This is a genomic window from Parabacteroides gordonii MS-1 = DSM 23371 (genome assembly GCF_000969825.1).
GTDB lineage: Bacteria > Bacteroidota > Bacteroidia > Bacteroidales > Tannerellaceae > Parabacteroides > Parabacteroides gordonii.
In genome coordinates this window covers 1,182,419-1,240,089 of the sequence record NZ_KQ033919.1, presented here as the reverse complement: position 1 = coordinate 1,240,089, position 57,671 = coordinate 1,182,419, and the positions used below count along the sequence as shown (strand labels likewise).

Annotated in this window: 54 protein-coding genes, 3 tRNA genes, 1 rRNA gene and 1 pseudogene (1 of these 59 cut by a window edge); 40 read left to right on the top strand and 19 right to left on the bottom strand. The window is 44.2% G+C overall.

Features of this window, described 5'->3' with window-relative positions:
• The 12 genes from rpsE to rplQ all read left to right on the top strand — a co-directional run.
• Window positions 1–237 carry the 3' end of a 30S ribosomal protein S5 gene (gene rpsE / locus HMPREF1536_RS05065; RefSeq protein WP_028730665.1) on the top strand. It extends 282 nt beyond the left edge of the window, so 237 of the gene's 519 nt are visible here — the last part of the coding sequence; the start codon falls outside the window, past its left edge; it ends in the stop codon at window positions 235–237.
• A 16-nt stretch (window positions 238–253) separates the two neighbouring features.
• Window positions 254–430 carry a 50S ribosomal protein L30 gene (gene rpmD, locus HMPREF1536_RS05060; protein WP_028730666.1) on the top strand — a complete coding sequence of 59 codons (177 nt, stop codon included), beginning with the start codon at window positions 254–256 and terminating at the stop codon, window positions 428–430.
• 29 nt (window positions 431–459) lie between these two features.
• The gene (gene rplO, locus HMPREF1536_RS05055; protein WP_028730667.1) at window positions 460–906 is read left to right on the top strand and encodes a 50S ribosomal protein L15; all 447 of its coding nucleotides are present in this window, start codon (window positions 460–462) and stop codon (window positions 904–906) included.
• A 3-nt stretch (window positions 907–909) separates the two neighbouring features.
• Window positions 910–2,250, top strand: coding sequence for a preprotein translocase subunit SecY (gene secY / locus HMPREF1536_RS05050; RefSeq protein WP_028730668.1), 1,341 nt, complete (start codon window positions 910–912; stop codon window positions 2,248–2,250).
• A 4-nt stretch (window positions 2,251–2,254) separates the two neighbouring features.
• Complete coding sequence (gene map / locus HMPREF1536_RS05045; protein WP_028730669.1) at window positions 2,255–3,040, top strand: type I methionyl aminopeptidase; 786 nt, start codon at window positions 2,255–2,257, stop codon at window positions 3,038–3,040.
• Between the two features lie 10 nt (window positions 3,041–3,050).
• Complete coding sequence (gene infA / locus HMPREF1536_RS05040; protein ID WP_028730670.1) at window positions 3,051–3,269, top strand: translation initiation factor IF-1; 219 nt, start codon at window positions 3,051–3,053, stop codon at window positions 3,267–3,269.
• Between the two features lie 12 nt (window positions 3,270–3,281).
• On the top strand, window positions 3,282–3,398 hold the full coding sequence (gene ykgO / locus HMPREF1536_RS27000) for a type B 50S ribosomal protein L36 (protein WP_005645768.1): 117 nt from the start codon (window positions 3,282–3,284) through the stop codon (window positions 3,396–3,398).
• Between the two features lie 36 nt (window positions 3,399–3,434).
• Complete coding sequence (rpsM, locus tag HMPREF1536_RS05035; RefSeq protein ID WP_009859527.1) at window positions 3,435–3,815, top strand: 30S ribosomal protein S13; 381 nt, start codon at window positions 3,435–3,437, stop codon at window positions 3,813–3,815.
• An 11-nt stretch (window positions 3,816–3,826) separates the two neighbouring features.
• Entirely contained in the window at window positions 3,827–4,216 is a 390-nt protein-coding gene (rpsK, locus tag HMPREF1536_RS05030; protein ID WP_005634781.1) for a 30S ribosomal protein S11, read from the top strand.
• Between the two features lie 123 nt (window positions 4,217–4,339).
• Window positions 4,340–4,945, top strand: a complete 606-nt coding sequence (gene rpsD, locus HMPREF1536_RS05025; RefSeq protein WP_028730671.1) for a 30S ribosomal protein S4 — start codon at window positions 4,340–4,342, stop codon at window positions 4,943–4,945.
• Between the two features lie 12 nt (window positions 4,946–4,957).
• Window positions 4,958–5,950, top strand: coding sequence for a DNA-directed RNA polymerase subunit alpha (locus HMPREF1536_RS05020; RefSeq protein WP_028730672.1), 993 nt, complete (start codon window positions 4,958–4,960; stop codon window positions 5,948–5,950).
• A gap of 8 nt (window positions 5,951–5,958) precedes the next feature.
• Window positions 5,959–6,453 carry a 50S ribosomal protein L17 gene (gene rplQ, locus HMPREF1536_RS05015; RefSeq protein ID WP_028730673.1) on the top strand — a complete coding sequence of 165 codons (495 nt, stop codon included), beginning with the start codon at window positions 5,959–5,961 and terminating at the stop codon, window positions 6,451–6,453.
• A gap of 78 nt (window positions 6,454–6,531) precedes the next feature.
• Here the strand turns inward: rplQ and HMPREF1536_RS05010 are convergent, their stop codons facing one another.
• From HMPREF1536_RS05010 to HMPREF1536_RS04980, 7 genes are all read right to left on the bottom strand, one after another.
• Entirely contained in the window at window positions 6,532–8,112 is a 1,581-nt protein-coding gene (locus tag HMPREF1536_RS05010) for a tetratricopeptide repeat protein (RefSeq protein ID WP_028730674.1), read from the bottom strand.
• 21 nt (window positions 8,113–8,133) lie between these two features.
• The gene (locus tag HMPREF1536_RS05005; protein ID WP_028730675.1) at window positions 8,134–9,066 is read right to left on the bottom strand and encodes a PstS family phosphate ABC transporter substrate-binding protein; all 933 of its coding nucleotides are present in this window, start codon (window positions 9,064–9,066) and stop codon (window positions 8,134–8,136) included.
• Between the two features lie 46 nt (window positions 9,067–9,112).
• Entirely contained in the window at window positions 9,113–9,937 is an 825-nt protein-coding gene (locus tag HMPREF1536_RS05000; protein ID WP_028730676.1) for an energy transducer TonB, read from the bottom strand.
• A 5-nt stretch (window positions 9,938–9,942) separates the two neighbouring features.
• Window positions 9,943–10,605: an ExbD/TolR family protein gene (locus HMPREF1536_RS04995; RefSeq protein WP_028730677.1), complete on the bottom strand. Its 663-nt coding sequence runs from the start codon at window positions 10,603–10,605 to the stop codon at window positions 9,943–9,945.
• A 12-nt stretch (window positions 10,606–10,617) separates the two neighbouring features.
• Window positions 10,618–11,226: an ExbD/TolR family protein gene (locus HMPREF1536_RS04990; protein WP_028730678.1), complete on the bottom strand. Its 609-nt coding sequence runs from the start codon at window positions 11,224–11,226 to the stop codon at window positions 10,618–10,620.
• A 5-nt stretch (window positions 11,227–11,231) separates the two neighbouring features.
• Window positions 11,232–12,041 (bottom strand): MotA/TolQ/ExbB proton channel family protein, encoded by an 810-nt coding sequence (locus HMPREF1536_RS04985; RefSeq protein ID WP_044193834.1) that lies wholly within the window; start codon window positions 12,039–12,041, stop codon window positions 11,232–11,234.
• Between the two features lie 126 nt (window positions 12,042–12,167).
• Window positions 12,168–12,566 (bottom strand): hypothetical protein, encoded by a 399-nt coding sequence (locus HMPREF1536_RS04980; RefSeq protein ID WP_028730680.1) that lies wholly within the window; start codon window positions 12,564–12,566, stop codon window positions 12,168–12,170.
• 235 nt (window positions 12,567–12,801) lie between these two features.
• Between HMPREF1536_RS04980 and eno the strand changes: the two genes are divergently transcribed.
• Window positions 12,802–14,088 (top strand): phosphopyruvate hydratase, encoded by a 1,287-nt coding sequence (gene eno / locus HMPREF1536_RS04975; RefSeq protein WP_028730681.1) that lies wholly within the window; start codon window positions 12,802–12,804, stop codon window positions 14,086–14,088.
• Window positions 14,089–14,561: 473 nt separating this feature from the next.
• Window positions 14,562–15,512, top strand: coding sequence for an Rpn family recombination-promoting nuclease/putative transposase (locus tag HMPREF1536_RS04970; protein ID WP_044193837.1), 951 nt, complete (start codon window positions 14,562–14,564; stop codon window positions 15,510–15,512).
• Window positions 15,513–15,642: 130 nt separating this feature from the next.
• Here the strand turns inward: HMPREF1536_RS04970 and HMPREF1536_RS04965 are convergent, their stop codons facing one another.
• A complete protein-coding gene (locus tag HMPREF1536_RS04965) occupies window positions 15,643–16,494 on the bottom strand; it encodes an Rpn family recombination-promoting nuclease/putative transposase (protein ID WP_046151781.1) in 852 nt (283 codons plus the stop codon).
• Window positions 16,495–17,141: 647 nt separating this feature from the next.
• On the opposite strand from HMPREF1536_RS04965, the gene HMPREF1536_RS04960 reads away from it, so the two are divergent.
• Window positions 17,142–20,429 (top strand): hypothetical protein, encoded by a 3,288-nt coding sequence (locus tag HMPREF1536_RS04960; protein WP_028730684.1) that lies wholly within the window; start codon window positions 17,142–17,144, stop codon window positions 20,427–20,429.
• A gap of 82 nt (window positions 20,430–20,511) precedes the next feature.
• Here HMPREF1536_RS04960 and HMPREF1536_RS04955 read toward each other — a convergent pair whose 3' ends face one another.
• Window positions 20,512–21,540, bottom strand: a complete 1,029-nt coding sequence (locus HMPREF1536_RS04955; protein ID WP_028730685.1) for a pyridoxal phosphate-dependent aminotransferase — start codon at window positions 21,538–21,540, stop codon at window positions 20,512–20,514.
• Window positions 21,541–21,592: 52 nt separating this feature from the next.
• Complete coding sequence (locus HMPREF1536_RS04950; protein WP_028730686.1) at window positions 21,593–24,592, bottom strand: serine hydrolase domain-containing protein; 3,000 nt, start codon at window positions 24,590–24,592, stop codon at window positions 21,593–21,595.
• 137 nt (window positions 24,593–24,729) lie between these two features.
• Here HMPREF1536_RS04950 and HMPREF1536_RS04945 point away from each other — a divergent pair, with 137 nt between their 5' ends.
• From HMPREF1536_RS04945 to HMPREF1536_RS04920, 6 genes are all read left to right on the top strand, one after another.
• Window positions 24,730–25,782, top strand: a complete 1,053-nt coding sequence (locus HMPREF1536_RS04945) for a PDDEXK nuclease domain-containing protein (protein WP_028730687.1) — start codon at window positions 24,730–24,732, stop codon at window positions 25,780–25,782.
• Between the two features lie 147 nt (window positions 25,783–25,929).
• The gene (rplS, locus tag HMPREF1536_RS04940) at window positions 25,930–26,277 is read left to right on the top strand and encodes a 50S ribosomal protein L19 (protein ID WP_028730688.1); all 348 of its coding nucleotides are present in this window, start codon (window positions 25,930–25,932) and stop codon (window positions 26,275–26,277) included.
• Window positions 26,278–26,440: 163 nt separating this feature from the next.
• Window positions 26,441–27,622: a sensor histidine kinase gene (locus HMPREF1536_RS04935; protein WP_028730689.1), complete on the top strand. Its 1,182-nt coding sequence runs from the start codon at window positions 26,441–26,443 to the stop codon at window positions 27,620–27,622.
• A gap of 29 nt (window positions 27,623–27,651) precedes the next feature.
• Window positions 27,652–28,407 (top strand): LytR/AlgR family response regulator transcription factor, encoded by a 756-nt coding sequence (locus HMPREF1536_RS04930; protein ID WP_028730690.1) that lies wholly within the window; start codon window positions 27,652–27,654, stop codon window positions 28,405–28,407.
• 153 nt (window positions 28,408–28,560) lie between these two features.
• Entirely contained in the window at window positions 28,561–28,998 is a 438-nt protein-coding gene (locus HMPREF1536_RS04925; protein WP_028730691.1) for a LytR/AlgR family response regulator transcription factor, read from the top strand.
• A gap of 103 nt (window positions 28,999–29,101) precedes the next feature.
• Window positions 29,102–30,148, top strand: coding sequence for a DUF2776 family protein (locus HMPREF1536_RS04920; protein WP_028730692.1), 1,047 nt, complete (start codon window positions 29,102–29,104; stop codon window positions 30,146–30,148).
• 69 nt (window positions 30,149–30,217) lie between these two features.
• On the opposite strand, the gene HMPREF1536_RS04915 is transcribed toward HMPREF1536_RS04920, so the two are convergent.
• Window positions 30,218–31,423: a BamG family beta-barrel-assembly machinery protein gene (locus HMPREF1536_RS04915; RefSeq protein ID WP_028730693.1), complete on the bottom strand. Its 1,206-nt coding sequence runs from the start codon at window positions 31,421–31,423 to the stop codon at window positions 30,218–30,220.
• Complete coding sequence (locus tag HMPREF1536_RS04910) at window positions 31,410–32,726, bottom strand: DUF4270 family protein (RefSeq protein ID WP_028730694.1); 1,317 nt, start codon at window positions 32,724–32,726, stop codon at window positions 31,410–31,412. The genes HMPREF1536_RS04915 and HMPREF1536_RS04910 overlap by 14 nt, the downstream gene beginning before the upstream one ends.
• Before the next feature lie 267 nt (window positions 32,727–32,993).
• Between HMPREF1536_RS04910 and HMPREF1536_RS04905 the strand changes: the two genes are divergently transcribed.
• Window positions 32,994–33,998: a Kelch repeat-containing protein gene (locus HMPREF1536_RS04905; RefSeq protein WP_028730695.1), complete on the top strand. Its 1,005-nt coding sequence runs from the start codon at window positions 32,994–32,996 to the stop codon at window positions 33,996–33,998.
• Window positions 33,973–34,332, top strand: coding sequence for a DUF4907 domain-containing protein (locus HMPREF1536_RS04900; RefSeq protein ID WP_225607981.1), 360 nt, complete (start codon window positions 33,973–33,975; stop codon window positions 34,330–34,332). Before HMPREF1536_RS04905 ends, HMPREF1536_RS04900 begins: the two co-directional genes overlap by 26 nt.
• Window positions 34,333–34,422: 90 nt before the next feature.
• Here the strand turns inward: HMPREF1536_RS04900 and HMPREF1536_RS04895 are convergent, their stop codons facing one another.
• Entirely contained in the window at window positions 34,423–37,692 is a 3,270-nt protein-coding gene (locus tag HMPREF1536_RS04895; RefSeq protein ID WP_150115603.1) for an InlB B-repeat-containing protein, read from the bottom strand.
• A 135-nt stretch (window positions 37,693–37,827) separates the two neighbouring features.
• The gene (locus HMPREF1536_RS04890) at window positions 37,828–38,616 is read right to left on the bottom strand and encodes a DUF4469 domain-containing protein (protein WP_028730698.1); all 789 of its coding nucleotides are present in this window, start codon (window positions 38,614–38,616) and stop codon (window positions 37,828–37,830) included.
• A gap of 402 nt (window positions 38,617–39,018) precedes the next feature.
• Between HMPREF1536_RS04890 and HMPREF1536_RS04885 the strand changes: the two are divergent.
• The 7 genes and pseudogenes from HMPREF1536_RS04885 to HMPREF1536_RS04855 all read left to right on the top strand — a co-directional run.
• Window positions 39,019–39,297, top strand: a pseudogene (locus HMPREF1536_RS04885) (helix-turn-helix domain-containing protein); the annotation flags it as partial.
• 99 nt (window positions 39,298–39,396) lie between these two features.
• Window positions 39,397–40,224 (top strand): AraC family transcriptional regulator, encoded by an 828-nt coding sequence (locus HMPREF1536_RS04880; RefSeq protein WP_028730700.1) that lies wholly within the window; start codon window positions 39,397–39,399, stop codon window positions 40,222–40,224.
• 229 nt (window positions 40,225–40,453) lie between these two features.
• Window positions 40,454–41,779, top strand: a complete 1,326-nt coding sequence (locus HMPREF1536_RS04875; protein ID WP_028730701.1) for an MATE family efflux transporter — start codon at window positions 40,454–40,456, stop codon at window positions 41,777–41,779.
• A 53-nt stretch (window positions 41,780–41,832) separates the two neighbouring features.
• Window positions 41,833–43,230, top strand: coding sequence for a class II fumarate hydratase (fumC, locus tag HMPREF1536_RS04870; RefSeq protein ID WP_028730702.1), 1,398 nt, complete (start codon window positions 41,833–41,835; stop codon window positions 43,228–43,230).
• A gap of 348 nt (window positions 43,231–43,578) precedes the next feature.
• On the top strand, window positions 43,579–44,436 hold the full coding sequence (locus HMPREF1536_RS04865) for a helix-turn-helix transcriptional regulator (RefSeq protein ID WP_225607982.1): 858 nt from the start codon (window positions 43,579–43,581) through the stop codon (window positions 44,434–44,436).
• Window positions 44,437–44,508: 72 nt separating this feature from the next.
• Window positions 44,509–45,252, top strand: a complete 744-nt coding sequence (locus tag HMPREF1536_RS04860) for an alpha/beta hydrolase (RefSeq protein WP_028730704.1) — start codon at window positions 44,509–44,511, stop codon at window positions 45,250–45,252.
• A gap of 64 nt (window positions 45,253–45,316) precedes the next feature.
• Window positions 45,317–45,574: a hypothetical protein gene (locus tag HMPREF1536_RS04855; protein WP_028730705.1), complete on the top strand. Its 258-nt coding sequence runs from the start codon at window positions 45,317–45,319 to the stop codon at window positions 45,572–45,574.
• 70 nt (window positions 45,575–45,644) lie between these two features.
• Here the strand turns inward: HMPREF1536_RS04855 and HMPREF1536_RS04850 are convergent, their stop codons facing one another.
• Window positions 45,645–45,953, bottom strand: a complete 309-nt coding sequence (locus HMPREF1536_RS04850) for a hypothetical protein (RefSeq protein WP_028730706.1) — start codon at window positions 45,951–45,953, stop codon at window positions 45,645–45,647.
• Window positions 45,954–46,200: 247 nt separating this feature from the next.
• On the opposite strand from HMPREF1536_RS04850, the gene HMPREF1536_RS04845 reads away from it, so the two are divergent.
• Entirely contained in the window at window positions 46,201–46,488 is a 288-nt protein-coding gene (locus HMPREF1536_RS04845; RefSeq protein ID WP_028730707.1) for a DUF202 domain-containing protein, read from the top strand.
• Between the two features lie 72 nt (window positions 46,489–46,560).
• On the opposite strand, the gene HMPREF1536_RS04840 is transcribed toward HMPREF1536_RS04845, so the two are convergent.
• Window positions 46,561–46,633 (bottom strand) — tRNA-Phe (locus HMPREF1536_RS04840).
• 186 nt (window positions 46,634–46,819) lie between these two features.
• On the opposite strand from HMPREF1536_RS04840, the gene HMPREF1536_RS04835 reads away from it, so the two are divergent.
• Window positions 46,820–46,892 (top strand) — tRNA-Pro (locus HMPREF1536_RS04835).
• A 162-nt stretch (window positions 46,893–47,054) separates the two neighbouring features.
• On the opposite strand, the gene HMPREF1536_RS04830 is transcribed toward HMPREF1536_RS04835, so the two are convergent.
• A tRNA-Ser gene (locus HMPREF1536_RS04830) sits at window positions 47,055–47,141 on the bottom strand.
• 145 nt (window positions 47,142–47,286) lie between these two features.
• Between HMPREF1536_RS04830 and mltG the strand changes: the two genes are divergently transcribed.
• The 5 genes from mltG to HMPREF1536_RS04805 all read left to right on the top strand — a co-directional run bounded on the left by mltG (window position 47,287) and on the right by HMPREF1536_RS04805 (window position 51,895).
• Entirely contained in the window at window positions 47,287–48,330 is a 1,044-nt protein-coding gene (gene mltG, locus HMPREF1536_RS04825) for an endolytic transglycosylase MltG (protein WP_028730708.1), read from the top strand.
• 82 nt (window positions 48,331–48,412) lie between these two features.
• A complete protein-coding gene (locus tag HMPREF1536_RS04820; protein ID WP_028730709.1) occupies window positions 48,413–50,011 on the top strand; it encodes a thiamine pyrophosphate-dependent enzyme in 1,599 nt (532 codons plus the stop codon).
• Entirely contained in the window at window positions 50,008–50,589 is a 582-nt protein-coding gene (locus HMPREF1536_RS04815) for an indolepyruvate oxidoreductase subunit beta (RefSeq protein WP_028730710.1), read from the top strand. The genes HMPREF1536_RS04820 and HMPREF1536_RS04815 overlap by 4 nt, the downstream gene beginning before the upstream one ends.
• A 5-nt stretch (window positions 50,590–50,594) precedes the next feature.
• Complete coding sequence (locus HMPREF1536_RS04810) at window positions 50,595–51,101, top strand: peroxiredoxin family protein (protein ID WP_028730711.1); 507 nt, start codon at window positions 50,595–50,597, stop codon at window positions 51,099–51,101.
• A 5-nt stretch (window positions 51,102–51,106) separates the two neighbouring features.
• Window positions 51,107–51,895: a 4Fe-4S binding protein gene (locus HMPREF1536_RS04805; protein ID WP_028730712.1), complete on the top strand. Its 789-nt coding sequence runs from the start codon at window positions 51,107–51,109 to the stop codon at window positions 51,893–51,895.
• A 5-nt stretch (window positions 51,896–51,900) separates the two neighbouring features.
• Here the strand turns inward: HMPREF1536_RS04805 and HMPREF1536_RS04800 are convergent, their stop codons facing one another.
• A complete protein-coding gene (locus tag HMPREF1536_RS04800) occupies window positions 51,901–52,584 on the bottom strand; it encodes a response regulator transcription factor (protein ID WP_028730713.1) in 684 nt (227 codons plus the stop codon).
• The gene (locus HMPREF1536_RS04795; RefSeq protein WP_233426396.1) at window positions 52,581–54,047 is read right to left on the bottom strand and encodes a sensor histidine kinase; all 1,467 of its coding nucleotides are present in this window, start codon (window positions 54,045–54,047) and stop codon (window positions 52,581–52,583) included. Before HMPREF1536_RS04795 ends, HMPREF1536_RS04800 begins: the two co-directional genes overlap by 4 nt.
• Before the next feature lie 120 nt (window positions 54,048–54,167).
• On the opposite strand from HMPREF1536_RS04795, the gene HMPREF1536_RS04790 reads away from it, so the two are divergent.
• The 3 genes from HMPREF1536_RS04790 to HMPREF1536_RS04785 all read left to right on the top strand — a co-directional run bounded on the left by HMPREF1536_RS04790 (window position 54,168) and on the right by HMPREF1536_RS04785 (window position 57,664).
• Window positions 54,168–55,484, top strand: coding sequence for a retropepsin-like aspartic protease (locus tag HMPREF1536_RS04790; protein ID WP_028730715.1), 1,317 nt, complete (start codon window positions 54,168–54,170; stop codon window positions 55,482–55,484).
• Between the two features lie 309 nt (window positions 55,485–55,793).
• On the top strand, window positions 55,794–55,943 hold the full coding sequence (locus HMPREF1536_RS27830) for a hypothetical protein (RefSeq protein WP_157317155.1): 150 nt from the start codon (window positions 55,794–55,796) through the stop codon (window positions 55,941–55,943).
• A 194-nt stretch (window positions 55,944–56,137) separates the two neighbouring features.
• A 16S ribosomal RNA gene (locus HMPREF1536_RS04785) occupies window positions 56,138–57,664 on the top strand.
• Window positions 57,665–57,671 lie beyond the last annotated feature (7 nt).

Here is a 57,671-nt window from a genome sequence, read left to right as displayed (position 1 = left end):
GGTGGTGCACAAGTTTTGATCAAGCCTGCATCTCACGGTACCGGTGTTAAAGCTGGTGGTGCTATGCGTGCAGTATTGGAAAGTGTTGGTATTACTGACGTTTTGGCAAAGTCTAAAGGATCTTCAAACCCTCACAACTTAGTAAAAGCTACTATTGCTGCTTTGGGTGAATTAAGAAATCCGTTCACTGTTGCTCAGAACAGAGGTATTTCTGTTGAAAAAGTGTTTAGAGGTTAATTAGGGAGGAAAAATTATGGCGACTATTAAAATTAAACAAGTTAAGAGTAGAATTAAATGCCCGAAAGACCAGAAAAGAACACTTGATGCACTGGGTCTGACAAAGTTGAACCGCGTAGTAGAACATGAAGCTACTCCGGCTATCCTGGGTATGGTTGAGAAAGTGAAACATTTGGTTTCGGTAGAGAATTAATAATTGGTTGAAAAAATAAATTATACGATATGAATTTATCAAATTTAAAACCTGCTGAAGGTTCTACTAAGACCAGAAAAAGAATCGGCCGTGGTCCGGGTTCAGGATTAGGTGGAACTTCAACAAGAGGTCATAAAGGAGCAAAGTCAAGATCTGGTTATTCAAAAAAGATCGGATTTGAAGGTGGTCAGATGCCTATTCAGAGACGTTTGCCTAAATTTGGTTTCAAGAATATTAACCGTGTAGAATATAAAGCTATCAATCTCGCAACATTACAGTTAATGGCTGAAGCTCAGAACTTAACTAAGATTGGTGTAAACGAATTGATCGAAGCTGGTTTTATTTCTACATCTCAAATGGTTAAAATTCTTGGTAATGGTAGCCTGACTGTTAAGTTAGAAGTTGAAGCTCACGCTTTCTCTAAGAGTGCAGAAGCAGCTATCCAAGCCGCAGGTGGAACTGTTGTTAAACTCTAAGTCATGAGAGCAGTTGAAACAATAAAAAATATCTGGAAGATTGAGGATCTGAGAAATCGGATCCTCACCACTCTTTTATTGGTGGCTATATATCGCTTCGGAACGTATGTAGTACTTCCTGGTATTGATCCTCAAGCGTTAACCGCTTTACAGGCGCAGACAAGAGGCGGATTGCTTGCACTGTTGGATATGTTTTCAGGTGGTGCATTTTCCAATGCTTCTATTTTTGCATTGGGTATTATGCCTTATATCTCCGCTTCAATTGTTATGCAGTTGTTAGCCATTGCAGTTCCTTCTTTCCAGAAATTACAGAGAGAAGGGGAAAGTGGTCGTAGAAAGATCAACCAATGGACTCGCTACCTGACAGTAGCTATCCTGTTATTCCAGGGACCGACATACCTTGTGAACTTAAGTGTTCAGTTGAAGGCAGCCGGTGCAGCTTTACCTCCGGGTATCTGGTTTACAGTTTCTTCTACTATTATTCTGGCTGCAGGAAGTATGTTTATCTTATGGCTAGGTGAAAGAATTACAGATAAAGGTGTTGGAAATGGTATTTCATTTATCATTTTGATTGGTATCATAGCCCGTCTGCCGCATTCATTGTTCCAGGAATTTATTTCAAGAACAAGTGAAAAAACTGGTGGTCTGGTTATGTTCTTGTTTGAAATGCTGTTCCTTTTACTTGTTATTGCCGGTGCTATTTTATTGGTTCAGGGAACTCGTAAAGTACCCGTACAGTATGCAAAAAGAATTATAGGTAACAAACAGTATGGCGGTGCAAGACAGTATATCCCTCTGAAGGTGAATGCTGCCAACGTAATGCCTATCATCTTTGCTCAGGCAATCATGTTTATACCTATTTCTATTGTAGGATTCTCTAGCACAGGTGATCAGAGTGGTTTTTGGGCTGCATTTATGGATAATACCGGTTTCTGGTATAACTTCGTTTTTGCGGTATTGATTATCCTCTTTACTTATTTCTATACAGCTATCACGATCAATCCGACGCAGATGGCTGATGATTTGAAGAGAAACAATGGATTTATTCCGGGTGTTAAGCCAGGAAAAAGTACCAAAGACTATCTGGATACAATCATGGACCGTATTACTCTTCCGGGTGCATTCTTCCTGGCATTAGTAGCTATTATGCCTGCTTTTGCAAGAATCGCTGGTGTGAGTATGGAGTTCTCTCAGTTCTTTGGAGGAACATCTTTGTTGATTTTGGTTGGTGTAGTGTTAGATACATTGCAGCAAGTTGAAAGTCATTTGTTGATGCGTCATTATGACGGTTTGTTGAAGTCAGGAAGAATTAAAGGACGTTCAGGCTCTGTAGCCGCTTATTAATAGAATGATCTATTTAAAGACAGATGAAGAAATCGAGTTGATGCGTGCTGCCAATCAATTGGTTGGTAAGACACTGGGAGAGTTGGCAAAGCACATCGCTCCCGGAGTAACAACTCTTCAACTCGATAAGATTGCTGAAGAATTCATTAGAGATAATGGAGCAGTTCCTGCCTTTTTGGGGTATGGTGGTTTTCCTAATTCAATATGTGCTTCTGTAAATGAACATGTAGTACATGGTATTCCTTCCTCGAATACAATTCTTCAGGAAGGTGATGTCATATCAGTTGACTGCGGAACGATATTGAACGGTTTTGTCGGAGATTCTGCTTATACATTTTGTGTAGGTGAAGTCGCACCGGAAGTAAAGAAATTGTTGAAGACAACAAAAGAATCTCTTTACCTGGGTATCGAGCAAGCTGTGGAAGGAAAACGCATAGGGGATATCAGTCATGCTGTACAAAAGTATTGTGAGTCGAACGGTTATTCTGTAGTCAGAGAGCTGGTAGGACACGGTATCGGTCGTAAAATGCATGAAGAACCGGAAGTCCCGAATTATGGCAGATATGGTTGCGGACCTTTATTGCGTAGTGGAATGTGCATCTGCATTGAACCTATGATCAATATGGGAAGCAAAAATGTAGTTTTTGAAAAAGATGGTTGGACCGTACGGACCAAAGATAGAAAATGCTCTGCTCACTTTGAACACTGTATCGCTATCAGACCTGATGGACCACAAATCTTGTCTTCATTTAAGTTTTTAGAAGAAGTCCTAGGAAGTAACGCAATTTAATTTGATTTATATGGCTAAACAAGCAGCTATTGAACAAGATGGAGTAATTATTGAAGCATTGTCAAACGCAATGTTTCGTGTAGAATTAGAGAACGGGCATGAGCTTACTGCTCACATTTCAGGAAAGATGCGTATGCATTACATTAAAATCCTTCCTGGTGATAAGGTAAGAGTTGAAATGTCTCCGTATGATTTATCGAAAGGTAGAATTGCTTTTAGATATAAATAAAAATAACTAGATATGAAAGTAAGAGCATCTTTAAAGAAGCGTACCCCGGAATGTAAAATTGTAAGAAGAAAGGGACGCTTATACGTAATTAACAAGAAAAATCCTAAGTATAAACAACGTCAGGGATAATTTATTATTTTTGCAAAATAATTATTAGTAAGTAATATGGCTATAAGAATAGTTGGTGTAGACTTGCCACAAAATAAAAGAGGAGAAATCGCTTTGACTTATATCTACGGTATCGGTCGGAGTGCTTCAAAATCTATTTTAGAGAAAGCAGGCGTTGATCGTGATATCAAAGTAAAAGACTGGACTGATGACCAGGCTGCAAAAGTACGTGAAGTCATTGGCGCTGAGTACAAGGTAGAAGGTGATCTTCGTTCAGAAGTTCAGCTTAACATTAAACGTCTGATGGATATCGGATGTTACAGAGGTGTTCGTCACCGTATTGGCTTGCCATTGAGAGGCCAGAGCACAAAAAACAATGCTCGTACTCGTAAGGGTAAGAAGAAAACTGTTGCAAATAAGAAAAAAGCTACTAAATAATAAGAGTTGATATGGCAAAAAAAACAGTCGCAGCAAAGAAGAGAAACGTAAAAGTTGACGCTTACGGTCAAGCTCATATTCATTCTTCTTTTAATAACATTATTGTGTCTCTTGCCAATAGCGAAGGTCAAGTTATTAGTTGGTCTTCTGCAGGTAAGATGGGATTCAGAAGTTCTAAAAAGAACACTCCGTATGCCGCTCAGATGGCAGCACAAGATTGTGCTAAGGTAGCTTATGATCTTGGTTTGAGAAAAGTAAAAGTATTCGTAAAAGGACCGGGTAACGGACGTGAGTCTGCTATCAGAACTATCCACGGTGCTGGAATTGAAGTAACAGAGATCGTTGACGTTACTCCACTGCCTCACAATGGTTGTCGTCCTCCGAAAAAGAGAAGAGTATAATTAACTATAGTTTCTTGAACATTGAATCCGGAATTGTGAATAGATTGCATAAAGACCTTATCCTCTCTGTAATCGCGGCTGCACGGTTCCAGATTCAGACAGAAAAATTAAAACAATAAAAAAATGGCAAGATATACTGGACCAAAAACAAGAATTGCCCGTAAGTTTGGTGAAGCCATATTCGGACCGGATAAAGTTCTTTCTAAAAAGAATTATCCTCCCGGACAACATGGAAACGCCAGAAAGAGAAAAACTTCTGAGTACGGAATTCAGCTTCGCGAGAAGCAAAAAGCGAAATACACTTATGGTGTATTGGAAAAACAATTTAGAAACCTGTTTGAAAAAGCACAGCGTTCAAAAGGTATTACCGGTGAAGTTCTGCTTCAGTTGCTGGAAGGCCGTCTGGACAATGTAGTATACCGTCTGGGTATGGCTCCTACAAGAGCTGCTGCTCGTCAGTTGGTTTCTCACCGTCACATTACTGTAGATGGTAAGGTTGTAAATATTCCTTCTTACTCTTTGAAACCCGGTCAGATCGTTGGTGTTAGAGAAAAATCCAAGTCTCTGGAAGTGATTGCTGATGCATTGTCAGGATTCAACCACAGCAAATATCCTTGGATTGAGTGGGATCAGTCTTCTTTAAGCGGAAAATTACTGCATCTGCCGGAAAGAACTGACATTCCTGAAAACATTAAAGAGCAGTTGATCGTAGAATTGTATTCTAAATAATAATTGATTTCCATGGCGATATTAGCATTTCAAAAACCCGATAAAGTATTAATGTTGGAAGCGGACAATTTCTTCGGAAAGTTTGAATTTCGTCCGTTGGAACCCGGCTATGGTATTACTATAGGTAATGCTCTGCGTCGTATTCTCCTGTCGTCGCTTGAAGGTTTTGCTATTACATCCATTAAGATCGAAGGTGTTGACCATGAATTTGGAACAATCCCCGGTGTTATTGAAGATGTAACAAACATTATCTTGAACTTGAAACAGGTACGGTTCAAGCATATTGTAGACGACATAGAGAATGAAAAAGTAAGTATTACTGTTTCGGGTTCGGAAGTGTTCAAAGCCGGTGATATAGGTAAACAGCTGACCGGATTCGAAGTATTGAATCCTGACCTGGTTATTTGCCGTTTGGATCCGAACGCTAGTTTCCAGATTGAATTAACGATAAATAAAGGACGCGGATATGTACCCGCTGACGAAAACAGAGATCCGAACGCAGACGTTCACGTTATTGCTATCGACTCTATTTACACTCCTATACGCAACGTTAAATATTCGATCGAGAACTTCCGTGTTGAGCAAAAGACGGACTACGAAAAGTTGGTTCTTGAAATAGCCACAGATGGTTCTATTCATCCGAAGGAAGCGTTGAAAGAAGCTGCTAAGATTCTGATTCACCATTTTATGTTGTTTTCAGATGAAAAGATTGCGATCGAGACAGTTGATACTGACGGCAATGAAGAATTCGATGAAGAAGTACTTCACATGCGCCAGTTGCTTAAGAGCAAGTTAGCAGATATGGATCTTTCCGTTCGTGCATTGAATTGCTTGAAAGCCGCAGATGTTGAAACATTAGGTGAACTGGTTAAGTTCAACAAAAATGATTTGTTGAAATTCCGTAACTTCGGTAAGAAGTCGCTCACTGAACTTGATGAACTGCTTGAAAGCTTGAACCTTTCATTCGGTATGGATATCACGAAATATAAATTAGATAAAGAGTAAGTAAAGCGATGAGACATAATAAAAAATTCAATCATTTAGGTCGTACGAATACTCACCGTGAAGCAATGCTGTCTAATATGGCTTCTTCTTTGATCAAGCATAAGAGAATCTTTACGACAACAGCAAAAGCGAAAGCGCTTCGTAAGTTTGTTGAACCTCTGATCACAAAGTGCAAAGAGGATACAACTCACTCAAGACGTATCGTATTCAGTACATTACAGGATAAAAATGCTGTAACAGAACTTTTCAAGGAAGTAGCTCAGAAGATCGGTGATCGTCCGGGTGGTTATACCAGAATCATCAAGACTGGTAACCGTTTAGGTGACAACGCTGCAATGTGCTTCATTGAATTAGTTGACTATAACGAAAACATGTTGAAAGATACAACAGCTAAGAAAGCTACGAAAACAAGACGTTCTCGTAAGAAATCTACAGCTGCTGAAACTGCTCCGGTTGCTGAAGCACCTGTTGCAGAAACAACAGAAGAAAAAGCTGCAGAATAATATCTGTAACTTATATATAATAAAAACGGCTGGCATATTTATGTCGGCCGTTTTTATTTGCATGAGTTCGAGATCTATTTATTTGATATTCTTCAAAGCTTCCTGTGCCGTCGCATTGGCAGGATCTATTGAAAGGATCTTATTCCAATATAATTTTGAACTATCCATATCCTGCTTAAGGTAGTAGTAATAACCCAGATAGCGATAACATTCCGTTAATTCATTGCGATATTTGTCTTTATTATTTTCCAGGATAGGAATACACGTCTCATAGTAGGGTTTAGCCAACCCTTGTTCTGTTTCCGGATCCAGTTGGGACTGTGTACGTGCCTGCCATAAACTTCCTAAATGGCTATCCGGTACACGTTCTTTTACGATGGCGAACAAACTATCTGCTTTTGTCAGGTAACCGGTAGCCGCCAGGCTATCTTTGGCTGCAGCAGAATAATAGTATTTACCCAGTTGGTAATAATCGGCTGCTTCGGATTCCTTGCCAAGTGACTCTATATATAATGTATAGGCGTTGATGGCATCCGAATCGTTTTCACTGTTACTGTACACCTCTGCCAAGTCTTTATACACTTCCGTATGGGACGGATTTTCTTTAATCACTTTCTGTAATGCCTCTGCCGCTTTATCATATTGCCGGGCTTTGTTGAGTAAGCGGCCGTAGTATAGATAATCCTGCCATATATATTTGGCATCTGGATCATTGAAGAAGGTGTTGATTTCTTCGAGTCCTTTCTCGTATGCATTTGTCTCATAGCTATTATAGATGCTCAGACGTTTCAGCAGGAAGTTGTCTGGATCGATAGCCTGGCCTTCGTTAATGACTTTGGCGGCTTCCGCATATTGCTTGTTGAAGAAGAGGGCAGAGGCGTAATGGATCAGGTTGTCGATAGAGTAGAGACCACCCACCATATACGTTTTATAGGCTGCTACTGCCTTGGAATATGCACCCTGCAATGAATAGATATTGCCGAGTTGATTGTAAGCAGGGAGATAGTCGGGATAATTGGTAATGACTTTCTGAAGCATTTCTATCGATAATGCAGGCTGAACACCCTGATAGACATTTGCATATTTGAGATAAGCCTCTTTACAGGAAGGGTCGAAATGGATCGCCTGTTCATATCGGCCGGCCGCGTCCCCCGGTTTATCTTGACTGATCAACAGGTCGCCTTCATACAGGTAAATGGCCGGATCGTTGATGTTATACTTCTTTGCATTATCGAGCGCATTCTGAGCTTCCGGTTTCATCCCGTTGGTGGAATACGCTTTAGCGATGGCTACATAAACCGGTACGTCCTTTTTATTTATTTTGATTGCCGTATCAAACGCTTTTTGGGCGGCCGGCTTATCCGTTTTAAGTAATACTTTACCTTCGCCTACTTTATTATAAGCGTAGTCGGAAGAAGCACTCCACCCTTTTTGATAGTAGGCAAGTGCATCTGACGTTTTACCGGCATCAAAGGCTATTTCTCCCAGATAATAGAACGCTTCGGCTTGTTCGGCAGGGGAAGCGTTTAGCTGTTTGTTGAAAAGCTGGCTTGCGATGGTCGGCTCACCTGCTTTGTAGTAAGCAATACCTTGTTGGTTATCAGCGTGGATAGCTATGGCTATCAGGCTTAAAGCGAGTATATATAAATTCTTTATCATGATTGTAGATGTTTATAGGGTTTATAATTGATCTCTTACATTCACTAACCGGACAGGCTGTGTAGCGGGGAGGATGCCGGATTTGAGAATGATCCGTTGTCCCCGGTCGCTGGTGATAAAGGTAGTAAAGCCGGAAGCCAGTCCCATGCGCGGTTCTGATAAGATCAGGTAAACGGATCTTGTCATCGGATACTCCTTTAAGGCAATGTACGCCTGATAAGGTTTGAAACTATTCGTTGCCGTTGCATTTTTATAACGGCTGACCGCCATTACTTTTATGTTGTCAGCAAAGCTCATACAGGTTGAGTCAAGCGGATTACTGATCCAGTTCACTCCGATAATGCCCAGGGCACCGGGTGACTGGGCGACATAATTCATAACCTGCCGGTTACCTTCCATAGCATGAAGATTTCCGGCAAACGGTTCACCGCCACAGATTGAATCGATCGCATAACGGACAATCCCCGAATTCGGATTATCGAATACTACTTCTATCTTTCCTGATTTATTATTACCGGAAAGCTCTTTCCAATCCTTCACCTTTCCGGTCAGTATCTCTTTTATGGAAGGAATACCGATCAGAGAGTCCGTATTTTGTTTGTTGACGATTAAAGCTATTGCGTCAGTTGCAATATTGATACTCTTAGGGAATAGCTTTTTGGCGTTCATGTATTCAGTCTCTTCGCGGGTTAGCGGACGTGAAGTGATTGCCAACCGTGTACTGTCATGCAGCAGGCGGTTGATCGTTTCGGTCTCACCGGAGAAGAAAGGAACAATACCCGCTTCCTTGTAAAGACTTTCAAACACAGCAATCTCTTCCTCAATGATCGGGGCAAAGCAACCATCCGAAGCGATTGCAATTACACCGCTCGTAGGCGTATCGTCCGGTGAATTGGTTTTCCTACTGTTGCAGGAAGCCAGCAGAAAGGACATGCCGAGGTATATCACAATCATGGATATACCCCAAACAATCCTACTATTTATACACTTTACCTCCATATTATTGTAATCTGAAGCGTACCGGAACCGTGAAGTAGACCGGTACAGGTTTACCATTCTGCTTTCCCGGAACCCATTGCGGAAGAGACTTAATTACCCGTATAGCCTCTTTGTCGCAAGAAGGATCCAGTTGCCTCAATACTTCTACCTTAGTGACTTCACCTGTCGGACTGACCACAAAGCGAAGCGTTACAGTTCCCTGAACCCCGTTTTCTGCTGCAATTACCGGGTATTTCAGGTGAGTACTGATAAACTTCAACAAAGCTTCATTTCCACCGGGGAATTGCGGCATCTGTTCGACAGCAATGTAAGGAGTCGTTTCCTCCTCGATCACTTCCTTATTATCTTTCAGATCGGCAATGTCGATAGCATCCGCACTATCCGAACCCTTGACATCCGCCACTGAAATAGACAGCTTGGACGTAGTCAGTTCTTCCTGTGTCTTGATCTCCTCCTCGTCCCTTACATCCTTGTCCGCTTTGATGACAGGCGGTGTAAACTTGATCGTACTTTTCAATACAGGGGGCGGCGGAGCCTCGATCGTACGGATTTGATTTTCTTCCGGCACCTTCGTTTCCATTTGCAGGTTGGAAAGCGTAGTCACTTCCAGCACCTGTTCTTTGGTATGCTGCGGAATGACGGATTTGATTAGAACCGGAATGATCATTACCAGGGCAGCCCCGACAGCAACGATGATCAGGGCACGTATATGCCTGCGGGAAGAATTCTTACGTAACTCATAAGCTCCGTATTCTTTGTTCTTTCCCTTAAAGATCAAATCAGTCCATTCCGGTGAGTTCAGATTTATATTATTAATATTAATCATGATCGTCATTTTTTATTCGCCTGGGCGATCTCCTTGGATAGTTCACCCCCGCTTTTTAGATTATCAACCAGAAACTTATCTCCGTCGGTGATGTCGACAATCGCATACTTGCCTATGTTGCAGATCTGCATTTCATCGAGTGCATCCACCAGGTCTTTGTAGGAAGCATCGTCGGTAGCCTTGATCAGTACGACCGGCGCATCCTTGCCGCCTTTTATTTCCGTGGCCTGCTTTTTAAACTCATCTTCGGAAATCTCTTTATTCAGCTTTTTCACTTTCAGTTCCGTGATCTTCTGCACGGCATCGGAGTTACGTTCCAATAGGATGTTGCGTAATCCGGTGGGAGAGAAGTCGGTTGTCTGCAATGATTCGACATGCTCGTAATCCGGTTCGCCGAAATAGTAATACACCTTGCTGTCTTCACCCAATATGAGGGTGATCGCTTTGGATGCTTTTACCTTCGTCTGTTCGGCTTCCGTTACATGGTCTTTCGACGGCATGCTGATCTCCATCGTCTGCGGCTTGCTGAGCGAAGTACAGAGCATAAAGAAAGTAATCAGCAACATGTTCATATCCACCATCGGAGTAAAGTCCACACGGATATTCACCTTTTTCTGCTTGCCTTTCTTGCCGTCGCCTTTACCTTTATCTGTATTTACTTCTGCCATAACGTTAGTTGTTTAGGCATTGTCAGGAACGTTTTTGAGTGTGGTGATCAGGTTATACCTGTTCTCCCTCAAGTCCTGCAATGTGTTCATAATGTTCTTGATCTTCGGATAAGGAGTCTGCTGATCGGCTTTAATGGCAATCACCAGGTCGCGGTTTACTTCGCGGGCATGTTGAACCCACGCTTTAAACTGGTTGTTGGTGCTGTCGGCCGGGATTCCGTAGTTCTGTATTAAACGATCTTGTTCGGAACCCGGCAGGTTCAGAAACTCCTGCATGTTCTGGATAGGAACACCGAAAGAAGGGAGCAGGCTGAAGTTGTATATTTCCTTGTCGGTAAAGTCGATACCATAATCTTTACCCAGCATCTTCAGCACATTCGCCTTGTCTTCCTGTTTATCCAGGCTCATAAATACTTTCCCGTCCGGGTCTACCAGGATTGAAAGAATATTTGTTTCCGGTATCTTGATTTCGGAAACAGAAGCCGGGGTAGTTACCATAACCGGTTCTTTCTGAATAAAGGTAGATGTCAGCATAAAGAAAGTAAGCAGCAACACTGTCACGTCACTCATTGCCGTCATGTCAATGAATGTACTCTTGCGTTTTACTATGATCTTCGGCATATGCTTCAGTGTTTAGCGGCGAATGTCTGTACGATAGAGAAACCGATCTCATCAATAGCGTAGGTGATATTATCTATTTTACTGGTGAAATAGTTGTATGAGATGATGGCCATAGCACCGGTTGCGATACCTAAGGCCGTATTAACCAGCGCTTCCGATATACCGGTCGACAGCGCAACAGAGTCGGGTGCTCCTGCATTGGCCAAGGCGGCGAACGAACGGATCATACCTAATACGGTACCCAGCAACCCGAACAAAGTACCTAATGTAGAGATTGTTGCGATAACCGGAAGGTTCTGCTCCATCGTGGGCAGCTCCAACGCAGTACTTTCTTCGATCTCTTTCTGGATAATGACCATCTTTTGTTCCTTCGTCTGATCCGGTCTTTGTTCGACATCTGCATAGCGGGTCAGGGCGGCGTTAACGACGTTGGCTACTGAACCTTGTTGCTCTTTGCAAGCTGTTTTGGCAGCTTCCAGGTTACCTTCTTCCAGATCTTTTTTGATTGTCCGGACAAATCCCATCAACCCCTTTTTCCCTTTGGAACGGCTGATTGCGATGAAACGTTCCACACTCAATGTAATAACGGTCAGTAACAGTGTGATAACGACCGGAACGATATAGCCGCCTTTATAAATCGTACCTGCATAATTGCCTGGAAGCGGATGGTTGTCAGGATTATTATCCATAAAGTTGGATGGATTACCCAGCACAAAATGAAAGAAGCATACGGCCAGGATAAAGCAAACGATAATAACAATACCGGCCGAAACGCCGTTGGATGTTTTTGATATAATTGAATTATTTGTTTTCATAATTTTGATATTATATTGAAGATAAAAACAGAAAATAATGGTTTAAGTGCACAAATAAGAGAATGTGCATCCGGGCTATACCTCTAAAGGTATAACCTGACGATTACAATCATTTTATCTATAATATCAAATAACGAGTTTCCGCAGAACGTAGATCCACTGGTTTCCACATTTACGGAGCGAGGAGTAGTTTATGGTTTGAATAGTAGATAATGTCTCTGATATTTTATATTGCGTAGCTTGCCTTTTCAGTTTCAGGAAGAAAAACTCCTTGTTACTGTTCGACAACTTGAAAAGACGTTCGTAATTGTCGGAAGCCGGTTTCGTACGGGCAGTTATATCGAAAGACTCGAGAGGATTTTTACTTAATTCAAACTTCTTAAGCTCCTTGTTCAGGGAAGAAGCATTTTCATCGTCGGTCTGGTTACATTGCAGGACTATGCTTTCGCTATCAGCATTAAACGCAACCTTCTGACCTGCAAAGATCAAAATGAGCAGTGTTAATATGGATAGAACTTTTTTCATAACCCGACAAATGATACTTTTTATGTTAAAACAGTTTGTTAATATAAAAGGTTGAAACTATTTAAGGAAAAATGTCTACTAATCCGGCACCAAATTTAGATAAAATATTGAATAGAAAAAGAAAGTCCTCTATTTATTCATTGAAAAACTCTATGGCGGTTCGACAACAATCTTTGCGCACTCGTTGTTATATTTGTACTGAGTGAAAAATAATAGAATACTAAATATTTAGGTTATGAAAATTGAAAAAGTAGTAGGTAGAGAGATCCTTGATTCCCGTGGAAACCCGACAGTAGAAGTAGATGTACTTCTTGAATGTGGCGCATTTGGACGTGCAGCCGTTCCTTCCGGTGCTTCAACCGGCGAAAACGAAGCAATCGAACTTCGTGATGGTGACAAAAAGCGTTATGGTGGCAAAGGTGTCCTGAAAGCCGTTGACAATGTAAACAAGATCATTGCTTCTGCCATTATCGGTATGAGTTCGTTGAACCAGCGCGAGATCGACCATAAACTGATCGCCTTGGACGGAACAAAGACGAAATCCAAACTAGGTGCAAACGCCATGCTTGGAGTATCTCTTGCTGTAGCTAAAGCTGCTGCCAACTATCTCGACCAGCCGCTTTACCGTTATATCGGTGGAACAAATGCTTATGTATTGCCTGTTCCGATGATGAATATTATCAACGGAGGTTCGCACTCCGATGCTCCGATCGCATTCCAGGAATTCATGATCCGCCCGGTTGGTGCAAAGAGTTTCCGCGAAGGCTTGCGTATGGGTGCTGAAGTATTCCACGCATTGAAGAAAGTATTGCACGACCGAGGTCTGAGCACTGCTGTTGGCGACGAAGGCGGTTTCGCTCCGGCTCTGAACGGTACGGAAGATGCTTTGGGATCGATCATGGCTGCCATCAAAGCTGCCGGATACGAACCGGGCAAGGACGTAACGATCGCTATGGACTGTGCTGCTTCCGAATTCTATGATAAGAAAGGCATTTATGACTATTCGAAGTTTGAAGGTGCCAACGGTGCTAAACGTACTGCTGCCGAACAGGTTGCTTACCTGTTGGATCTGGTTAACAAATACCCGATCGACTCTATCGAGGACGGTATGGATGAAAACGACTGGGAAGGCTGGAAGCATCTGACAAAGGCGTTAGGTGATCGTGTCCAGCTGGTAGGTGACGACTTGTTCGTAACGAACGTTGAGTTCCTGAAGAAAGGTATTGAAGAAGGTTGTGCCAACTCAATCCTGATTAAAGTAAACCAGATCGGTACATTGACCGAAACATTGGATGCTATCGAGATGGCTCACCGCAACGGATACACCTCTGTTACTTCACACCGTTCGGGTGAAACGGAAGATGCTACAATTGCCGATATCGCTGTTGCAACCAACTCCGGACAGATCAAGACCGGTTCATTAAGCCGTTCGGATCGTATGGCTAAGTACAACCAGTTGCTTCGTATCGAAGAAGAGTTGGGTAATCTGGCTGTTTATGGTTACAAGACATATAAGAAATAAGAAAACTAATAAGGTCTGATTTTGAATGATAAGAGGCCGTTCCTTCGGGGACGGCTTTGTTCTTTCCGGCTCTATGCCGAAAGCTAAGGCGGTAGCATAGGAATGTTAAGGTCTTAGCATAGGACTATTAATCATTTAGCTCTGCTATTTGAAATAAGTAAGGTGTGCTTTACAAATATGTAAGGCTATATATACGAATATGTAAGGCATGCCTTACTATTATGCAAAGTATATTGTACGAATCTATTAGTCAGGAGAAAAATGGTTAGATGTCGGGAGAGAAAAGGGTAGCTTTCCTATGTAACGAGCTTAGTTTGCGAGACCCATCCCATCCGGATGTTCTATTAAGGAATAGCCGGCTCGGTTCCTCAAATATAAAACACTTCTTGCCTGGAAAAAATGTGCCGACTCTACCAGTTCATCCATTAATATATGTATCTTTGTGAATTACGTAACACATAAAACACTTAATTATGAAAAATTTAGATCCAAAAGTCATGGCAGAGAATGAAAGAAAAGAGTTGCAAGACCGGTATATCCGCTTCGATTGGGCCATCAAGCGTTTGTTGCGCCAGAAGGCCAACTTCGATGTGCTTAACGGTTTCCTGACAGTCGTATTGCGGGAAGAGGTTCGTATCCTTGAAATCCTCGAAAGCGAAAGCAACCAGGAAAGTGCCAGCGACAAGTTCAACCGTGTAGACATCAAAGCATTGAACAGCAAAGGCGAGATCATCATCGTCGAAATCCAGAACACCCGCGAAGTACATTATCTCGAACGTATCCTCTATGGCGTGGCCAAAGCTATCACCGAGCATATCTCGCTGGGGGAAGGTTATCAGAAGGTAAAGAAAGTCTACTCCATCAGTATTATTTACTTCGATCTCGGTGTAGGTACGGATTATTTCTACCACGGACAGAATCATTTCACCGGTGTGCATACAGGCGACCGTCTGCGTATCAACATGCGCGACCGTGATGCAGTCATCACCCGCCTGCCTGCTGAGATCTTCCCTGAATACATTCTGATCCGTGTAAACGAGTTCGATAAAGTAGCCACAACGCCTTTGGACGAATGGATCAAATACCTGAAAGACGGCACGATCCGTCCCGATACGACAACACCCGGCCTTCGTGAAGCCCGCGAGAAACTAAAGTATTACTCCATGTCCTCGCAGGAGCGGCATGCTTATGACGAGCACCTGAATGTAATCATGATCCAGAACGATGTTCTCGACACCGCCAAATGGGAAGGCCGGATCGAAGGCCTTGCCGAAGGAAAAGCGGAAGGTCTTACAGAAGGAGAGGCTAAAGGAAAGGCAGAAGCCTTACGTCAGACGGCAGTAAATATGAAACGTATGGGTATAGAGACTACCGGCATTGCAAAATGTACAGGTTTGTCGGTAGAGGAGATAGAGTCGTTATAATCTTACACCGAAAACATTCATTTATAGGAAGAACTGAAACATTTAAATCTGGCAGGAAGTGAAACAAAATCAGCCGGGGTATTATGTATTAATACAACCCGGCTGATTCAATATATTATGCAATCATTAATTACAATTCGTCAATCTCTTTCACCGACAGACAGGTACATTGGGCAATCGTTTCGATATTGACTCCCTGCTTTTTTAATTTAGTAGCAATCAGTCTTTGCTCTTCAGTCTTACCTTTCTCCATTCCTTTTTTCAAACCTTTCTCCTCAGCTTCTTCAACCGCATATTCTATCGTAGCATGCCAGTCACGGTAAATCTTCAGGTTCTCCTCATAGATGGCACGCTCGTGGTCGGTCATCGCATTGAGGTTTGCCACGTCGAGCAAACGTCTGAAAGCATCCTCTTTCTCCTTGAACGGAGACATATCAAATAAATTCATATTCTTCAAGATATAAACCGTGTTTTCGAGAGGTGTCGTGCATTCCTCTTTTGTCAGATTGAACAGGTCGAACGACAGATAGATCTGTTTCAGTTTGACCTCACCAAAAGTTTTACCCGTTGCCTCGTCGGCCAGGACTACGTCCGTACGCCAACTACGAAATTCAGGCAGGCTGAAGTTCAACAGGTAGATACCGTAGACGGGAAGAAGGCTGTATTGCCAGTCCCGTCCGCTCTTTCCCTGACGGGAAATCATTCGGCAAAGGTAATATAATCCGCGGTTAAAGAAATAACGTTGCGGGCAATTCTGCATTTCCAAGACAAATTTTGTCCCGTCCACATCTTCGCAAAGGAGATCGAAGATCACCGTGCGTTGTTCTACTACTTCCGGTTGGATTTCTTTATCGAGATAGGTCAGGTCTTTCACCTGGCGTTCACCCTGAAGGGCGGCATTGATAAAATCAATGGCTACTTGCTTTACCCCGAAGACAGCCTTGAAGCCGGCATCGAGCATGACATTCACGTATCTTTCCATATGTTAATGGTTTAAATGGTCTATTACCCAATAGCGGGTAACGCGACAAATGTAAGTATTATTTTATTATTCCGGTTATCGAAAAGCGTATTTTTGATTCAAAGTTGTCAATAACTGAACATTATGAAGGCGAAATGAAGCCCCTATGAAGGCACTATGAACCCGAAAATGCTCCTGGTTTTATCTTGTATCCGTCTGAATATCAGCTGGGTATTGAATTTGAATGAACGCTGAACCCGCAACGCTCAAAAAAACTTTTTTCTTTTTACTTGTTTTATCCGATAAGACTCCCTACTTTTGCCCTCGTACCCCGGTATAGAGTTATCGGTCAGTACATTTTATTGATTACAAGAGCGTTTAAAGATATTATCCTTCAAATGAAATCTCGACAATTTCAAACCAAGTGGATAATAGCAACTAAAACGCTCACGTACCTTTCCTTGTTATATCTGTTCATAGGCATTGCTGTGTGCAAATGTTTGTATGGATGTACAAGATAAAAGGGCGTGGGTCGTTGTTGTTCGTATCACTTGGTTGGGCAGTCGAGAGCCTCATTTGAAGATACACATATCAACAGCTTCCTGCGCCTCTTTTATTTTTAATCATCCAGTTAGGGGAAGTCCTGGATAAACAAACACTGTATTGATATGAACAGGGTAAATTTACTCTCAACCGACCAGTCATCGTCGGAAGTAAAGATGACAATCACCGGACTCTCGACTCCGTCCGGCAGTACACGAACCAAGGCTGCGAAAGGCCTATTCTCTCACTTTATGTTTTTAGCAAGCTTGTTGTTGATTACGTTGCTAACGTCGGGGAAGGTGTTGGCTACGAATAAAAATGTTACTTTTACCGAAGAGTCTGGCGCAGGCAAGTTGAAAATGACTTCAGGTGGAACAATAACTGCAGAAGCAGGACCTGACAGAACAATCGTCATCGCCCTTACTGAAGGAAGCGACGAGACTCACAAACTACCGGCAGCAGACGGCATTACCATTACTATGAAGGGGGATTTGGATGCAGATGTTAGTGTAACAAATTTCACTTATGAGAATGGAACTATTACACTAGGTAGCGATCTTGCGCTTACAGGTGATGTCACAGTTAAAGCTGAAGCCGTAGCAAAGAGCACGGATGCTAGTTTAAAAAGTTTAACTTACAGTATAGGTGACGGCGATCCTCAACCCATTGAAATTACCTCAGGTTATACGTACGAGGTTCCTTTGAACCAGTTTGTAGCTGCAGGAACAAATATTACTTTAATCCCAACGGTCACAGCTACAGATTTAGCAAAGGTATCAAATAACAATGGTGTTTCTTCTGCAAGTAACAGTCTTTCCGATGTCGCAACATTCACTGTAACACCGGAAAGTGGTGAACCTCAGAACTACACTATCACATTTGTTTCTAAAGACAAGCTGACTAAAGTCAACGATATCACGGTTGAACAGCTGTCAGCCCGTTATACTGAAGCTTCTGCTGTTGTTACTGCTCTTCAGAGTTCAAATGCGAATGCTACTGTTACATCAGCAAAAACAACTGTTACTGAGCTACCCATCACCTGGTCTTATGACGTAGCTGACAATGGAAGTAAGCCGTATAACGCTGCCGGTGGCAAGACGAATAATTTCAAATGGGAACTGGCTTTAGGTGAATTAGTTAATCCAGAATCGGCTGTAGAGATAACCGGAACAGCCGTAGTCAAAAACGAGGCTGCAAAAGCAAGTACTGATTTATCTACATTTACTTATACGGTACCTGGCGGTTCTGAGACAGCTGTTGATGAGCATGACTTAAATAAAACAGAATACAATATAGAACTTTCCTACGAAACTGCTTTGGACGCAGAGATCACTGTTAATGTAGCAAGTACCGACTATGCAACAGCTAAAGTTGGTCAGGAAGATCCGGCTACAGAATTCAAAGTTACTCTTGATGAAGGAACAGGCTCATTAGAACTGATCATCACTGCTGAAGATGGAATACAAACCCGCAATGTCACTATCAACTTCACCGTTGGAGCAAAACCTGCAAGCGAGGATGCTTCTATCTCCGCACTGTCTTATCAGATTGAGGGAAGTGATGCTGTAGATATTAACGCTCCTAAAGAAGCAGAAGCCGGAACCAACGACGTAACCGTTCCTTTCAACACAACATCAGTAAAAGTATCTGTTACCCCGGCCGATAAGACTGCAACAGTGGCTCCGACCGTAGAACAGGCTCCAAGCTCTGTCAATGATCTACCTACAGAAGAAGTAGTAACTCCGACAACATTTGAAGTTCCAATCACAGAAGCAACAACAGAATTTAAGTTTACCATCACTGCTGAAGACGGTATTGCTAAAAAGAACTTTATCATCAAGTTTACCGTTGATGCAGAAAAGATAACAGAAGTAGTAGTTCCCGCCACATACAAACTGCCGGAAGTAGCAGCTGATATAGAAGCAGTCAAACTTCTGCTGGCTGAGATGGAAGGTGTTACTATTAAGACAAACGGTAATACGGATCTGAAACCGGAATGGTCGTATGATACAGCAGATAATGATAATGAGAGTCATACAAAAGGTGCTTTCAATGCTGCCGGAGGTGCAACGAATGTCTTTACCTGGACTATTCAATCAGCTTTGGACGTAATTGACGGCGGAGTAAAAAAGACCGGAAAAACAACTGTAACTAACCTGAGTGTTATAACAGGTGAAACAAAAAAGGTTGATATTTCTGCACAAAACCCAGTCGACAAGATCGGTGACGGTGGAACGACTCCTACAACAATAGAAACTGTAATAGTTGCTGCCGGTACAAGTGCCGAACAACTGACCATTGACAACGCAACCGTTAGTTCTGCATTGACATTGAATGAGTCAATCGGTGAGATTGTATTGAATGAGGCAAAGATTACCGAGGTTGTTTTAGCTGCAAGTAAAGAAACCAAGATCACTTTGCAATCAGGCAATCAGATCGAAAAGATCACCAATGCCGGAACGCTGACATTGCAGAATGCAGAAGCTGCCCCTGCCGTAGCCACTCAGTCAATGGCTATCGGAACACGTGCGGCCCTTGCAAACAATGGTGCTGTTGGTACAGTAGAAAACAACGGAGTATTTACTGACAAGACAGCTACAATCGTTATTGTTGATGGTGATGCCGATCTGTCTATCACTTCCCAACCAACAAGTAAGTCAACAACCGGAAGCGAAGTTACTCTGTCTGTTGGTACTACATCGGTAAAAGGTGATCTTTCTTATCAATGGCAGATGTATTCTGCTAATAGTTGGAGTAATATAAGTAGCAATGGTACTGAGAAAGACCTGAAGATCACCAAGTCTGCGAACGGAACGACACAATATCGTTGCGAGGTGAAGAGTACAAATAAAGGAGAACCTGCAAAGACCACCACTCTTTACACCCAGGCTGCCTCTGTTCAGTTTTACACAAGTACTCCGGATGAGCCGTCAAATCCGTCGACACCTACTTACACCGTATCACTTGATAAGGTAACAGGTGCTACTTTCAGCAAAGGCGAAAAGACAACCGTAGATGCAGGCGATAGCTTCTCTTTCAAAATCACGTTGGATAAAGATTATGACCAGTCGAAACCGGTTGTAACCGTAGACGGCAAAGCCATCACAGCAGATGCCGACGGCAGTTATACAATCAAGAATATTCAGACAGATATTAAGATCGTGGTATCAGGTATCGTTAAGAATACGGCTACCGGCATTGAAGATACCGTTGAAGATGCAGCCCGTGCATGGACTGTCGGTTCTACCTTATATATACATGTACCGGAAACTTCCGACGTATATGTAGTTAGTGGTACCGGAGCTTTGCAGCAACAGCTTCGTGGCGTATCGGGCGACTACAATATGCAGTTGCGTGCCGGTTTCTATATCGTACGTATCGGTGAAGTATCACAAAAGGTGATTATTCGCTAAACGGTATTAATAGGAGTGTATGCAAAAGGGGGACGATTGATATTATCGTCCCCCTTTTTATGCTCGTTGTGTCGGTGTTCTTTTACTGCTGATTGAACCATTCGCGGATGGCATCGATCAGTATCTGGTTTTCGGCTGTCGTTTGGGTAGACAGGCGGATGTATGTTTCATCAAGTCCGCGGAAGTTGGACGCGTCGCGAACCAGGATGCCGTAGTTGTCCCACAAGTATTTTTTCAGTTCGGCAGCTGTCCCTTTTTTCAGACGGACAAGGAAGAATGTTGTGGAAGAAGGGATCACTTCCAGGTTATCGAATTTATTCAACTGGTAGATCAGTTCGGCTGTTTCGCGTTGCCATTTGCGGATGGGCAAAGTGAACTGTGCCGGATGGATCAGGATATATTTGCTCGCTTCCAGTGCTATCGCATTGATAGACCAGGGAATGATATATTTGTTTACCTCGTTTACAATTTCCGGAGAAGCGACAAGATAACCGATACGCAGTCCCGGAATGTTGTACGCTTTGGAAATAGACTGGATAAGGATCAGGTTCGGATGGTTCTTTACGTCCGAAGGTTTCAGCATATCTTCGGTAGTAAAGGCAACATACGCCTGGTCGATGATGAATTTCGTATTGCGGTTGGCTGTGAGCAATCCGAGTATCTCCGTGCGGTGAAGCAGTTTGCCATCCGGGTTGTTCGGGTTGCATATCCAGCAGAAATCCTGTCCTTCCAAAGAAAGCTCCGAGAGATCGTCGGAAGTGGAGAAGAAGCTGATTTCGTGTTCATGCAGGCGGCAGGCGTCTTCATATTCGGAGAAGGACGGAACAGCGATCATCGATTTGGCCCCTCTCCATGCCTGGGCGATCAGATAGAAAGCGGTAATGGAACCGTTGGTTACTACTACGTTCTCTTCTTTTATTTCGTATCGACGGGCGAGTAACCGTTTGAGTGAAGCGGCATCCGGTTCCGGATAACGTGTCAGTTTATTGAATTGCTCGTTGAGATGTACCTGGAGCTTTTCAAGGTTGGCGCCGTGCCATACATTGGAGCTGAAGTTTATCTTTACTTCGTTCTGTGAGTTGTAAAAGTCGTCACCGTGTCCGAATAGCATACTTTATTTGTTTTTAGTAATTAATGTTGTTATATAAGGTACTGCAAAAATACTAATCTTTTTGGCTTTTTCTATCAATTGACTTATAGATTGCGTCCTGTATGCGTGTTCGTATATCCAATGCACTCAGCTTGCTGTTGGCGCGTGACGGGTTGACCCGGTTGCAGAGGAATATATAAAGTAACTGGTTGGTGGGATCCACCCAGAAGCAAGTCCCTGTAAATCCGGTATGTCCGTAGACGGATGGCGGTGTCAGGCTGCTACAGGGCGAACCTTTATGCGAACCTACGGCCGGTTTGTCGAACCCCAGCCCGCGGCGGCTTGTCGGACTTTTGCTTTGCGTAAAGAGACGGCAGGTTTCGGGCGACAGGTATTGCTCATTGCCGTACTTCCCCTGGTTAAGGAACAGTTGCAGAACCTTTGCCAGGTCGTTGGCGTTGGAGAACAGTCCGGCATTACCGGATACGCCACCCTGGAAAGCGGCAGCTTCGTCGTGCACATATCCCCGGATCAGCTGGCGACGCACGAACCGGTCGTCTTCTGTGGGGACGATCTGCAACGTATCCATCACTTTCAATGGGTTATAGGTGGTGTGACGGGCGCCCAGGCGGCTGTAGAAATCGTTGTGGAGCAGTTGATCCATCGGTTGCTTCATCTGGTTTTCCACCATCATCTTCAGCATGATGAAGTTGACGCAGCTGTACACATATTTGCCGCGTGTACCGAGACGGGAGTCTTTTATCTCCTGCATGATACTGTCTTTGAAAGAGTCGTGGAGATAGAAGTCACGTGCCACTTCGGTCGTGAAACCTGGTTTCTTCTTATCGGAAACCAGGTCGGGCAGGTATTTGAAATCGTTGCGGACAAAGGTCTTTGCGTCGAAGCGCACCGGGTGGGTGGCATTCTTTTCGCGGCTGTAGAGACTACCTTTATAGCTGTCTTTGTCGATGGCATTCAGGTAAAAGTTGATGGTGGAGACTACGCCCGACTGGTGGTAGAGCATTTCCTTTATATTCAGATCCTTTTTATTGGAGTCTTTCAGCTCCTGGATATATTCCGATATCTTATTGTTGAGCGTGAATTTCTTTTCATCATACGCCTTCATGACTGCCAGTAAAGTGCCGGCTGCTTTGGAAGCGGAAGCCAGATCGTAGACCGAATTTTCCCGTACAGGCTGGCGCTCGCTGTAATCGAAATAGCCGAACGATTTGTCATAGATCACCATGCCGTCTTTCGCCACAAGCACCTGACAACCGGGATAGGCTTTCTTTTCCAGTCCCTCTTCTACAATGGAGTCGATCACATCGAGGCGTATCGGGTTGGCACCGGCTTCTTCGGGTTCATGGTAACCCAGCCGGGTCTTTTCCGTAAAAATGCCGGTTCCTGCATAGTAAAGTCCGGGGATGGTAACAGGCAGTTTTCCTTTGGCGGGGATACCTCCGAATATCAGTTGGGCGGCATATTCCTGAGCCAGGGGAGTCGCTTCATATCCCATGACGACTGCTTTGGCTTTCTGTATGGAGTTTTTGTAGTCTTTACAGAAATAGGGCAGGGTGAAGAAGGCGTAAACCAGTTCTTTCTTGCTGGCCAGTGTGCGGAGCAACTGGCTTTCCGGTATCCGCACGGTATGTATGCTGCAAATGATAACATCGTATTTTTCCAGTTGCCTGTAAACCTGCTGAACTTGTGCCGCTGTCGAGCTACGGCTGATACTGAAGCAGGCCACGGAGTCGTAACGGCCCAGCATCTCCTGGAAATCGTTTCCTACGGGTGAACCAATCGACAAGGCGGCAATTTTCTTTTTATCCAGTTGCCGGAGCGGAATCATGTCGGCTTCATTCTTAAGCAGCGTGATTGCTTCCGCATTCAGTTTGGCGGCCAGCCAGGCGGCGTGCGGCGAGTTCAGTCGCTTGCTTAAGCCTTTGACCTCTATCGGACTATATTTGTTAAGACCGGTAATGTATTTATACTGAAGTATCTTGATGCATTTGGCTTCGATGTCTTCTATATTGAGGATACCTTCGTCTATCGCTTCCTTCACGGCAGTGAAGTCATTGATCGGGGCGGCCGGAGCCAGCAGGATATCGTTGCCTGCCAGTAAAGCCTTTACCGAAGGATTGTCCAGCTTACTGGTCGTCGCACCTTTCATGGCCAGCGCGTCAGTAAAGCAGAGCCCCCTGAATCCTAATTCCTCTTTCAGCAATCCGGTGACTATCGGGCGGGAGAGGGAAGAGGGCAGATTGCGTGTTTTGTCGAGAGCCGGAACATAAAGATGCCCGGTCATAACACCTGCATATCCATCATATATGTATCGTCTGAAAGGATAGAGCTCGACACTGTCCAGACGTGCCCGGTCATGATGTACGGAAGGTAGTGTGTTGTGTGAGTCTTCCGAGGTATCTCCATGTCCGGGGAAATGTTTGGAAACAGAGATAATACCTTCCCCTTCCAAACCGCGTGCATAAGCGAGGCCTTTGTCCGCTACCGCTACCGGATTCTCTCCGAAGGAGCGCAGGCCGATTACCGGGTTGTCGGTGTTGCTGTTCACATCTATGTCGGGGGCGAAGTTGATCTGGATCCCCAGTTCTTTACACTGGCGGGCTACTTCTTTTCCATATTCGGTGATCAGTTTATTGTCTTCGATCGCTCCCAGCATCATGTTCTTGGGAAAACGGGTCGTACCGCTTAAACGCATCGACAATCCCCATTCTCCATCCAACGAAACAAACATAGGTACGCGCGAGGCTTTTTGAAGCCGGTTGGTCACTTCAGCTTGCGTCACCGGGTTGCCTTTATGGAAAAGGATACCTCCGATCTTGATTTCATTTACGTACCGCAGGAGCCGTTGCATGTTGCGGTTGTCTGATTTCGGTTCGGCGATCACCATAAAAAGTTGCCCGATCCGTTCATCGTAACTCATCGCGTCAAACACCGAATCTACCCAGTGATTCATTTTTGCCTGATCGACGTTACGGTACATATTAGGAATAGTCTGTGCTTTGGCAGTTAATAAACACACTGCGCAAAACAGTATTGTAAGTATCTTCCTCATCTTCACGTTATCATTATTATCCCTCAAAAATAGGAAAATTAGTTGAAGTTTTACCTGAGTGAAGTAAATGTTTTATCTATCTTTGTATCTGATTGATCAAAGGAATAATATTATTAACTATGAAATAAAGAATCCAAATGGGAAATAAAGAATGTTTATTTGAGAGTCCTGCTCTTTTGACAAATGTCAGACAGTTAATCGAACAAAGTCGTCTCCGAGTCGCTTCCGTTGTAAATTCAGAAATAAGTATGCTTTATTGGTCTGTAGGCAAACTAATTAGTGAGGATATACTGAAGAATGAGCGTGCTGAATATGGCAAGCAGGTCGTTGCATCTTTGTCACAGCAGCTTACATTAATATATGGAAAAGGATGGAGTGAAAAACAATTACGGCATTGTATGCGATTTTTTCAGGTATTTCCGGAGAAACCAATTGTCTCTACACTGTGGAGACAATTGACGTGGTCGCATATTAAAGAGGTTTTACCTATTGAAGATGGCTTAAAACGAGATTTCTATATAGAAATGTGTAAAATGGATCGTTGGAGTGTTCGTATTCTTCGTGAACGCATTGATTCCATGTTATATGAACGTACTGTTATCAGTCAGAAACCGGAAGAAACAATCAGCAGCGAGCTTCAAGCATTAAAAGAAGAGGAAAAATTATCTCCCGATCTTGTATTCAAAGATCCTTATTTTCTCGATTTCTTGGGATTGAAGGATACTTATTCGGAGAATGATTTGGAATCGGCTATTATCGCAGAATTGCAAAGCTTTATCGTTGAGATGGGAGGTGATTTTGCTTTTCTTGCCCGACAGAAACGTATTACTGTTGATAATGAAGATTATTATATTGACCTTTTGTTTTTTCATCGGAGATTGCGTTGTCTTGTTGCTGTAGAACTAAAGTTGGGTCAGTTTAAAGCTTCTTATAAAGGACAAATGGAACTTTATTTGAGATGGTTGGAGCGTTATGAAATGATGGAAGGAGAAAATCAACCAATCGGATTGATCCTTTGTGCTGGGAAAAGTGAGGAGCATGTTGAGCTGATGCAACTGGATAAATGCAATATTAGAGTGGCAGATTATTTAACTAAGCTACCGGATAAGAGAATCCTTGAAGAAAAGCTTAGACTTTCAATAGAGCGTGCAAAAGTAAGGTTAGACAATCGTTCGGATAAAGAGAAATAGGTCATAGCGAGTGAATTATTACTTAAACTATTTGCGTATCAAATAAATCTTTCGTTACTTTGCATCCGCTTTGCGCAATCTCTGTCGGGAGAAGTAGCCCGTTATATTGCGTTTCGTTTAAAATTACAATTAAAAAGCTATAAAACAATGGATTTAATTAAGATTGCAGAAGAAGCGTTTGCTACGAAGAAGGAATATCCTTCATTCAAGAGTGGTGACACTATTACAGTAGCTTACCGTATCAAAGAAGGTAACAAGGAACGTATCCAGCAGTACAGAGGTGTAGTTATCCGTATCTCAGGACATGGTGACAAAAAACGTTTCACAGTTCGTAAGATGTCTGAAAACGTAGGTGTAGAGAGAATTTTCCCGATGGAATCTCCGTTCATCGAAAGCATCACTGTAAACAAACTTGGTAAAGTACGTCGCGCTAAATTGTATTACCTGCGTGCTCTTACTGGTAAGAAAGCAAGAATCAAAGAAAGAAGATTCTAATCCTTCGGGGTTTAATTGCCATAAAAAAAGGTTACTCATTGCGGGTAACCTTTTTTTATGCCCTTATGCGGGCGTTTCGCCGATGTTTTTGTCCGTTTCGTCGGTTTGATTTCCCTTTGACTGCTGAATAGGTTTATCTTTGACCATTATAAATACTATTCTTATGCAACATTCCGTAAAAAACAATCTGGTGATTGGTTTTATCGTGTCAGTGCTGTTAAGCCTGTTTGTTAACTTTTCCATGCTGATGCTTACTTATAAGATGCAGTCGCTGGATTTGCCTTTTCGTGGCAGGCATTCGTTCGGGGACGAGTTCCTTTACTATTCCCTGTTCTGGTTCTTCATGTATGCCTTTCTGTTGTTTATGCTGAACTCGCAGATATATAAGCTGGGCGACCGCCTGTTCCATAATAAAGAATATAAAACGATGCTGTTGGCGGCTGTACTGACGATCGTCTGCGGGGTGGCACTGTTTCTTTTATACCCCGGCGTACAGCGTTTCATCATGACGGATCTCCTGCAGATGGATGAAATGTTTCGGGCGGATAGCTTTACGGTTATGGAGCGGGCTCCCGATATGGCAGTAAAACCCGGGCCGCCCGATCATCGTATGGCTGTAACACTCAGCCGGGGAATAGATCATCCGAGGCCATTCCTGACAGAACATCTACTTATCCTGCTGACTGTCTTGTTGAGTGTCCTTCTGATACGCCTGCTGAATGGAAAACAACAGATGATGCTGGAATATGAGAAACTCAAGACCGAGAAACTCCAAACTTCTTATAACGCCCTGATGGGACAGATCAACCCCCACTTTTTCTTTAATTCCCTGAATGGCCTGAATTCGCTGATACGAAACGGCGAGAAGGAACAAACGCTGACTTATCTCGACGAACTGTCGAACGTGTTCCGCTATATCCTACAGAGCAACAAGAAAGAAATGGTCACCCTGGCAGAAGAATTACAGTTCGTAAAAGCTTACACTTATCTGCTGAGCGTGCGTTACGAAGGCAAGCTATTCTTCTCAATACAAGCGGCTCCCGCTCTTCTGCTTTGCTATCTTCCCATCCTTAGCGTGCTGCCCCTGATCGAGAATGCAGTCAAACATAACGTGATCAGTAAGCAGTATCCGTTGCAAATCGACATTTATACTACAGAAGAGCATGCTTTGGTGGTGTCCAATAAAGTACAACCGAAGGTGGAGGAGGGACATAGCAGCGGCATCGGACTTAAAAATCTCTGGGGACGTTACCGGCTGCTGACCGGGAAAGATATTACGATCTCCAACCGGAAAGAATACTTCAAAGTCTCTCTCCCTTTGCTGGATACGCCGGTCAAAGCATGAATTATGAATTATCGAAACGAAAAGATTGTATGAAAGCTGTCATTATTGAAGATGAAACTGCTGCTGTAGGTAGCCTGAAGGCTATCCTGGCGCAGAACTCCATTATTGCGATCGAAGTAATAGCGGAGTTGGAGAGTATTGAGGAGAGCGTGGCATATTTTCGGGAAGAACCTCATCCCGACATTATCTTTATGGATATCCACCTGGCAGATGGCTCGGCTTTTAAGATCTTTGAGCAGGTAGAGATCGAAGCTCCCGTTGTTTTTACAACTGCTTACGACGAGTATGCCCTGCAGGCCTTTCAGGTAAGCAGTATCGATTATCTGTTGAAGCCGGTTACGCTGGCTTCCCTGGAACGTGCCTTAAGTAAGTTGCGCGTGTTCAGCCCGGAAGAACGTCTGGCACATATCCGGCAAACGAATGACACGATCCAGAAACGGCATGTGATAAAGAGCCTGCTGATCATGCTCACCGACAAATTCTATCCCTTACAGGTTGAGGAGATCCTTTATTTCTATACGATGAACGAAAAGGTGACCGCCTATACTTCCGACGGAAAGCAACACCCGGTAGACCGTACGCTGGATACCCTGAGCGACCAGCTCGACCTGAAAGACTTCTTCCGTGCCAACCGCCAGTTTATCATCGCCCGTAAATCCATCAAGGATATCGACCTCTGGTTCGGCAGTCGCCTGTCGGTCAACCTGACCTTACCCGTTCCCGAACGTATCATTATCAGCAAGACAAAGACGCCTGTATTTAAAAAGTGGATATTGATGGAATAGTTTTCCGGTGGAATACTGCATCACAAAAGCAAGTTTTTTCACCCTGCCACTTCGGGCGATTCACCGATCAAGTTGTACCATTTATCGGTGGTTAACCTTTGTTCACCGAATATTCTTATTTATTTGTAGTGTAAACTAAAAAGAGAATCAACTATGTTGAAATGTATTACTTTCGATGGAGATGCTTCTACGTTGAACACCCTGATGGGTTATTTTGAGAAGTTGGATAAAGCACTCGCTGACGTGCATGACGTTTTGCACAAGGAACAAACCGAGCAACCTATATTTGTTCGGGAAGGAAGTAAGATCATTCGCCTTCGCAGAGAGGAGATCCTTTTTCTGGAAGGCTATGGCGATTACGTCAAGATTCATCGTACAACGGGCAAACCCTTGCTTTCGCAGGTCAGCCTGAAGCGATTTGAAGAAAATCTTACCGACGGATTGTTCTGTCGTGTACACCGCTCCTATATCGTAGCTCTTTCCCATATCAGCTACATCGAGCGGAAAAGGATACGCATCGGTGAGGAGTTGATCCCCATCAGCGATTCTTACCTGCCTGCCCTTATGGGGCGGCTGGCGTTGCAGGAATAGGTAGATCCTGTTCCTGATAACTAAAAAGATTCTATAAAAATGTAATTGGAGAAACAATGCCGTGATTCCGTCTGTTTGGAGGAAAATTAAAAACAAATAGACTATGAATTACGGCATTAGTGTTTTATTTAGGGCAATCCCCTTGTTGATGGCTTTGTTTTGTTTCGGTTATGGTTTGTTCGTTTATGAATATGGAACAGATCCGGGTAAGTTTGTGGCAGGGCCGGTAGTATTCTCTCTGGGGATGATCTGTATCGCTCTCTTTTCCACAGCGGCAACGATTATCCGGCAGATCATAAACACCTTCGGGATGGTGAGCCGGTACGCACTTCCGGCACTCGGTTATCTGTCTGCACTGCTGACGGTGATCATCGGGATCCATATAATGGAATCGCCCGATACTTCATCGTTCGTAGCCGGTCATGTTATCTGCGGAGTAGGGCTGATCACAGCTTGTGTGGCTACTACGGCTACCTCTTCCACCCGCTTTACGATGATCACCGTCAATTCCAAAAAGACGGATCACGATGTCCCGCCCGAAGCGTTTACCCGTGCACAGGGATTGACCTTGATCGCTATTGCCGGGCTGATTGCACTAGCTGCTTGGATATGGGCTTTCTGGTTGCTGGCCAACAGCGGGCATGGTTCCAAATATTTCGTGGCCGGACATGTGATGATCGGATTGGCTTGTATCTGTACCAGCCTGATAGCATTGGTCGCCACTATTGCCCGCCAGATACGGAATATCTTTTCACCGACCGAACGTGAAATATGGCCGATCATGGTATTGATCATGGGTAGCCTGTGTGTTATCTGGGGAATAATCCTGATCCTGGCGACAGCCAATGCGGCAAGCGGTGCTACCGGCTATATCATGATCGGACTTGGATTAGTTTGTTTCAGCATATCCAGTAAAGTGATCCTGTTGTCGAAGATATGGCGGCACGAGTTCAAGCTATCCAACCGTATACCGTTAATTCCGATCTTTACGGCACTGACTTGCCTGTTCCTTTCCGCTTTCCTGTTTGAAATGGGCTCGGTTCATGGATATTATTTCGTACCGGCCAGGGTTTTGGCTGGATTAGGTGGTATTTGTTTTACCCTATTTTCTATTGTCAGTATCTTGGAGAGTGGAACGTCTTCCAAATAAATAATTTATATTCTTGATATATTGCAGGGGCAGGTTTAATTGATCTGCCCCTTTTCTTATTGAAAACCCTTACAACTTTATCTTATAAAACAACTCGCTCAACGTATAAGTCACCGTTATCCCTATGACGTCTTTTTGGTAGGTATTGTTTTTTAGTTTGGTGCGGTCGTAGAAGAGGGCGGCGTTGATCTGTCCGTTGGAGACAGGCAGGCCGAAACCTAAACTGGCCCGCCATGAAAGGCCGGATTGCCCGCTGATGTTCATATAAGGGGTGGAGACGTCCAGTCCGGCTTTGTAAGACATCCGTTTCCAATAGCTGCTTGAAGAATACCCGTTCGGGAAGTAACAGACTCCGGCACGTACTTCGTGTGCATCCTTGAACTTCACCCGGCTGTCGTTGGATATCATGGAGCTGTATTGCTGAAACTTATAGTCGAGCGCATACGTCCATTTCCGGTAGACCAACGATCCGCCGATCCCCATGTACTGCGGGATATATTGGGAGGAACTCTTGTCGCTTTCTTCCGTTTCCACGTTCCCGTTCGTTATGATGGTCGAATTATCCATCTTCAGATGTTGCTTGTATCCGTAAACCGCCCCGAGCGTAATCGATTTATCCTTGGCAATATTCCGGTGATACTGGATCCCGAAATCAGCATAAAAGGCATTCGTATACATTTTGTTTTCGACAGTCATGCTACCCTGATTCTCCGACGCCTTTATATTCCCGAAAATATAATTCAGGTTCACCCCGACGGTCAAATGTTTGGAAAGCATGAAGGCATTGGTCAGATACACCTTGGAAAGACCGCCGTATCCTTCGAAGGTACTGGTATAGTAAGAGTTGGGCGAACCTTCCAACGGCTGCGTACTCTGGAAATAGTAACCGACCGACGAGTAAGGAGTCAGCCCGGCAGCCATATACCAGCGGGGCATGATCCGTCCGGCTAACGCAAAAGCCGATACGTTGCCGGAGAAAGCATCGCTGCTTCCGCTTTTCGACTTATACGATTCGCTTTTGGCGAAGGCGGACGTTTCGGCAAAGAGCCTGCACGAGTCGAGCCCCGAAAGTCCGGCCGGGTTCTCTGTGTTTATCAACGAGGAATGACGCATCCCGGTGGAAACCCCACCCATCGCCGAATTGGAGCCGTACAATCCGGTTACGATCTCACCGATACCGAACATGGAATAAGGCGAGGAAGTCATAATATTTTGCGCGTTTGCTGCCGTTGCAGTCAGCAGGAGGGAAGAGAATATATACTTAATAGCTTTCATATATTTTGTAGATTAGCTGTAATACGATGGGCGATTTGCTTTGACGGTCGCCAAAGGTCATGTTCTTGAATGTTTGGGTGTAGCTGTCTTCGTTCAGCACCAGTTGCAGGTTATGCTTGTTTATTCCGATTGTACCCAGTTCCTGCTGCATAAAGTCGGTGACATCGAAATAGTAATACGTATTTTCATTATATACATTATCTTTTACAAGCGTTCCGCCCTGAACCTCCGATCCGAGGTAGTCTTTTACGGCATCGGTAACGACGTTGTTCTCGTCGGCAATATAGAGATAGATACTGTCGGGGAGCGCATTTATATCCGAGTAGGTGCCCAGTTCGGGGTACAGTTTGAGCATGGCCGACTCTATCACCACCCTTTCCCCCAGTTTCATGATATTGTTGAGGTGGGGGAACTCCAACCGGGTGAACCAACCCAACCCACCGAATAATACACCCCGGTTGTCGAGAGCTTTGGAAGGTATTTCAACGTCCTTTGCAGGATAAGGCTCCATCAGGGTTCCGCTCCTGTCGTGATCGATATGGCTGAAGTGAGTGGAGGTGTTAGGGGCGAACACCAGCTCCTGCTCGTTACTCTCTTCCCCGATGATATGGTAATGCAATACCATTGTCGACATCGTATCGGCCAGTTGGAAAGAGAGTATCGAATGGCTGTCCGGATTGTCGGGAACTATAACGACTCCTTTAAAGTAATTCTCAAAACGTTCGGACGACACTGCTTCATCCCGTTCGTGGAAACGGGTCAGCAGGTTTTGCCCCAATTCGTCCGGCAGGCGGATTTCCAATCTGTTGCCGGCCAATGGGCGGGGTTTGAACCTGCAACTACCTATAGGAGTAGGATCGTAGGTAAAGGAAGAGGTATTATATAAGTAACCGTTGTCGTTGAGGAGAACCTTTTCCGTTAGCTGGTAAACCGAGAACTGCTGATACTGTAAGGTATCGCCCAGGCAATAACTACCGTACGACAGCGACAGGATCAGTGAGTCCAACACTACTGTCTTGCTGATATCCGTGCTGTAAGTGGGGCGTGTATAAGGTATATATCCCGTCGATTTCATCGTACCCCAAAGCGAATGCGTATATTCTCCGATCAGTGCCACCCCTGTCCCGGATGTTTCCAGCGAGTCGATCAGTACGGAAGTGATGACGACTGTTGAGGTATCGGTACTGATATTGCGAAAAACCGAATCGACCAGTCCGTTGCCGTATTTATTACTTTCGTCATAGCAGGAAGAAAGCAGGCAGCCGGAAAGGCATATCCAAAATAGAAAAAGAATCTTATTCATATACATTATATATATTAGTAATAGAGTCTGTTGATCGGGCAAAGAACCGCAATCGCCTATTCTTGTGCAAGAATAACCTGTCAAACGCTGATATTGCTCCATTAACGGTTGAAATCGGCAGGTCAACCAGTCTGCGGGGTGCGGGAGGGGGCTTTACCCCCTTTTTTAAGGCATTCACCGAGCAGGATGGCCTGTTTGCCGATTTAATTTGCCGGACAACAAAAAGCCCTGTTCTTTTGTGACCGTAAAACAGTAACACGCTATATGATGACACAAAAAAGATTATTTCTATTCCTGATAGCACTGCTTCCGGTGATGATGATCTCCTGCGGTGACGATGATGACGATGATTTGCAAGGTAAATGGTATCGTATGTCCGACTTCGACGGTCTTGCCCGTAGTTATGCATCTTCGTTTACCATCGGGAACAAAGGATATTTGGCCTGCGGGTATAATGGGAAAACGAAACCTCTCTCCGACGTATGGGAATACGATATGGATCGGGATTCATGGACACAGAAGGCCGACTTCCCCGGTGTAGCCCGCAACACGGCCACTGCAATGACTATCAACCAGAAAGGCTATTTAGGCACTGGTTATGATAGTGAAAACTATCTGAAAGACTTTTGGGAATACGATCCGGCGTCGAACACCTGGACACAGAAAGCCGATTTCCCCGGTTCAGCCCGTTATGACGCGACTGCGTTCGGGATCAACGGGAAAGGATACATGGGTTCCGGTTATGACGGCAACTATCTGAAAGATTTCTATGCTTTCGACCCGTCTACCAACAGCTGGACACAGATCGTCAGCATCGGCGGAAGCAAACGCCGCGGGGCGACCAGCTTTGTACTGGATAATATCGCCTATGTCTGCTGCGGTACGAACAATGGAGGATATGTGGATGATTTCTGGAAGTTCGACCCGTCTGACGGGACATGGACGCAGTTGCGCGATATGTCGGACTCCTCGGATGAGAGCTATGATGATGATTATAATATAGTACGGACGAATGGCGTAGCCTTAGTCATCGACGGGGCAGTTTATCTGGCCTGCGGTGAGAGTGGAGGCGTACGCTCCGATACTTGGAAATACTATCCTACAACCGACTTGTGGGAGAAGGTAGCCAAGTTTAAGGGAACAGCCCGTAGCGCCACGGTCGCTTTCTCCAATGGTGAGAGAGGATTCGTAGCAACCGGTAGTAGCAGTACCTATTACTTTGATGACATTTGGGAACTTCGCCCTTATGAATTTGATGATGATGACTATTAAAGGTAGAAAAGCCCTGTGGGGGCTATGCGTACTACCGGTACTGATTCTATTTGTTTACATCTGTTCCGGAGAAAAGGGGTCTCCGGACGGCCGGCAACCGGAGTTGCAAACGTATCGATTGGGGAATGGCTGGGGATACCGGATCCTGATGAATGATAAAGTGTTGATTGATCAACCCACCATTCCTGCAATTGATACATTAATGGCTTTTCCCGATGAGGCGAGTGCCCGAAATATCGGTTCGCTTGTCCGTGACAGGATTGCCAATAATGAAAACTTCTCTATAACAAAAGAAGATATTCAACATTCACTCTCTGATTTAAATAAACGATAATTCAACGTAAACGTCGAAAGGGCGGCCAGTGATGGTCGCCCTTTCTTTTTGGGGTAAGTGCGGTTCGTGAACCGCACTTACGAACTGCCCTTACAGGAGCACCTTGAACCGTTCGTCTCCGATGCGGACGAGGTAGACACCTTCCGGCAAGGGAAGGGCTATGGCTTGGCCTGTGGTGACAGGTTGCAGCTTTTGCAGTCTGCCGTCGGCGGTGAAGATATAAGCCTGACCGTCGGTGCCCGCTTCGATATGCAGATAACCTTCGGCAGCCCATACTTTGGACTGGTTTGCCGTAACCGTTTCGTTGCCTACCGGATCGGGGTTCTTTATGATACCGTCGATCAGGATTTGCACATCGCTACGCACATACTTGACGATATATGCGCCGTCACTACTGCGAGGTTGAATTGTTTCACCCCGGTCGGTTGTTATCACGGGCTCAGACTTATCGTACTCCTTATCGAGGGTCAGATAGAAACGGAAACTGCCCCATGCTTCCACTTCATAATCGCCTGCTACGGGATCGGTGGTTGCTCCTTCTACTGCCGGAAGGGTTACCGTGTGGTAGACTGTCGGGGTAGTGGAACCACCTCCGTCACCTTCATTTCCTCCTCCGGATTTTGCTTCAAACTCGGCGGAAAGAGTGATGTCGCCTGTAACGGTATAGGTGTTTCCGTTGATCGGATTTCCGCCTGCCGTCAGCTGTTTCAACTGGTAGCCGGTGGCGGGGGTGGCGGTGATCGTGAGTACGGAACCTTTGTCTACGGTATTTGCACCTGGGGTCAGGGTTGTCCCGTCAGGTTTCTTAACTTCGATGCTGCCGTTGGCTATTGCTGCGTCTACTGTTACCGTGTGAGTCATTGCAAATGTAGCTTCGACAGTCAGGTCGGTACCTTTTGTGGCAAGGTCGCTGCCAACAATATAGCTGCTGCCGGATGTAAAGTTGCTACCGGATACTTTCAATGAAGCCGTTTTGTAAGAACTGTTCGGTTTGGCTGTGATGGTCAGTTCCGTATTTGCCGGTATATAATCGCCATCGTTGTAGAGGGTGCCTCCGGAGGTACTCTTAACTTCGATGTTTCCGTTTGCATCCGATGTAGTTGTCAGTTTAAATCCGATATAGAGTAATTTATCTATATCGCCCTGACCGTTGATAAGCGCTCCACCTGTTGTTTTCAGCTTGGGTAGATTGGGGCCGGCTATTGCCTTGGTAGTAGTAGTCATATCAGTCCATGCGATATTCCATGCATCAGGGTCGGAAGGCGTACAGTTTGCTCCGTTCCAGTCTCCTCCGTCGTTTTTATCCGCACCGATTGCCGTCCAGCTGCCGGGCATTAATGTGGTTGCGTAATTGTTGGAGAGAGTCGCACTTGAGTTATATCCCTTTTCGCCCAGAATACGACCGGAATGGAAATCCGGACGGCCATCCGTGTTTGTTAAATCGAATTCTTCTTTGCTAAGAGCCAGGCAATTCGTTATACGACTCTGTTCTGTCGGTTGACCATAAATACTAGAAACACCTCCGATTATACCTCCGGCATAAGCGCTACCACCTCCGCCATCACCGCCGTGTATCCCTTTTATTTTACAGATCGAATAGCAGTTGCTGACAGTCAGGTTTGTTCCGGAGCCTGCAATGCCACCTCCATAAACTAAATAGGTAGACACAAGGCTTATATTACAGGTGGAATAACAATTCAGAATGGTAGATTGAGATCCTTTTCCGATGATACCTCCAGCAGCTGTAGAGCCGAATGAGTTTAGATCTGCTATTATCGCTCCTCCTGTCGTGTAACAGTTTTGAATGGTGGAATTATCTTGAATCTCTCCGGCTATACCTCCAACAAGAGTATTACTAGCTCCTGTCGAATTGAGCGTTCCGAACTTTACCCCCAGATTCTCGACTGTCCCGCTTTCAATGACACCAAATAAGCCAACTTGTGTTGCCCCTTCCGCGTTCAGTCCTTCGATTACATAACCATCGCCGTTAAAGGTTCCTTTGAAAGGGGTGGCAGTCGAGCCGATCGGCGTCCAGTTGTTGCCGTTATAGCCGGTCAGGTCGATATCGTTTGTCAACTTGTAAGGGCCTGCCAGATGTGCTGCATTCGTATTGATAGCGGCCAGCTCGGCTGCGGTACCGATGGAGATTGGTGTTGTCTCTTTGAAAACGTAGGGTTGTGGTGTTGATGACTTGAACGGGTTTGTATCTTCCTTCTTTAAGGTAGGCATACATTTATCCCAATTGGCGTTTGCTGCCCATTTTCCGGTACCTGTCCAGGTGGAGAGAGGGGCGGCACCATCATCTTTATTATCCCACTTCGTGCCATTTGCGGCATTGCCATAACCAGACTCAACTCCGTTTAAGGTGGTTAGCGGAGAGACATAATTGGTGGTGAAGGAGTTACTGCTCTGGGCAATGGCATTGCTACTGACATAATAATTTCCGCCGTTTTGGTCTACATCGACAGAAGCTACTATGCTTCGGCTTAAAACCAGACAATTGGAAATTGCAGAAGCCTGGTTAGTTATGCCTGCGGCATAACAGTGTGAAGAATCGATAGTCTTCGCATGTGCCCTTAATTCACCGGAATACCAACAATTTGTGATGGTTACATCAGTGTCCCACCTAGATCCAACTATTCCTGCTATCCGGATACCTGTTGTTGCCAGATTAGCATACGCTACTGCATTGTCGAATTCGAGGGTTATATCTGTTGTTCCATAACAGTTTTGGATCGTTGTATTCTCGGCTATACCGGCTATGCTACCCATCAGGATCGTAAACTCAGCATCCCATGTTGGAAAGTCTCCATCGCAATAAATACCACCTCCGGTCACGTAGCAGTTTTCTATTGTACACTGTTTTGCTTCTCCGACTATTCCACCAGCCTTGATAGTTCGAAGATCACTGATACATATGCCTTCCGGGGCAATTACCACCCCCAGGTTCTTAATAACGCCGTTCTGGCCAACCTGTCCGAACAATCCTTTGTCCTCGCCACTTACGCTTGCCGGGATATGTAGTCCGGATATTGTGTATCCGTCTCCGTCGAAAGTGCCGGCAAAGTATTTGTTGAAACTGGAACCTTCTTCCATTCCGATCGGCGTCCAGGCGGTGCTCCCCAGGTCGATATTTTGCGTGAGTTTGAAAAACTTGCCATTAAAGGTTGTAGAATGGTTCGCTATCTGGTCTGCCATCCATTCCAGATGCGCCCGCTCGCTGATTTGATAAGCGGAACCCTCACTATTACCGTCTCCGGAGGGTTGTCTGCCTTGTCCCCATGCCATCATTGGCAGGAGATAAACCATAACGACCGTCAGTAGTAGCCGGAAAGTTGTTTTTAGTAAATAATGTTTCATGTTATATTTTATTTAATTGATATATTGTCGTCCTATCCGCTCACATAGGGTGAGCCTATACGGGAGCATAGGGTGTCCCTATCCCCTCACATAGGATGACCCTATACGCTCACATAGGGTCATCCTATAAAAAGTTTATTCGATTACGGGGCGGTCGTCCTCGCCACTTCCGCCGCCATCACCAACAGTGAGTAGATAAGGGAAACGGTTGCGGCGTACGGTTTTCACTGTCTGCTGGTTGCTACCGCCGTATTGGGTGGCTACTTCCAGATAATATTTACCATCGGCCAGTGCCGGGATAATGAAGGAGAAGTAAGAAGGATCGTTGCGCGAAATGTAAATCATCGGGACAGCCGTTTCTGCTTCGGTCTCCGAGTTGATAAAGAAGAAACCTACGGTATTGCCTTCTGTACCTACGATTTTAACCCGTTTGCCTTCACCATTGAGGGTATTTCCCGGAGTGATCTTTCCGTTTACTGCACCGGAGAATATATCGGTCACTTTGGTAACGGTCGGAAGGCCTTCCACTACTTCACCGATGATCACGCTGATACCTTTCATATCCGTTTTAACTTCCTTAATGGGAGTGCTGCGGAGAGTGACGTTATTCTTTGCCGGATCGAATTTAGCCTTCGGCCCGATAAAGGAACCGTCTATTCCGAGAGAGTTGTTTGTCAATCCGAATTCTACGGTAGAACCGGAGTACAATTCATCCTTTGCAGTCGCCTTCAGATCGTTGTGGGCGGCCAGTAATTCGGAAGCAGAGAATTTGCTTTTACCGCTTGCTGCGATATTGCAGAGGTCTTCGATCGAGCGATTTGCCACGTAAGTAACGTTGGCAGTGAAGTCGTCTTCACGCTCTGTCAGCATGTTAGCCACTAAGGTGGCGACGATGCTACGCTTTTTAGGTTCGTTTGTTGCCATAGGCTTTATTAGATTTATTAAGTTCGACTAGAACTGTGGCAATAGCATTGATTTTCACGTTAGGGAAGCTCTTAGCCTTGTACTAAATACGATAGGATCACCGATATATCCATAGAGTTGGAATGTGGTTTGTCCTGCTTGTGGTACTCTGAGGGTACCAATTATATGACTGAAAAAGATAGAATAAGTATCTTTTTTAGCGTTAAACCTTGATTATAATCTTATGATATAAGTTGTATTTGTGGATTATTCCTATCTTTGCGGCTATTATGAACATAGTTCTAGTCGGACTATGGTTTCTTGTCGCTAATCTATCATCAGTTTCCTTCTTTTCTTTTTAGCAAGATAGGACAAGTGCTTTCTCTAACCGTCTCTTATCTTTGTATCGAAATACAATCCGATATGCAACAAAGACCATCTACAACAGAAGAATATCAGCGTAAAATAAATATCATCGTGGAGTATATCAACAATCATTTGAGCGAAACAATTGATTTGGATATACTGGCAGAAATGTCCGGTTTTTCGCCCTGGCATTTCCACCGGATCGTAAAAGCATTCCTGGGAGAGAATATCGGTGCTTTTATCATCCGTATGCGAGTCGAGACTGCCGCCCGGCTATTGCGCTACTCTGATATGCCGGTACAGGAAATATCCTGGCGCGTAGGATATGATGTACCGGGATATGAGCAGTATCTGAATAATCCGGCTAATACCGCTCCTGAAGAGCTGATCACCGAAATTCATATTCCGATCGAATAAATTAGTATATTTGCCGGCATGGAATCGTTTCAGATAATGTTGCCATCGCCGGCACTTGCTCCTTATGTCAGGTATTACTGGCTGTTGGAGACGGATAGTCCCGTTCTGGGTACTGAGCGCGTGATCCCGTCGGGAAATGTGCAGATGCTTTTTTACCGGGGCAATCCGATCCGGTTTTCTTCTTCCCATGACGAGCGTCTGGTAGACAATCAGGTGCTTTTGTCCGGTCAGTTTATCGGTTTCTCCGACCTGAGCTTTACCGGTACGATAAAAATTCTGGCCGTTATATTCCGTACCCATGCGGCAAGTGCTTTCTTCCGGATGCCTGTAAGCGAACTCTGCAACCGGAAAGTTTCAGCCGATGAAGCGGGCGACCGCGAATTGCAGGAACTGGAAGACCGTATATTATATGAAGCAGACGACCTGAATTGTATCCGCCTGGTCGAACGTTTCCTCTTATCCCGTCTGAACCCGCCGAAAGAACATAACCTGGAGCGGATGTTCTCCGCCATACATACTATCAACCGGAGTAAAGGGGAAATCCGTATTTCCGATCTGGCTTCTTCCGTCTTTCTGAGTACCAAGCAGTTTCAGCGTGTGTTTACCGGGCATGTGGGGATCAGTCCGAAAGAGTTTCTGCGGATTGTCCGTTTCCAGCATGCTTTATATGTGTTGCAATCCAACCCCGGCATGAGCTTCTCCCAACTGGCGTATGAATGTGGGTTTTATGACCAATCCCACCTGATCAATGAGTTTAAAGTCTTTTCCGGTTATACGCCAAAAGAGTATCTGGCTGCTTGTGCTCCCCATTCCGATTATTTTTCACAGGAGGATGAAGGGGGATAATCCGGAAAAACTTCTATATTTGCAGGCGTAATAATTAATCCAAGTGTTCAACTTATGAAGTGGCAACTCTGTATATAGCGTCGTTTTCCCTCATATAAGGCAAAGGTTCTCTTTGTCTGTTATTCGCTATCCTATTTATACAGGGTGCAAAATCTTATATTTTTATTAATTGCCGTGTTGCATTCTTCCCGGGAGGATGTACACTGACGCATATATACTAAGTTGAATTATGAATTTTACATACAAACAAATATGGCTCATCAACTTTCCTGTGATGATGAGCATTCTCATAGAACAGTTGATCAATATTACGGATGCTATCTTTCTGGGACATTATGGGGAGGTGGAACTTGGGGCTTCCGCCCTGGCCGGAATGTATTACCTGGCTATTTATATGTTGGGGTTTGGTTTTAGCCTGGGGCTGCAAGTGATGGTAGGCCGCAGGAATGGCGAACGGAATTACCATGAGACGGGTAAAGTATTCTTTCAGGGATTGTTCTTTCTTCTTGTACTGGCCGGGTCTATGTTTCTTCTGTCCTGGTTCTTTTCATCGAAACTGTTATCCTGGCTGATTACTTCGGAAGAAGTCTATGAGGCCGTTCTAAAATATCTTGACTGGCGTATCTTCGGCCTGTTGTTCACATTCCCGGCTTTGGCTTTCCGTGCATTCTTTGTCGGCATCACAAAGACCAGGATACTGACGACCGGCGCGATCGTTATGGTGACGACTAACGTTCTGTTGAATTATCTGTTGATATTCGGGAACCTGGGATTTCCCCGGTTGGGGATATCGGGCGCTGCACTGGCTTCTACAATCTCCGAACTTTCCTTCCTGGTCGTTTTAGTTGTTCATGTTTACCGTAAAGTAGACAGGCGTCATTACGGGTTGAAACCTGTCTGCGAATGGCCTTTGTTGATCCGCCTGCTTCGTCTTTCTGTATGGAGCATGATGCATTCCTTTACGGGGGTGGCACCCTGGTTCTTATTCTTTGTGATGATAGAACACCTGGGAGAAGCGCAACTGGCCATTGCCAATATAGTGCGTAGCATCTCGACCGTCTTTTTTGTCATAGTATGTTCTTTCTCTACGACAACCGGATCGCTGGTCAGTAATCTGATCGGAGCGGGAGAGTATAATAAGATCATGCCTTTATGCCGGAAAATGATGGGGCTGAGTTTCCTGTTGGGTATTCCGTTGATTATGCTTACGCTCTTTTTCTCCGATGGGGTGTTAGGTATCTATACAAGAAATCAGGAATTGATACGGGATGCGTTCGGGCCTTTCGTGGTGATGCTGTCTAATTATTTCCTGTCTGTCCCGGCGCATATCTATTGTAATGCTGTGACGGGAACGGGTAGGACACGTACCGCTTTTGTGTTCGAGTTGATAACGATCGTTCTTTACCTGCTTTATCTGTTCCTGATAGTGGTTCGGTTTGATGCACCGCTTGTAGTCTACTGGACAGCAGAGCTTTTGTATGTTTTCGTGTTGTTTGTCCTGTCCTACTGGTATATGAAGATGCGCTACATCAGAATATACGCTCCCGGAGTCTAAACAATTCATTCTCTGTATGGTTCTAATAAAAAGATAATTAAAAAGAAAGACTTATGGAATGTCGGATAGAAAAAGATACGATGGGAAACGTGAAGGTTCCTATCAATGCCTATTATGGGGCTCAAACACAGCGTAGTATTGACAATTTCAGGATTGCACAGGATATCAGCCGGATGCCGAAAGAAATTATACAGGCATTCGCTTACCTGAAAATGGGAGCCGCCCTGACGAATAAAGATGCAGGCGTCTTATCTCCGGAGAAATGCGACCTGATCGTACGTGTTTGTGATGAAATACTCGACGGAAAGCTAGAGGATTCTTTTCCGCTGGTTGTTTGGCAGACCGGTAGTGGCACGCAGACAAATATGAATGTAAATGAAGTGATTGCCTATCGGGCACATGTGTTGAATGGGGGGAAACTGACGGATGAGGTAAAGATATTATCTCCGAACGATGATGTGAATAAATCGCAATCGTCTAACGATACTTTCCCCTCTGCCATGCATATTGCCGCTTATAAGATGCTGAGGGAGAATACAATCCCGGCTTTAGAGCTGTTGCATCGGACATTGGTGATGAAAAGCCGTGAGTTCATGCCGATCGTAAAAATAGGGCGTACGCATTTTATGGATGCTACGCCGCTTACACTCGGTCAGGAGTTCAGTGGTTATGCCGCCCAGTTGGAATATGGTATCCATGCCCTGAAAAGTACTTTGCCGCATCTGGCGGAACTGGCTTTGGGAGGTACGGCTGTCGGTACGGGCATCAATACTCCTGAGAATTTTGCGGAGAACGTAGCCCGTAAAATCTCCCAACTGACCGGATTGCCGTTTGTTACGGCTCCTAATAAATTCGAGGCATTGGCTACCCATGATGCAATCGTGTCGACTCATGGTGCGTTGAAAGGTATTGCCGTCAGCCTGATGAAGATTGCAAACGATATCCGTATGCTGGGCTCCGGTCCCCGGGCAGGAATAGGGGAGATCCATCTGCCGGAGAATGAACCGGGCTCTTCCATCATGCCGGGTAAAGTGAACCCTACCCAATGTGAAGCGCTGACAATGATTGCGGCACAGGTAATGGGGAATGATGTTGCGATTTCGGTTGGCGGGGCAAACGGGCATTTTGAGCTGAATGTATTCAAGCCGATGATCATTACTAATTTTCTCCACAGTGCCCGGCTGATCGGTGATGGTTGCAGAAGCTTTACCGATAATTGCGTAATAGGGATCGAGCCGGTAAAGGAAAATATAAAGAAGTACCTGGATGATTCACTGATGCTGGTTACGGCTCTTAATCCGAAGATCGGTTACTATAAAGCCGCTTCCATTGCGCAGAAAGCCTTCCGGGAAAATAAGACTTTGAAGCAGGCGGCTGTCGAGTCGGGTTATATAACCGCGGAAGAGTTTGATAAATGGGTTGATCCGTTGAAAATGGTAGGTAAGATTTAACGGGAATAGATATTAAATATTGACAATTAATTCATTGGATGCAGCTTTTTCAAATTGTGTAAAAGCTGCATCTTTATTTATAAAGCATTGCTTGGATATATGTCTCTGATCTTACTAATTAAAATTTAATGCAGGTCTATAATTTGTAAGCCTGTACCAAAATGGTGAATATGTAAACATTAACGGCGAAAATGTAAATCATAAAACTAAAAAAAGGTTATACATTTGTTTTTACATAATGAGAACGATACTTTTTTGCATGAATGAAAGACCAGACCCGTAATGATATTCTTAATGGATATATATGAGAAAAACACTAATGTCGGATTTTTTAAAATAGGGGGTGTAATGAAAAAGATGCTTTATTTGGAAGAGCATATATCTTGCAGTGAATATTCTCCGAATATTTTAGTTGGGTTTAAACATCGGATATTGAATGAGGAAAGCTTTCTGAAAGAACAGGACAAGGATTATCACCATTTGATTTTTTTTCTTGAAGGAGATGCGATCTTTTCTTGTAATGAACTGAGAAATAAATTTATCAGGGCTAATGAGTTTATCTTGATACCTAAATCCTCCGATTTTTCTTGCAGGATATTGTCGACGTCGAGTGTTGTTATATTTACATTCGATCGTTTTCAAGGGGCATGTAATAAACTGGAACTTCAATCGCTGGCTCCTTTATCCAGTAAGATACAATATGACTTTGAACCAACTGCAATATATCCTCCTTTAAAGACTTTTTTGAATACGATGATCGAATATATGGAATGCCGGATGAATTGTAAGCATTTGCATGAAATTAAATCGATGGAGCTTTTTCTGCTATTTCGCGGTTTCTATACGAAAGAGGAGTTGGCTTACCTCTTTCACCCGATCATAGGTAAGTCGCTGGACTTCCGTTCGCTTATGTTTGAAAATTATCTGAAAGTAGATCATGTGGACGATCTGGCAAAGATAGCAGGGATGGGACGCACGAATTTTAATAACAAGTTTCGCGAAGAGTTTGGTATCTCTCCCCACCAGTGGCTGTTGAAACAGAAAGCTAAACATGTCCGTTTCAAACTGGCAGAACCGGGCAATACCCTAAGTGATATAATGAGGCTTTACAAGTTTAATTCAGCTACCCATTTTACACGGTTCTGTAAACAACAGTTCGGTTGTACTCCGTCCGAATTACTTCGCCAGCTTAAGGCTGAAAAATAATCTTTTAGCTATAAGCCGGAAGGTTTTGAACAAAAACGCTATCTTTATACTTATATAAAGAGTAAAAGCTGTATGGAAGAAAGTAAGGCATCATCACCTGGAATGTGGAAGCGTTTATCTTCATTGGTAAACTGGCTTTGGAAGAAGGATGTAAAGGACGTCAATGTCTATTTTATTTCCGGGATGTGCTATAATTGTAAAGTGTTTAATAAGCTGCGGCTTCCCAAAGGATTTAAGAAAGTATATATTGAATGGTATATTCCCCGGCCCGACGAGTCGTTGTCCGAGTATGCCCGTACTATGGCGAAGGTGATTGATACGACTTCTCCTTTTATCCTGATTGGGTATTCTTTTGGGGCAGTGATCATGCAGGAGATGACCCTTTTCCTGAAACCGGAGAAATGTGTTATTATCTCATCTTTCAAAAGTAAAAGGGAAATCCCGATTCTCTTTCAGGCCGTCCGTAAAGTGAACCTGATGGAATTTATGCCTAAGAGGCTCTTTTCTTCCACCGATTTTATAACCAATGCTTTTAACCGGCTGGTATATAATGCATCCAACTCCGACCTGGCTGAGTATATGACTGTTACCGATCCTGTCTATATAAAATGGGCACTCGAACAGATCACCGACTGGGTACCGGATAATAAAAGCGAACACCTCTACCACATCCACGGTACTGCCGATCAGATATTTCCTTATGACCGGCTTGAAAACGTATTCCCCGTTGAGGGAGGGGATCATCTGATGGTGGTGAAGAAAGCGGATACTGTCAGCTCTATCCTGGACATTATCTTACTAAAGAAGGAGGAGTAAACATTCTTCCTGTCGATCCGGTTATTGTAGGATAAATCTTTAAAATGAAATCATTATGGCAAGAATGAACAGTGGATCGAGTGACAAACTGACGACAGAAGAACGTAAAGAACTTCCTTCATCCGATTTCGGTCTCCCGGAAACACGTGAGTTTCCGATGCCTGATGCAGCCCATGTCCGGGCGGCTGAGGCTTATTTCAGATATGCACCGGAGGATAAGAAGCCGTTGCTGGCTTACCGTATTTTGCAAAAAGCGGCAGAGTTCGGAGTCGATGTGCAAAGTCCTGTTATATTTGAATGGGCGGAAAAACATGAGGACTGAACAAAAAATACCCGGGCTCTGATAGAAGTCCGGGTATTCCTTAACCACATAGTAACCTTTTGAGTTATACTTATTTTATTTCTTCTCCTTTGTCATTGAAAGTAACTGTACTTTCTGTTCCTTCAGCCGTAGCGATGACTAACTTATAAGTTTTTGCTCCATCCTTTTCTGCCACAGATGCTTCTTTGATTGTCTGTCCTTCGTATGCTTTTTCAACTGCACTTTTCACCGCATCGGGAACGGCTGAAACTTCAATCTTTGCATATTCATCCTGGGTTGCCTGGCAGCAAGCTACTGAATCAACACTTGTTTCTGCTGCGATAGCACTCATACAACCAACTCCCATAATCATTGCCATTACTACTAATACCTTTTTCATGACTTTAAATTTTTAATTAAACAATCTTTGATTACTTATTTACGCTTAATGTAATTCAATTGGCGTGCCAAAATAGTCTGTATCTGCTTATGTTGTTGTAAATCAGTGTGTATTTCTGATTTATTCGATTACTCTGATTGTAGAATGGGAATGTGGAATTGGGGAAATCTGGTGAATATTTCCTCAACAACCTTCCGTTTCCGTCTGTTTATATGATAGAGTAAAATGACAAGGAAGAAATAGCGATATGAACGAATTCAAAAATCAGGAGAAAATTATTTTAAGGGATTATCTGGCATTGGAAAGAACCAGGTTAGCGAACGAACGGACATTGTTTTCCTATATACGTACCTCTCTCTATCTTTTAACGGTGGGCATGGGTATCTTGGAGATCAAAAGCATAGAACATCTTAGATCTGTTGCATGGATCTGCTTGGTTGTTAGTATTATTTTGTTTGTAATCGGGGTTTACAGGTATTATCAGTTAAAGAAGTATCTGAACACATATTCTTATAAGGAGTCAGGATCGAAGTAAAAATAAATGGAGTAGTGAATTTGTATAAATGAAAAAAGCAGTTACTTCTGTAAGTAACTGCTTGATTTTCTGTGGTGCCACCAGGAATCGAACCGGGGACACAAGGATTTTCAGTCCTTTGCTCTACCAACTGAGCTATGGCACCATTGTTTTGTTTAACGGGTGCAAAGGTAGGGAAAGTTTTGAATACTCCAAATGTTTTGTGAAGAAAATGTCAATAAATTTTCGAGGGGAGATGGTCTGCAAGTTTTTTTGCTGTTTTATCTAAAAAAAATGCCGGAAATGTTTGCGGGTTCAAAAATAGTTGTACCTTTGCAGCCGTAATCAAAAACGGGATGTAGCACAGTTGGTAGCGCGCCACGTTCGGGACGTGGAGGTCGGAAGTTCGAGTCTTCTCATCCCGACTACAGATGAGGTAAATCAGATAATGGTTTACCTCTTTTTTTGTCTTTTCGGGAGCGTTTTCTGAATATTTATGGATTAACGAAAAGGGGTAGAAGGTAGAGATTTAGGCGAGGGGGAAAAACAATAAAGGCCGTTAATCTTTCAATTAACAGCCTTTAGAGCGGAAGCGGGGGGATTCGAACCCCCGGTACCCTTGCGAGTACGTCAGTTTAGCAAACTGGTGGTTTCAGCCACTCACCCACACTTCCATGTGTTCTGTGCTTCTTCCTTCGAATTGCGCTGCAAAGATAGAGGTATGTTTTTAAATAAACAAAGCTTTTTGCATCTATTTTTTAAGAAAAAGATGCTACTTTTGTTGCCGATTCTGATACTCAGGATTTTATTTGATAAAAAATGAACAAGAAAAAACAGTCGAAACGAAATATAATAGCAGGAATACTCCTCTTTTTCGTCCTTTTGATAGCAGGTGTGGGGGTGTGGGGATACCGCCTGGCTTGGGCTCCTAACTTTATGCCACAGGAAACAGTCTATATTTATATCGGGAAGGATAAAAGTTTTACTGATTTATGCCGGCAGTTACAAGACTCTGCGGATTGTAGTCGGATAGGTAGTTTTAAACAACTGGCAGGAATGTTGAAGTATCAGGCTAATATAAGAACCGGGAGATATGCCGTATCCTCCGGAATGAGTAACCTGCAACTTCTGAATGATTTACGACGCGGACATCAGGTAGCAACTCGTCTGACTTTTAATAATATCCGTTTTAAAGAAGACCTTGCGGAACGATTGGACGAGCAGTTGATGCTCGATAAAGACGAATTGTTGTCATTGCTCAATGATTCTGCCTATTGCGACTCATTAGGATTTACAACGGAAACGATTACTTCTCTATTTATTCCCAATACGTATGAAGTGTATTGGAATATCCCGGCAGACAAGCTGATGCAGCGTATGAAGCGAGAGTACATTGCTTTCTGGACAGATGTCCGGTTGGAGAAAGCCAAAGCAATCGGTCTGACTCCGGCTGAAGTAGCAACACTTGCGTCCATTGTGGAAGAAGAAACGGCCGCATCCGACGAATATCCGATCGTGGCTGGTCTCTATCTGAACAGGCTTCATCGTGGAATACCTTTACAGGCAGACCCGACAGTGAAATTTGCAGTCGGTGATTTTACGTTGCAGCGTATTCTTTTTGAACATCTGGAAGTCGATTCTCCATATAATACATACAAGCATGCCGGGTTACCACCCGGGCCGCTGCGCATACCGACTATCAAAGGAATGGATAGCGTATTGAATTATATGAAGCATAATTATCTTTATATGTGCGCCAAGGAAGATTTTTCCGGACGGCATAATTTTGCCGCAACATTGGCAGAGCACAACCGCAATGCAAACCGATACCGGGCTGAGCTGAACCGTAGAAAGATTAGATAAACTTTTTGCTTATTCTTTATGGTAAAAGCTGTATCTTTGGCAGTTGGTATACATAAAAATCAATTTAAGAAACGAAATATACATGGAAAAACAACTATTCTTGGGGGACGAGGCTATCGCACAGGCTGCGATCGACGCCGGCCTGTCTGGTGTATATGCCTATCCGGGTACCCCTTCAACTGAAATTACCGAGTATATACAGGGCTCGGCTGTAGCGAAAGAACGGGGAATACACAGCCGTTGGAGTGCAAACGAAAAAACAGCGATGGAAGCAGCGTTAGGTATGAGCTATGCCGGAAAGCGTACGCTTTGCTGCATGAAGCATGTAGGCTTGAATGTGGCAGCCGACTGTTTTATGAATGCGGGAATGAGCGGTATAAACGGAGGTATGATTATCATAACAGCTGATGATCCCTCTATGCACTCTTCACAAAACGAACAGGACAACCGTGTATATGGTAACTTTGCTATGATTCCAATGCTGGAACCTTCCAGCCAACAGGAAGCATACGATATGGTATATGATGGCTTTGAACTTTCAGAAAAACTGGGTTATCCGGTTCTGATGCGTATCACTACCCGTATGGCACACTCCCGTGCAGGGGTGGTAACACGTCCGATGAAAGATGAAAATACAATGAATTGTCCGGCAGACGGACGTCAGCGGTTTATCCTGCTTCCGGCTTTGGCCCGCAAACGCTTTAAAGTATTGCTGGAAGCGCAGAAGCAGTTTGTCGAATCATCTGAAACATCCAAATACAATCAATATTTCGATGCACCTAACAAAGACTTGGGTATTATTGCAACAGGTATTGCTTTCAACTATCTGTCTGAAAACTATCCGGACGGATTTGAATATCCGGTATTGAAGATCAGCCAATATCCGTTGCCACGCAAACAGATGGAAAAGCTTGTAAACGAATGTAAGGAAATTCTGGTTCTGGAAGAAGGTTATCCGGTGGTGGAAGAACAATTGAAAGGATATATGGGTACAGGTGTTAAGGTTCATGGCCGTTTGGACGGAACTTTGCAGCGTGATGGCGAATTGACTCCGGATGCGGTAGGAAAAGCATTGGGTAAAGAAATCGTAAGCTATTATGCAATTCCTGAAGTGGTGGAACAACGACCGCCAGCATTATGCCAGGGTTGTGGCCACCGTGATCTGTATGATGCTTTGAATGAAGTACTGGCTGAATACAAAGATCCGAAAGTGTTCGGTGATATTGGTTGTTATACATTAGGTGCTTTGCCGCCGTTCCGTGCAATCGATACCTGTATCGATATGGGTGCTTCTATCACTATGGCAAAGGGCGCTGCTGATGCAGGCGTTTTCCCAGCTGTATCGGTAATCGGTGACTCTACATTCACTCACTCAGGTATGACTGGATTGCTGGATTGTGTAAACGAAGAAACAAACATCACTATCGTTATTTCTGATAATGAAACAACTGCGATGACCGGTGGACAAGACTCAGCCGGAACAGGACGCCTGGAAGCTATCTGTGCCGGTATCGGTGTGGATCCTGCTCACATCCGCGTAATGGTTCCGTTGAAGAAGAACTACGAAGAGATGAAAACGATCATCCGCGAAGAGATCGAATATAAAGGTGTATCCGTTCTGATCCCGCGTCGCGAATGTATTCAGACATTAACAAGAAAGAAAAAAGCAAGCAAGAAATGAGAGCAGATATTATATTGTCAGGTGTAGGAGGACAAGGTATCCTCTCTATTGCCGCCGTTATTGGAGAAGCCGCTTTGAAAGAAGGTCTGTATATGAAACAGGCAGAAGTACACGGAATGAGTCAGCGTGGAGGGGATGTACAGTCGAACCTGCGTTTATCTGACCAACCGATCGCATCCGACCTGATCCCGAAAGGACATGCCGACCTGATTATTTCCCTGGAGCCGATGGAAAGCCTTCGTTATCTTCCTTATCTGAAGAAAGATGGTTGGTTGGTGACTAACTCACAGCCGTTTGTAAATATCCCTAATTATCCGGATATTGACAAGGTGAACGAAGAACTGAATAAGTTGCCTCATAAAGTGATCCTGGATGTAGAAGCGATAGCTAAGGAAGTTGCTACTGCCCGTGCTGCTAATATTGTCATGTTGGGAGCAGCTGCTCCGTTTATCGGAATTGAATATAACAAGATAGAAGACGGTATTCGTCGTATCTTCGGACGTAAAGGTGAAGAAGTGGTTGAAATGAACCTGAAAGCACTGAAAGCCGGTTATGATGTTGCCCAAAGTTTAAAATAAAGCGTATGAACAAGTACCTCTTAACCGCCATCCTGACGATCTTTGCCTTTATTGCCCGTGCACAAAATGACGGGGATATAATAAAGGTAGGAGATCAGATGCCGGCATTTACCATCGTTTCCGATAACGGAACAAAAATGTCGTCAGCAACCTTGAAAGGAAAAGTGACCCTGGTAAACTTTTTTGCCACCTGGTGTCCTCCCTGTCAGAAAGAACTGGCAGATGTGCAACAGAAACTCTGGCCGAAGTATAAGGATAATAAGAACTTTCAGTTGTTGGTGATCGGCCGTGAACATACGGATGCTGAACTGGCTAAATACAATGAAAAGAAAGGTTTTACCTTCCCGTTGTATCCGGATAAGAACCGTGCAATCTTCGGAGCGTTTGCAAAGAATCTGATTCCTCGTAGTTATTTGATTGGTAAAGACGGTAAAGTGATCTATGCCAGCAAAGGATATACGGAAGAAGAGTTTGCAGAATTGATGGAAAAGATCGAGGCTGCTGTAAAATAAATAATATGCAATATCAGAATATACATTTAATCTATTTTTCTCCAACACATACTTCGGCAAAGATCGCGTATGCTATTGCCGAAGGGTTGGGGGGCGATACATTATCAGAATCGGATATCACTCATGAGGCACTGAAAGAAACGCTTCATATAGAAGGTAACGAGTTGGTGATCGTGGCGGCTCCTGTCTATGGCGGACGGGTTGCGGAAACGGCTATGGAGCGTATTCGTCTGTTCGAGGGAGAAAATACGCCGGTCATTCCGGTTGTCGTGTATGGTAACCGCGACTACGAGGATGCCTTGAAGGAATTGAGCGATGTGTTGGTTGCACAAGGTTTTGTGCCTGTCAGTGCAGGAGCTTTCATCGGGGAGCATTCTTTTAGCCGGAAAGATATGCCTATTGCTGCCGGTCGTCCGGATAAGGAAGATTTGCAGAAAGCGTCTGAATTCGGAAGAGAAGTACTGAAGAAATTGGATGCAGTGTCTTCTCTGGCTGATTTGCCGGTGTTAGAGACAAAGGGTAACTTTCCATATAAGGTAAAGGGGCCTTCAACGCCACAAGCTCCGGTAACAGATGAGGATTTGTGCACGCAATGTGAGTATTGCATCGATGTATGCCCGGTTGCAGCCATATCGATTGTAGACGATCATATGTTCAGCGATCCGCTTCTTTGCATCAAATGCTGTGCCTGTGTGAAAGAGTGTCCGGAAGGAGCTCGTACGTTCGATACACCTTATACGGCTATGCTTCATAAAAACTTCAGCGCACGCCGCGAACCGGAATTGTTTGTTTGATTTGACTAAATGATCAGTTTATAGCCGATCCCCCGGATGTTCACAATCTGAACCGAGGGATCGGCTTTTAGTTTTTTACGTAGCTTGGTAATAAATACGTCCATACTGCGTGCGTTGAAAAAAGAATCGTCCCCCCATAACTTCAGTAATACCGGCTTGCGGTGTAATATATCATTTATATGTAGGCAGAGCATGCGTAATATTTCGGCCTCGCGATGGGAGAGAGTTACTGTATGGTCGCTGATATGTAAGGTCTGGCGCGGATAGTCGAATATATATTGTCCGATGCTGAACACTTCCGGCTGTTTTTCTTCTTCCATAGTGATCGGGCGGTTCAGTAAGGCCAGGATACGGACGATCAGTTCTTCCATATCGAAAGGCTTTTTCAGATAGTCGTTCCCTCCCAAGTGGAAACCGGTAACCAGATCATCGACCGATGAACGGGCGGTGAGGAACAGGATCGGTGTTCGCGTATCAGTTTGACGGATCATTTTAGCGACGGTAAATCCATCCATTTGAGGCATCATTACGTCCAGTACCAATATATCCGGTTTTAAGCGGCTGTATAATGCCATTGCTTCATTACCGTTCGCAGCTATTGTAATCCGGAACTCCTGGCGGCTTTCCAGGCTGTCCTTGATTATTTTGGCTAATGCTATTTCGTCTTCGGCCAGTAATATATGTATCATTTCTTTTCCGGTATTAAAATCGTAAATGTACTTCCTTCTTTTTCTCTGCTTTCAACGGAAATACTTCCGTTGTGCCGTTCTATAATATCTTTTACGTAACTAAGTCCGAGCCCGAAGCCTTTTACATCGTGAATATTCCCTTTGGGGACACGGTAGAAGCGTTCGAATATACGGCCTGACTGGGAGGAGGGGATGCCTATGCCATTATCCGCCAGATCGATTTGTATTCCTTTTTCCGTCCGGACTGCCCGGATGGAGATATGTACGCTCTTGCCGGAATATTTGATCGAATTGTCGAGCATATTACTGATCACATTGGTGAAATGTAATTTGTCGGCATATACTGTTACATCTTCCGGTTCGCAAGTGATCTCAAAAGAAACAGGCTTTTCTGTTTTTAGCTTGAATTGCAGTGTCAGACTCTCTATAACGGGTTTAATTCGGAATGTTTCTTTTAGTAAACGGAAATTTTTCCGCTCGTCAACGGCCATGCTAAGTATTTTTTCAACCAACCCCGAAAGATGTTTCAATTGTTGCCGGCACAGCGTGAAGTATTCTTCCCGTGTCTCCTTTTGTTCAACGAAGTTGAATGTTTGCATAGCGTCAATTGCTGAGTAGGTGATGGTTATCGGAGTCTTTAGCTCGTGTGTCATGTTATTGACAAAATCATTTTTGATCTGGGCAATCGTTTTCTGACGTAAGATAGTGCGTATCAGATAGATATAACAAGCCGTCGTTATGATGATCAGCAAGAATGAAGCGAGGAATAGCGGGCCCATTCGTTTGATAACTGTCTCTTCCGGTGCGATGATGAATCCTCTCATTGCGATGCTGTCGTCCGTGTTTACTCCTATTTTCTGTGTAGGAAGTAGATTACCCGGATTCTGGTCGTCCGATAAAGAAGAGGCTAGGAGAGTGTCTTTCCCTAGCGTAAAATCGATAAAATGAGCATTGTGTATGCCTTCTGCTTTAAGGAGGGTAGACCATAAGCTGTCTACTTTTTCAATATCGACGGGAGAGAGTCCGTTGATCGCTTGCCAGATCCCTTTGAATGCCATTCTCATCATAGGCGTATTTTCCGGCTTATAAGCCTGGAAAACGGAACTGTCGCTTTCATTGAACAGTTGGAGACGGGTACGGGAATAATATCTCCGGGGTGTCTGTTGGGATGCAGCATGTGAAGTGCTGTCCATTGAAAAATTAAACTCGACTTCACCATGCGGTGCACCGGCTGTCGTATCATTTTTCATCTTTTCCATCCGGTTCGTCAAGTCTTCATTTATGGCTTGCTGGAGTGTTTCATTGATAATTCTCCCGATTTGTTGCTTCTCGATATTGTAACTGTTCCACAACCAATATCCCTGGAAAAAGAATATTCCCAGAACCGATAAAGAGACAAAGATCAGTATAAGCCGCATCTGTAATTTCATATTACAAAGATAGACGGATTTGTCTCCGTTCATTCCGGTGGTAACACTAAATAACAGAAGATTGCAAAGTGGTAACATGAAGGTCGGAGTTGTCTGTCTATATTTGTATTGTCCGAATGGATATACCATATTTAAAACTTAAAATAAGAAATTATGAAAAGCAAGTATCGTTTATTAGCAGGTATTGCAATTTTATGGATAGGCTTGCTCCAACCTGTTGAAGCCCAGAAGGCCAGCAAGCAAATAGGAGACCTGATCAACCAGTCTGACTGGTTCCGTTTGGAAGAAGAGTATCCAAAGGTAACGGGGCAGATCCGGTCGGTTGCCGTAAAGGCTTTATCGGAAGTGATGATCGGCGCTTACTTCAACAAACCGGAGGAAACTATTCTGTTGATCGATTCTTTATTAGAGCATCATCAGGAAGATCTGGGATTCCCGAATGTCAGTAGCATGGTCGCCCTTCGTGGTAAATTACAGGGAGAAATAGGGCTGTATGCACAGTCTGCTGACGGATTATATGATTTTCTGAACCAGATACAGGCTTTTGCGAAGAAAGAAGACTTTCCTTCCCACCAGCAAATAGCAGATTATTATAATGTTTTGCGTAATGAAGCAGCACCTCTTATTGTCCGTCCGGATCAGGATTCAGAAATTCCGATGACAATAGAAGAAGCGGGTAGGGGTGTCCTGATGTTTGTTCCTGTCCGGATTCATGGTAAAAATTATAGATTTATTTTTGATACTGGGGCGGGAAGTACATTTATTTCCAAACGTTTGGCTGATGAAATAGGGATTCGGATCATACGGGATTCATTACATATAGCAGGCGCTTTTGCTACCGGTACCGGTAAAAGCGGTATATTAGATAGTATGGAAGTTGGGGATATTGTTTTTAAGAATGCGGTTGTTACGATAGCTGACCCCAATCCGGCAGTGGATACTGTTTATCAGGTTGATGCTGTTTTGGGAACCGATTTTATGCGGTTGGTCGGTCAGGTCGATATTTATCCGGTAGATAAAAAAGTAGTATTTCCGGTGAAAAAGAGTTCACTTCCTGATACTGGTAGAAACATGTGGCTGTATGATGGTGGCTTGCGACTAAAAGTTTTTTCAGGTGATGAACGGTTACGTTTTGTTTTCGATACAGGTAATGTTCGTGTCGATATGTTTTATCCCTATTATCAAAAACATAAGGAATGGATTGATAAGGAGGGCGTTAAGGAAACCATTTCCGGAGGTGGGTTTGGTGGTGTGCGAACTTTTGAAGTACTTCGTTTGCCTTCTATTCCGATGCGTTTAGGTGATACCTCTTTTCAGTTGAAGAATATTCAGGTGGAATGTAATGCTTCTGATGCGGAGAGTTATCAAAATGGTGAAGACGGTTCTCTGGGAATGGATTTTATAAATTTATTCCGGCGGATTACCATTAATTTCGATTCGATGTATTTGGATGTGGAAAAGGATAATTAATAAAAAAGCATCTTACAGGGTAAAAACATTAGGTATAATAAGATGTAAAGATCACATCTATACAAAAAAAATCGTTCAACAGCTGTTCTTTATTCATTCGACAATTATCAAATAATCATTTGACAGTTGTCGAACGAATAGAAAACATATATCGAACGAATAATTCTTTGAATCGGAAATTTAATTGTCTTGAGGAAGAAAGTTTTTCATCAGGGAATGCCTTGGAAGCCTCCCTGTATTTTTTTAGTCTCTTTCGCCCGTACATTATATTACATTGTCTCTGTTGAAAAAATAAATAAAAAATAATTGGTGAAAAGTTTGGAGTGTAATAGTAATTCTTCTACTTTTGCACCCGCATTCGAGAGAGAACGGCGCATGATACATGATGAAAGAGGTAACCTGAGGAAAGGGGATGAGGTTAGCGATGCTAAGCAACAATCCAACCGCCACAGCGACTGAAAAAAAAACTTTTCAAATTTTCTTCTGAAAAATTTGGTAGTTAAAAAAAAGTCCTTACCTTTGCAGCCGCAATCGAAAAGAAAGCGAAAGTTCTTTGAAAGATTTATATATCAACAAGTAGTACAAGTATTATAATTAATACCGTCAAAACTTGAAAATAAATAACGGATTCTGAGCAAGACAAAACAATTTATACAACGAAGAGTTTGATCCTGGCTCAGGATGAACGCTAGCGACAGGCTTAACACATGCAAGTCGAGGGGCAGCAGGAAGTAGCAATACATTGGTGGCGACCGGCGCACGGGTGAGTAACGCGTATGCAACCTACCTATCAGAGGGGGATAACCCGGCGAAAGTCGGACTAATACCGCATAAAACAGGGGTCCCGCATGGGAATATTTGTTAAAGATTAATTGCTGATAGATGGGCATGCGTTCCATTAGATAGTTGGTGAGGTAACGGCTCACCAAGTCTGCGATGGATAGGGGTTCTGAGAGGAAGGTCCCCCACACTGGTACTGAGACACGGACCAGACTCCTACGGGAGGCAGCAGTGAGGAATATTGGTCAATGGGCGAGAGCCTGAACCAGCCAAGTCGCGTGAAGGATGAAGGATCTATGGTTCGTAAACTTCTTTTATAAGGGAATAAAGTGCGGGACGTGTCCTGTTTTGTATGTACCTTATGAATAAGGATCGGCTAACTCCGTGCCAGCAGCCGCGGTAATACGGAGGATCCGAGCGTTATCCGGATTTATTGGGTTTAAAGGGTGCGTAGGTGGTTTATTAAGTCAGCGGTGAAAGTTTGTGGCTCAACCATAAAATTGCCGTTGAAACTGGTTGACTTGAGTATATTTGAGGTAGGCGGAATGCGTGGTGTAGCGGTGAAATGCATAGATATCACGCAGAACTCCAATTGCGAAGGCAGCTTACTAAACTATAACTGACACTGAAGCACGAAAGCGTGGGGATCAAACAGGATTAGATACCCTGGTAGTCCACGCAGTAAACGATGATTACTAGGAGTTTGCGATACACAGTAAGCTCTACAGCGAAAGCGTTAAGTAATCCACCTGGGGAGTACGCCGGCAACGGTGAAACTCAAAGGAATTGACGGGGGCCCGCACAAGCGGAGGAACATGTGGTTTAATTCGATGATACGCGAGGAACCTTACCCGGGTTTGAACGCATTCGGACAGTCCTTGAAAGAGGATCTCTAGCAATAGCCGTTTGCGAGGTGCTGCATGGTTGTCGTCAGCTCGTGCCGTGAGGTGTCGGCTTAAGTGCCATAACGAGCGCAACCCTTATCTTTAGTTACTAACAGGTCATGCTGAGGACTCTAAAGAGACTGCCAGCGTAAGCTGTGAGGAAGGTGGGGATGACGTCAAATCAGCACGGCCCTTACATCCGGGGCGACACACGTGTTACAATGGTGGGGACAAAGGGCAGCTACACAGCGATGTGATGCTAATCTCCAAACCCCATCTCAGTTCGGATCGAAGTCTGCAACCCGACTTCGTGAAGCTGGATTCGCTAGTAATCGCGCATCAGCCATGGCGCGGTGAATACGTTCCCGGGCCTTGTACACACCGCCCGTCAAGCCATGGGAGTTGGGGGTACCTAAAGTCCGTAACCGCAAGGATCGGCCTAGGGTAAAACCGATGACTGGGGCTAAGTCGTAACAAGGTAGCCGTACCGGAAGGTGCGGCTGGAACACCTCCTTTCTGGAGC

Excerpts from the sequence above, each read along its gene's own strand:
- HMPREF1536_RS05020 (WP_028730672.1), top strand. The coding sequence starts at position 4,958 with ATGGCGATATTAGCATTTCAAAAACCCGATAAAGTATTAATGTTGGAA.
- HMPREF1536_RS04910 (WP_028730694.1), bottom strand. The coding sequence starts at position 32,726 with ATGAATAAGATTCTTTTTCTATTTTGGATATGCCTTTCCGGCTGCCTG.
- eno (WP_028730681.1), top strand. The coding sequence starts at position 12,802 with ATGAAAATTGAAAAAGTAGTAGGTAGAGAGATCCTTGATTCCCGTGGA.
- HMPREF1536_RS04950 (WP_028730686.1), bottom strand. The coding sequence starts at position 24,592 with ATGAGGAAGATACTTACAATACTGTTTTGCGCAGTGTGTTTATTAACT.
- ykgO (WP_005645768.1), top strand. The coding sequence starts at position 3,282 with ATGAAAGTAAGAGCATCTTTAAAGAAGCGTACCCCGGAATGTAAAATT.
- HMPREF1536_RS04790 (WP_028730715.1), top strand. The coding sequence starts at position 54,168 with ATGAAAAGCAAGTATCGTTTATTAGCAGGTATTGCAATTTTATGGATA.
- HMPREF1536_RS04960 (WP_028730684.1), top strand. The coding sequence starts at position 17,142 with ATGAACAGGGTAAATTTACTCTCAACCGACCAGTCATCGTCGGAAGTA.
- HMPREF1536_RS04995 (WP_028730677.1), bottom strand. The coding sequence starts at position 10,605 with ATGGCAGAAGTAAATACAGATAAAGGTAAAGGCGACGGCAAGAAAGGC.
- rplS (WP_028730688.1), top strand. The coding sequence starts at position 25,930 with ATGGATTTAATTAAGATTGCAGAAGAAGCGTTTGCTACGAAGAAGGAA.
- HMPREF1536_RS04810 (WP_028730711.1), top strand. The coding sequence starts at position 50,595 with ATGAACAAGTACCTCTTAACCGCCATCCTGACGATCTTTGCCTTTATT.
- HMPREF1536_RS04930 (WP_028730690.1), top strand. The coding sequence starts at position 27,652 with ATGAAAGCTGTCATTATTGAAGATGAAACTGCTGCTGTAGGTAGCCTG.
- HMPREF1536_RS04875 (WP_028730701.1), top strand. The coding sequence starts at position 40,454 with ATGAATTTTACATACAAACAAATATGGCTCATCAACTTTCCTGTGATG.
- rplQ (WP_028730673.1), top strand. The coding sequence starts at position 5,959 with ATGAGACATAATAAAAAATTCAATCATTTAGGTCGTACGAATACTCAC.
- HMPREF1536_RS04805 (WP_028730712.1), top strand. The coding sequence starts at position 51,107 with ATGCAATATCAGAATATACATTTAATCTATTTTTCTCCAACACATACT.
- HMPREF1536_RS04985 (WP_044193834.1), bottom strand. The coding sequence starts at position 12,041 with ATGAAAACAAATAATTCAATTATATCAAAAACATCCAACGGCGTTTCG.
- rpsK (WP_005634781.1), top strand. The coding sequence starts at position 3,827 with ATGGCAAAAAAAACAGTCGCAGCAAAGAAGAGAAACGTAAAAGTTGAC.
- HMPREF1536_RS05010 (WP_028730674.1), bottom strand. The coding sequence starts at position 8,112 with ATGATAAAGAATTTATATATACTCGCTTTAAGCCTGATAGCCATAGCT.
- HMPREF1536_RS04815 (WP_028730710.1), top strand. The coding sequence starts at position 50,008 with ATGAGAGCAGATATTATATTGTCAGGTGTAGGAGGACAAGGTATCCTC.
- HMPREF1536_RS04900 (WP_225607981.1), top strand. The coding sequence starts at position 33,973 with ATGAATTTGATGATGATGACTATTAAAGGTAGAAAAGCCCTGTGGGGG.
- mltG (WP_028730708.1), top strand. The coding sequence starts at position 47,287 with ATGAACAAGAAAAAACAGTCGAAACGAAATATAATAGCAGGAATACTC.
- secY (WP_028730668.1), top strand. The coding sequence starts at position 910 with ATGAGAGCAGTTGAAACAATAAAAAATATCTGGAAGATTGAGGATCTG.
- HMPREF1536_RS04895 (WP_150115603.1), bottom strand. The coding sequence starts at position 37,692 with ATGAAACATTATTTACTAAAAACAACTTTCCGGCTACTACTGACGGTC.
- HMPREF1536_RS04855 (WP_028730705.1), top strand. The coding sequence starts at position 45,317 with ATGAACAGTGGATCGAGTGACAAACTGACGACAGAAGAACGTAAAGAA.
- HMPREF1536_RS04800 (WP_028730713.1), bottom strand. The coding sequence starts at position 52,584 with ATGATACATATATTACTGGCCGAAGACGAAATAGCATTAGCCAAAATA.
- rpsD (WP_028730671.1), top strand. The coding sequence starts at position 4,340 with ATGGCAAGATATACTGGACCAAAAACAAGAATTGCCCGTAAGTTTGGT.
- HMPREF1536_RS04795 (WP_233426396.1), bottom strand. The coding sequence starts at position 54,047 with ATGAACGGAGACAAATCCGTCTATCTTTGTAATATGAAATTACAGATG.
- HMPREF1536_RS04945 (WP_028730687.1), top strand. The coding sequence starts at position 24,730 with ATGGGAAATAAAGAATGTTTATTTGAGAGTCCTGCTCTTTTGACAAAT.
- HMPREF1536_RS04990 (WP_028730678.1), bottom strand. The coding sequence starts at position 11,226 with ATGCCGAAGATCATAGTAAAACGCAAGAGTACATTCATTGACATGACG.
- HMPREF1536_RS04980 (WP_028730680.1), bottom strand. The coding sequence starts at position 12,566 with ATGAAAAAAGTTCTATCCATATTAACACTGCTCATTTTGATCTTTGCA.
- map (WP_028730669.1), top strand. The coding sequence starts at position 2,255 with ATGATCTATTTAAAGACAGATGAAGAAATCGAGTTGATGCGTGCTGCC.
- infA (WP_028730670.1), top strand. The coding sequence starts at position 3,051 with ATGGCTAAACAAGCAGCTATTGAACAAGATGGAGTAATTATTGAAGCA.
- HMPREF1536_RS04965 (WP_046151781.1), bottom strand. The coding sequence starts at position 16,494 with ATGGAAAGATACGTGAATGTCATGCTCGATGCCGGCTTCAAGGCTGTC.
- rplO (WP_028730667.1), top strand. The coding sequence starts at position 460 with ATGAATTTATCAAATTTAAAACCTGCTGAAGGTTCTACTAAGACCAGA.
- HMPREF1536_RS04925 (WP_028730691.1), top strand. The coding sequence starts at position 28,561 with ATGTTGAAATGTATTACTTTCGATGGAGATGCTTCTACGTTGAACACC.
- HMPREF1536_RS05005 (WP_028730675.1), bottom strand. The coding sequence starts at position 9,066 with ATGATTGTGATATACCTCGGCATGTCCTTTCTGCTGGCTTCCTGCAAC.
- HMPREF1536_RS04890 (WP_028730698.1), bottom strand. The coding sequence starts at position 38,616 with ATGGCAACAAACGAACCTAAAAAGCGTAGCATCGTCGCCACCTTAGTG.
- rpsM (WP_009859527.1), top strand. The coding sequence starts at position 3,435 with ATGGCTATAAGAATAGTTGGTGTAGACTTGCCACAAAATAAAAGAGGA.
- HMPREF1536_RS05000 (WP_028730676.1), bottom strand. The coding sequence starts at position 9,937 with ATGATTAATATTAATAATATAAATCTGAACTCACCGGAATGGACTGAT.
- HMPREF1536_RS04955 (WP_028730685.1), bottom strand. The coding sequence starts at position 21,540 with ATGCTATTCGGACACGGTGACGACTTTTACAACTCACAGAACGAAGTA.
- HMPREF1536_RS04920 (WP_028730692.1), top strand. The coding sequence starts at position 29,102 with ATGAATTACGGCATTAGTGTTTTATTTAGGGCAATCCCCTTGTTGATG.
- HMPREF1536_RS04860 (WP_028730704.1), top strand. The coding sequence starts at position 44,509 with ATGGAAGAAAGTAAGGCATCATCACCTGGAATGTGGAAGCGTTTATCT.
- HMPREF1536_RS04850 (WP_028730706.1), bottom strand. The coding sequence starts at position 45,953 with ATGAAAAAGGTATTAGTAGTAATGGCAATGATTATGGGAGTTGGTTGT.
- HMPREF1536_RS04970 (WP_044193837.1), top strand. The coding sequence starts at position 14,562 with ATGAAAAATTTAGATCCAAAAGTCATGGCAGAGAATGAAAGAAAAGAG.
- HMPREF1536_RS04905 (WP_028730695.1), top strand. The coding sequence starts at position 32,994 with ATGACACAAAAAAGATTATTTCTATTCCTGATAGCACTGCTTCCGGTG.
- HMPREF1536_RS04915 (WP_028730693.1), bottom strand. The coding sequence starts at position 31,423 with ATGAAAGCTATTAAGTATATATTCTCTTCCCTCCTGCTGACTGCAACG.
- HMPREF1536_RS04865 (WP_225607982.1), top strand. The coding sequence starts at position 43,579 with ATGAAAAAGATGCTTTATTTGGAAGAGCATATATCTTGCAGTGAATAT.
- HMPREF1536_RS04820 (WP_028730709.1), top strand. The coding sequence starts at position 48,413 with ATGGAAAAACAACTATTCTTGGGGGACGAGGCTATCGCACAGGCTGCG.
- HMPREF1536_RS04845 (WP_028730707.1), top strand. The coding sequence starts at position 46,201 with ATGAACGAATTCAAAAATCAGGAGAAAATTATTTTAAGGGATTATCTG.
- fumC (WP_028730702.1), top strand. The coding sequence starts at position 41,833 with ATGGAATGTCGGATAGAAAAAGATACGATGGGAAACGTGAAGGTTCCT.
- rpmD (WP_028730666.1), top strand. The coding sequence starts at position 254 with ATGGCGACTATTAAAATTAAACAAGTTAAGAGTAGAATTAAATGCCCG.
- HMPREF1536_RS04880 (WP_028730700.1), top strand. The coding sequence starts at position 39,397 with ATGGAATCGTTTCAGATAATGTTGCCATCGCCGGCACTTGCTCCTTAT.
- HMPREF1536_RS04935 (WP_028730689.1), top strand. The coding sequence starts at position 26,441 with ATGCAACATTCCGTAAAAAACAATCTGGTGATTGGTTTTATCGTGTCA.